Below are 55773 nucleotides of genomic sequence, written 5' to 3' on the forward strand. Positions count from 1 at the left end.
ACTCACCTCAATACCGGAACTCCGCTTCTGTTTGCCTGAGCGACACACCCCTCGACAGCCGCCACAACGCCTTAACCGAGCGACGTTGGGACTAGGCGGCCGCCAGGGCGATCTCGCGGGCGTACCGGATGGCCGCCGGCGTGTCCGGGAAGACCAGGCCCTCGCGGCGCAACTCCTCGGCCACCCCCAGCGCGGTGAGCACCTGGTCGTGGCCCGGGGTGACGCCGGAGAGCAGCACCGCGATGCCGCGTCCCCGCAGCCGCCGGATGGCGTCGCCGAGAACGTGCGCGCCGGTGGCGTCGATCGTGGACACCCGGGACATCCGCAGGATGACCACCCGCACGTCGGCGACCTCGGTGAGTTCGAGCAGAAAGTTGTGCGCGGCGGCGAAGAACAGCGGCCCGTCCAGCCGGTACGCGACGATGTGCTCGTCGAGCAGCGCCCGCTCCTGCGCGCTGTGGTCGCCCGCCTCGAGCGGCACCTGCTCCAGCTTGGCGCTGCGGGCCACCGCCCGCAGCGCGACGACGACCGCGACTGCGATGCCGACAGCCACGGCGGTGACCAGGTCCCAGATTACGGTCACGGCGAAGGTGAGAACGAGCACCAGTGCGTCGCCCCGGGTGGCCCGGGCCAGCGCCCACAGCGAGCCGGCCTCGACCATCCGTACCGTGGTGGCGAGCAGCACGCCGGCCAGCGCGGCGAGCGGGATGCGGCCGACCAGCGGCGCGGCGGCGAGCACGATCGCGGCGAGCGCCACGGCGTGGGTGAGAGCGGCCAGCTTGGACGACGCCCCGGCGCGTACGTTCACGGCGGTGCGGGCGATGGCGGCGGTGGCCGGGACACCGCCGAACAGCGGCGCGGCGAGGTTGGCCAGCCCCTGGCCGAACAACTCCCGGTCGGGGTCGTGCCGCTCGCCCACGGTCATGCCGTCGGCGACGGTGGCCGACAGCAGGCTCTCCAGCGCGGTGAGGGCGGCCACGGCGAGCGCGGAGGGCAGCAGCACCCCGATCGCGCCGGGGTCGAGGAACGCCAGCGACGGCGCGGGCAGTCCCTGCGGCAGGGCGCCGATGCGGACGAGGTCGACCGGGGCGGTCTCGGCCAGGACCGTCGCGGCGGCCACTCCGAGCAGGGAGAACGGCACGCCGGGCCGCCAGCGGGCGCCGAGCAGCATCAGCGCCGCGACCCCGATGGCCGTCGCGAGGGCCGCCGGCCGCGGGTGTACGACGAAACGGGCGACCGCGTCGCCAGCCACGGCCCACACCCGCTCGCCGTGCGCGTCGGTCACGCCGAGCGCGGCGGGCACCTGCTGCAGGGCGATGACCACGGCGATGCCGGCGGTGAAGCCCTCGACAACGGGGGTCGGCAGGTAGCGGACGTACCGGCCGAGGCGGGCGAGCGCCAGGGCGATCAGCAGCAGCCCGGCCATCGCGCCGACCATGAGCACGCCGGTCGGGCCGAACTGCTGCACCACCGGCACCAGCACCACCGTCATCGCGCCGGTCGGGCCGGACACCTGGAGGTTGGAGCCGCCGAAGACGGCCGCCACCGTGCCGGCGACCACGGCCGTGACCAGCCCGGCCTGGGCGCCCAGCCCCGAGGTGACGCCGAAGGCGAGGGCCAGCGGCAGGGCGACGACCGCGACGGTGAGCCCGGCGAGCAGGTCGCGGCGGGGCGAGCGGCGTACCGCAATCCAGTCGGCGCGGCCGGGCAGCAGGCGCAGGGCGCGGTCGCGCAGGACGGCGGCGGAGCTCACCTGCCCCGCCCGGCACGGTCGCGGTCACCCTCGGCGGGGGCGGGGGCCGGGGCGGTCGCGGCACCGGCGCGCAGCTCGTCGAGCAGGGCGTCGCGGTCGGTGAGTACCGCGCCGAGGATGCGCCGCCCGGCGGCGAGCAGGTCGGCCACGTCGGGGGTGCTCAGCGCGTACACAACCAGGGGACCGTCGCGGTGCGAGGTGACCATACCCGCACGGCGCAGCACGGCGAGCTGCTGCGACAGGTTGGACGCCTCGACCTCGATGACCGCGAGCAGGTCGCGGACGGGCTTCGGCCCGTCCTGGAGCAGCTCCAGCACCCGGATGCGCACCGGATGACCGAGGGTGCGGAACAGCTCCGCCTTGGCCTGGTACAGCGGCACGGACATGAGGGCTCCTCCCGAGGTCACCATTGAAGAGATTAGCAGTTGCGAAAATCTTCAAGTAGCGCGCCCGGCTGCGGTCACCGTGACGCGGACGGGAACTCCTCCAGGTACGCCTCGACCCGCTCGGCCGTCGCCGGCCGGGCCAGCGCGAACCCCTGGCCGTAGCGGCAGCCGGCCCGGGCGGCGGCGTCCGCCTGGGCCGCCGTCTCCAGCTCCTCGGCGACGATCTGCAGGCCGAGCCGGTCACCGAGGCCGACCACCACGTCGGTCAACGGCGGCTGCCCCGGGTCGTCCGCCGCCGCCCGCCGCGGGGCCAGTTTGAGCAGGTCGATCGGGAGCCGGCGCAGCCGGGCCAGGGAGGAGTGCGCGGCCTGGAAGTCGTCCAGCGCGGTCCGCACGCCGAGGGAGCGCAGCCCGGCGAGCCGGGCGACCACGGTGGACAGCTCCGCGTCGATGCGCGGCTCGGCCACCTCGACCACCAACCGGTCCGGCGGTACGCCGTGGGTGGCGAGCACCGCCGCCGCGCGCTGGAGGAAGTCCGGCGCGACCAGCTCCCGGGGCGTGACGTTGACCGCCATCCACAACTGCCGGCCGTCGGTCGACCAGTCGGCGAGCTGGCGGCACGCGCGGTCCAGCACCCAGCGGCCCACCTCGCCCATCAGGTCGAGATCCTCGGCGACCGGCAGCAGCTCCGCCGGGAGCACCGTGCCGAGCACCGGGCTGCGCCAGCGCAGCAACGCCTCGGCGCCCACCGGCAGCCGGTCGGCCAGCCCGAGCACCGGCTGGTAGACCAGGTCCAGCTCGCCCCGGGCCACCGCGCCGGGCAGCTCCCGCTCCAGGTCGAGCCGGCGGACCAACTGCTCCTCCAGGTACGCGTCGTACCAGTCGACCCGGTCCCCGCCGAGCTGGGCGGCCCGGCGGCGGGCGAGGTCGGCCTGGCGCAGCACGTCGTCCGGGCCCGCGCCGGTGAGCTCGGCGAGGCCGACGCTGACCCGCAGCCGCACCTCCTCGCCGGCCACCCGGTACGGCTCCCCGAGCGCGGCCACGAGCCGGGCGCCCAGGGCGTACGCCAGCACCGGGCCGGCGTCGGTGAGCACCCCGAACTCGTCCCCGACGAGCCGGGCCACCAGGTCGTCCGCGCCGGTCGCCAGGCGCAGCCGGTGCGCCACCTCGACCAGCACCGCGTCGCCGACGGCGCGCCCGCGCCCGTCGTTGACCGCGCCGAGGCCGTGCAGGTCGACCACCAGCAGCGCCCCCGGCCCGGCCCGCCGGGCGGCCAGCTCCCGCAGCAGCTCGCGCCGGTTGGCCAGCCCGGTGAGCTGGTCGGTCGCGGCGAGCCGGTGCACCACCCGCTCCAGCCGACGGCGCTCGCCGACGTCGCGGACGTGCAGCACCAGCGCGCCGACCTCGGGCACGCCGCGCTGGTCGCTGACCGTGGACTCGGTCTCCCGCCAGTCGCCGCGCCCGTCGCGCAGCCGGGCCGCCAGCAGCGTCGGCCGGGCCCCGCCGCGTACCCGGTCGAGCAGCAGCGCGGCGCGCGGGGCATCCTCGGGGTGCAGCAGGTCGACGAACGGACGGGCGAGCACGTCGGCGTCGGTGAGCCCGAACAGCCGGGTCGCGGCCGGGGACTGCCAGCGCACCCGCAGCGCGGCGTCCAGCAGCAGGATCAGGTCGTGCCCGCCGGAGACGAGCTGACGGAAGTGCGCCTCCTGGGCGGCGAGCCGGTCGGCGTACCGGCGGTTGTCCGCCGCGGACATCAACTCCCGCACCAGCAGCGGTGGGATCATCGCCAGCCCGAGCAGGAACGCGCCCGGCTCGAAGTCGCCGTGCGCGGCGAGGTGCCCGCCGGCGGCCAGGATCGCGATCCCCGCAGGCGCGCTGACCCCGGGCCAGACCGGCGGCGGCCCGCCGGGACGCGGCTCGTCGCCGCGGGCCACCCGGCGGACGGCGGCGGCGGTCAGCAGCGCCCCGGCCACCAGCGCCGGGACGGCGGTCAGGGCGGTCCAGCCCGGAGCCCGGTAGGCCAGCAGCACGATCAGCGCGAGCAGTCCGAACTGGGTGGACCCGGCGCCGAGGAGGCACAGGGCCACCCCCGGCCGGCGCCGCCAGTCGGCCACCGCCGCGACGCCGACCGTCGCCAGGCCGAACCCACCGGCCACCACCGCGAGCCGGGCGACGACCAGAGGCTGCCCCGGCGGCAGCAGCACCCAGGCGGCGAAGAGCAGGCTCAGTCCGAGGCTGACGACGTCCACGACCCGCCGGACCCGGGCCGGGAGGGACAGCCGGGACCGGCCGGGCAGCAGGAGCAGCCCGGCGGTGTGCAACAGGGCGGTCAACCCGAGGCCGGCCGCGCCGACGACGACCTGTTGCCCGGCGTCGGCCAGGGGCAACACTCCGACGGTCAGCCCGGCTGCGACGACCGCCGCGTCGAGCAGGCCGGCGGCCCGCCGACAGCGGCCGGCGCGCCGGCCGGCGCCGCGCGCGGGTTCGGGGATCCGGGGAACCATCGGCACGGCGGGACGATCCGGCGGGGCGGGTTCGGAGGGTCGTGGCACCGCCAGCGCGGTGGAATGATCCGACGACGCGGGTTCGGAGGGTCGTGGCACCGCCAGCGCGGCGGAATGATCCGACGACGCGGGTTCGGAGGGTCGTGGCACCGCCAGCGCGGCGGAATGATCCGACGACGCGGGTTCGGGAGGTCGTGGCACCGCCAGCGCGGCGGCGTGATCCGGCGGCGCGGGCGCGGGAGCGCCGGGTGCGGCCAGCCGGGAGAGCCGGACAGCGGCCAGGACGCTGCCGGCGGCGCCGGCGAGCGCCACCACGGCCAGCGGCAGGACGAGGCCGGCGAGCGCGGCGAGGACGAGCAGCGTCGCCGCCGCCAGCACCAGCAGGTCGGCGGGACGCAGGAGGCGGCGGAGGACGGCGGCGGGGTGAGCGACGGACACGGCGGTCGCCTTCGTGAGGGGGCACGGGCGGTTGCGGTACGGCGGTGCGGGTCGAGCCCACCGCCCCGGGTTGCGGGCCGGGGCTGCGCGGGCGTGGCGGGAGCCTTCCCGCCCAACATGGGCGAACGATTCACCGTGACGACGGATACGGCCCACGACCCGGAAATGTGCGTGATCCAGGTCACCATGGCGGCGGTCACCTCCGCCGCGGCCCGCCCCGGGCCCGGCGGGCCGGCAGTGGGATCATCGGGGAGTGAGTCGCGCCGAGACCGTCCGCTTCCGCCACAGCCAGGCGCTCCTGGTCGCGGCGGTGATCGCCTTCATCGGGGCGCTACCGCTGGCCACCGCCCGGTGGTACCTCCTGCCCGTGCTGCTCGTCCCGGTGGCGCTCGGCGTCTGGGCATGGCGTGCCGGCACGGACGCCGACGCCCGCGAGCTGCGCCTGCGGGCGCTGTTCGGGCAGCGCCGCGTCCCGTGGGCCCGGGTCGTCGAACTGGCCGCTGACAACCGGGGCCGCGCGGTCGCCCGGCTCGACGACGGCGAGCGGCTGGTCCTGCCCGGAGTGCGCGGCGTCGAGTTGCCCCGGCTCGTCGCGGTCACCGGCCAGGCCCCGTCCGAGCCGGCCGCCTGACCCGACCGACTCCCTCCGTCGACTCAATGTCGGCGACACGGGCGGGTCGAGGGCGACCCGATGCCGCCATGTCGGCGACATGGGCGGGTCGAGGGCGGGCCGATACCGCCATGTCGGCGACATGGGGGGCGACGATATGGGGGCCGCGCCCCTCAGTAGCCGCCCACGACCGTGTTGATCAGCGGCTCGCCGGCCGCGAACCGCCGGAGCTGCTCGCCCACCAGCCGGTACGCCCGGGGCAGCAGCCCGCGTACCGAGCCGGCCACGTGCGGGGTGAGCAGCACGTTGGGCAGCTCCCACAGCGGGTGGTCCGCGGGCAGCGGCTCGGGATCGGTCACGTCCAGCGCGGCCCGCAGCCGGCCGGTGGCCAGCTCCGCCACCAGGTCGTCCGTCCTGGCCACCGGGCCGCGCGCGGCGTTGACCAGCAACGCGCCGTCCGGCATCGCCGCGAGGAAGTCCTTGTCGACCAGTCCGCGGGTCGCCTCGGTCAGCGGCACCAGCAGCACCACGACGTCTGCCTCGGGCAGCAGCGCCGGCAGCTCGTCGACCCCGTGCACCCCCTCCGCGGGGCGGGCGGTCCGGGCGACCATCGTGAAGGTCACCTCGAACGGGGCCAGCCGGGCGCGCACCGCCGCGCCGATCGAGCCGGCGCCGACGATCAGCACCCGCTTGCCGGCGAGCTCGTCAGTCGGGCAGACCTGGTCGTACGCCCACTCGCGGCGGGACTGGGCGAGGGCGAAGACGGGGAAGCCGCGCAGAAAGGACAGGATCGCGGTCACCACCCACTCGGCGGTGCCTGAGTCGTGCACCCCGCGCGCGTCGCAGAGCGTCACGCCGTCCGGCATCCGGCCCACCCAGGCGTCCGCGCCAGCCGAGAGCAGCTGCACGACCCGCAGGTCGGGCAGCTCGGCCAGCAGGGCGGTGGCGTTTCCCGAGGAGAGGAACGGCGGCACCCAGAAGCGCACGTCGGCCACGTCGCAGGCGAGCCTGGACGGTGACTCGGCCACCTCGACGGTGACCCCCGCCGGCACCTCGCCGAGCAGGGCACGGCCGGCCTCGTGCGGGATCCATACCTTCACGCCCGCCGACGATAGCGGGCCGGACGTCGAGGTCGGTCCGCAGGTCGGCGGGGATCGACGGCGGGACGTGTCCGCGAGCGCACGGCCGCCGGGGCGCTTCCGGCTACTCTGGCCGGGTGAGCGCGCCTCCCCCGTACCCCCGGAACAGGCCGCCGCGCGCGGTCGTCGCGGCGTCGTGCGCCGCGCTGCTGCTGGCCGCCGGCGGCTGCACCTTCGGCGAGCCGGCGCCGGACCCGGCCGGCGAGCCGCCGAACCTGCCCACCCCGTCGGCGTCGGCCACCGACGGTGGCGCCGGCCAGCAGGTGGTGGCCACCGTGCTGGCGAAGGGCCTGCGGGTGCCGTGGGGGGTGGCGTTCCTGCCCGACGGCGGGGCGCTGGTCACCGAGCGGGACAGCGGCCGGATCCTCCAGGTCGGCCCCGAGTCCGGGCGGGACGGGCTGAACGTCACCGTGGTGCAGACCGTGCCGGGGGTGGCGGCCGACGGCGAGGGCGGCCTGATGGGCATCGCCGTCTCGCCCCGCTACGCCACCGACAAGACAGTCTTCGTCTACCACACGGCGGAGCGGGACAACCGCATCCTCCGGCTGCAACTGGGCGGCCAGCCCACCCCGATCCTGACCGGCATCCCCAAGGCCGGCATCCACGACGGCGGCGCGCTGGCCTTCGGCCCCGACGGCTTCCTGTACGCCAGCACTGGCGACGCCAGCAACCGGGACACCGCCCAGGACCCGAAGAACCTGGGCGGCAAGATCCTGCGGATCACCCCCGACGGCAAGCCGGTGCCGGGCAACCCGTACCCCGGCTCGCCCGTCTGGTCACTGGGGCACCGCAACGTCCAGGGCCTGGCGTGGGACGGGGCGAAGCGGATGTACGCCGTCGAGTTCGGCCAGAACGCCTGGGACGAGCTCAACCGGATCGCCAAGGGCGGCAACTACGGTTGGCCGCACGTCGAGGGGCGTGCCGGGGACAAGCGGTACCCCGACCCGATCGTCCAGTGGCGCACCTCGGACGCGTCCTGCTCGGGCCTGGCCGCCACGGACCGGCTGCTGGTCACCTCCTGCCTGCGCGGGCAGCGGCTCTGGCTGGTGGAGCTGACCGACACCGGGACCGTGCTCGGTCAGCCCCGGGAGCTGCTCAACCGCCGGTACGGCCGGCTGCGCGCCGCCGTCGCCGCCCCGGACGGTTCGATCTGGGTGACCACCTCCAACCACGACGGGCGGGGCGACCCGTCCCCCGAGGACGATCGGATCCTGCGGTTGGTCTTCAGCGACGGCGGCGCCGGGCGCAGCTAGGAATTGTCGGTTTGCCAAGATCCCACATTGGGCAGGTCAGAATCTCAGCATGGACGGGCAGGAGAACGAGCAGCCGATGAGCGGGGACGCGGACACCCCGGCGAGCGGTCGTGGCCGACGCTGGACACTCCGGTCCCGGCGGGACCGCCGGGGCGGCGATCCCGCACCGGCTCCGTGGGTCCGGGTGGCCCGCCGAGTCGGTGTGGCCGCGGCCGTCCTGGCGATCGCCCTGGCCGGGGTGGTGCTCGGCACCTTCGCCGGCGGTCGGATGCACACCGACATCGGCCCCTTCCGGGCCGAGCTGACCCTCGCGCCCGCGCTGCGGGGCGGCACCACGGTCGACATCCCGCCGCTCGGCGCGCTGCAGCTGCACAGCCACGACGGTCCGACCCACCTGACGGTCGCGCTGGGCGCGCTCGACCAGCGGCGCACCGAGGCGCTGATCGACGACCCGGCGAGCATCAGCCGGGCCAGCCAGTCCGCCGTCACCGACGTCCGCAACGGGGTCATGCGCCTCGGCCTGCGTACGGTCGGCATGACGCTGCTGGTCACCCTGCTGCTGGCGGCGCTGGTCTTCCGGGACACCCGACGTACGGCGTGGGCGGGCGGGCTGGCCCTGCTCGTCACGGTCGGCAGCCTCGGGGCGGCGGCGTCCACCCTCCGTCCGCAGGCGATCGAGGAGCCCCGGTACGAGGGCCTGCTCGTCAACGCCCCCGCGATCGTCGGCGACGCCCGGCGGATCGCCAACGACTACACCAAGTACGCCGAGCAGCTCCAGCGCCTCGTCGGCAACGTCAGCCAGCTCTACACCACGGTCTCCGCGCTGCCGGTGTACGAACCCGCGCCGGGCACCACCCGGGTGCTGCACGTCTCCGACATGCACCTGAACCCGACCGGCTGGCAGCTCATCCGCACCGTGGTGGAGCAGTTCGGCATCGACGTGGTGATCGACACCGGGGACATCACCGACTGGGGCAGCGAGCCGGAGGCCTCGTTCGTGGGCTCGATCGGCCTGCTCAAGAAGCCGTACGTCTACATCCGGGGCAACCACGACTCGGCCCGGACGGCGGCGGCGGTCGCCCGGCAGCCCAACGCGATCGTGCTGGACAACTCGACCACCACCGTCGCCGGCCTGACCATCGCCGGCATCGGCGATCCCCGGTTCACGCCGGACAAGAACACCTCGCCCGCCGGCAGCGGCCTGACCCCGCAGGTGGCCGATCAGGTGATCACCACCGGGACGAAGCTGGCCACGACGATCCGCGAGTCGCCGAAGCCGGTGAACATCGCGCTGGTGCACGACCCGGCGTCGGCCGGGCCGCTCTCCGGGGTCTGCCCGCTGGTCCTCGCCGGCCACACCCACGCCCGGCAGGTCTCCAAGCTGCCCGAGGTACCCGGCCAGCCGCCGACCCAGCTGATGGTGGAGGGCTCCACCGGCGGCGCGGGGCTGCGCGGCCTGGAGGGCGAGAAGCCCACCCCGCTGACGATGACGGTGCTCTACCTCGACCAGAACAAACTGCTCCAGGCGTACGACGACATCACCGTCGGCGGGACCGGCCAGGCGCAGGTCAACCTGGAGCGGCACATCGTGCAGGACCCGAAGGCGGGCGCCGAGGTGCCGGTCACCCCGACCCCGACGCGCTGACCGGCCCACGCCGCGTCCCGCGGCCCGCCGTGGCGACCGGCCCGTGCCCGCCCGCCGCGACACGCGGCCCGTCACTGATGGTGAGCGGACCGCTGGTGGCACGCCATCTTCGCCGGTACTTTGCTCTGCACCCACGGGCGCAACGATCACCAAGGGCTACCGCCTCTCGCCGCCGCGCCGGGCCGCGCATCCACGCCGCTCCTGGTCATGCGGGGTGTCGCATCCTTGGGTGCAGAGCAAAGGAGGCGAAAGACCGCCCCTCGACCAGCCGAGGGGTCACGTTGTGTCACATCTCCGTAGCGATTACGCACCGTGAAATTTTGCCGAGACCGCGCCGTCGACAGGTCACGGGTGGGCGGAACACGGCTCGGTCAGCGCAGCGACAGCGCCGCCAGAGCGGCGTTGACGATGCTGCCGGGCAGCAGGTCGTGCAGCTCGTACAGTTCCTGGACGCTGCCGGACTGGCCGAACTCGTCCACCCCCAGCGGCACCGCCGGCGCACCGAGGGCCGAGCCGAGCCAGGCCATCGCGTGCGACGCGGCGTCGTGCACCGTCACCACCGGCACCCGGTCGGCGAAGGCCGACCGCAGCGCCCCGGGGACGCTCGGCACGGTGGCCGTCCGCACGCCCTGGCGCAGGGTCCGCTGCCAGGCCCGGTAGAGCCGGTCCAGCGAGGTCACGTCGACGACGTGCGCCGCGATGCCCTCGTCGGCCAGTTCGGCCGCGGCGGCGAGCACCTCCGGCAGCACCGCGCCGGACGCGGCGAGCTGCACCACCGGGGCGTCGGCCAGCTGCGGGTACGCCTCGTGCGCGTCCACCAGCCGGTACGCCCCGGCGACCGCCTGCCGGCGCAGCACGGCGTCGCCGAGCCGGGCGCGGGCGGCCTCGAACGGCGCCTGGTCGATCGGCCGGGTGCTGAGGCGGAAGTAGTACGCCCCGTCCTCGGCCGGCGCGGCGGTCGTGTTCCGCGCGCCGCCGGCGGCGATCTGCCCGAGGGCGTCGCAGAGCAGCCAGTCCAGGGTGGCCGCGTACGCCGGCTCGACGAACGTCACGCCGGGCAGTTCCAGGCCGACCGAGGCGGTGATCGTCGACTGGTGGGCGCCGCCCTCGGGGGCGAGGGTCACGCCCGACGGGGTGCCGGCGACCACGAACCGGGAGCCCGAGTAGGTGCCGTACAGGAACGCGTCGAGCCCGCGCAGCACGAACGGGTCGTAGACGGTGCCGACCGGCAGCAGCGGCTGCCCCGACAGGTCCCAGGACAGGCCGAGCTGGCCGAGCAGCAGGAACAGGTTCATCTCCGAGATGCCCAGCTCGATGTGCTGGCCCCGCGGGCTCTCCGTCCAGCGCAGCATCCGGTCCTCGGTCCAGGAGCGCTGCTCGGTCGGGGCGAACACGCCGGTCTTGTTGATGAACCCGGCCAGGTTCGTGGAGGTGGCCACGTCCGGGGCGGTGGTGACCAGGTACGGCCCGACGTCGGGGTCACGGGCCAGGTCGACCAGCACCCGGCCGAAGACCTCCTGGGTGGAGACGGGCTTGTTGGCGCGTACCCGCGTGGTTTCCGGGACGGTGACCGACAGCGCCCGCCCGCGGGGCGCGCGGGACAGCGCCTCCCGACGCTCGCCGGCCCTGATGCCGGCCGGGGACGCGGGGTCGAGCCGGTCCCACTCGGTCTGCCGGGTGAGGCCGTGGGCGGCGCGCAGGGCGTCGACCTGCTCGGTGGTGAGCAGGGCGGAGTGGTTGCGCGGGTTGCCGGCGATCGGCAGCCCCCACCCCTTGACCGTGTACGCGAACACGACGCTGGGCCGGTCGGTGACCGCGTCGCACTGGGCGTACGCGTCGAGCATGGCCCCGAGGTCGTGCCCGCCCAGGTCGGTGACCAGCGGGCCCAGCTCGTCGTCTCCGATGTCGGCGATGAACTCGGCGATCCCGGCCGGCGCGCCGTCGAGGAACCGCTTGCGCAGGTCCGGGCCGGCCAGGCCGAACAGCGACTGGTACTGCTCATTGGGCATCCGGTCGATCCAGTCGCGCAGCGCCTCGCCGCCGGGGCGGGCGTACGCCTGCGCGAGCCGGCGGCCGTACTTGACCTCGACGACGTGCCAGCCGGCGGCCTCGAACTGCCCGCGCCACTGGTTGATGCGCACCCCGGGGACGACCCGGTCCAGCGACTGGCGGTTGAAGTCGACCAGCCACATCACGTTGCCCAGCCCGGTGGTGGCCGGGTCGGCGACCGCCTCCCAGATGTTGCCCTCGTCCAGCTCGGCGTCGCCGATCAGGGCGACGAACCGGGAGCGCGGGCGCTCGCCGAAGTGCGCGTCGACGTACCGGCGGGTGGCCGCGGCGAACAGCGGCGCGGCGGCGCCGAGGCCCACCGAGCCGGTGGAGAAGTCGACGCCGTCCGGGTCCTTGGTGCGCGACGGGTACGACTGGAGCCCGCCGCGGGCGCGCAGCCGGGGCAGGTACGACCGGTCCAGGTTGCCGAGCAGGTACTGGATGGCGTGGAACACCGGCGAGGCGTGCGGCTTGACGGCCACCCGGTCCTCGCCGTCGAGGTGGGCGAACCAGAGCGCGGTCATCGCGGTGACCAAGGAGGCGCTGGACGCCTGGTGGCCGCCGACCTTCACCCCGTCGCCGGTGTTCCGGTCGTGGTTGGCGGCGTCGACGATCCGGGTGGCGAGCCAGAGCACCCGCCGCTGGATCTCGTCGAGGACATCGAGGTCGGCGCGGGACAGCTCGCTCACGGTCGACTCCATCCGGGCGTCGCCATTGACGCCCACGAGGGGGTGGGGAGTTCGGTGATCATGGGGCTGACGGCAGTTCAGGGATCTGAAGCTGCCGCCAACCCCATGATCGACGCGGGTCCGGCCGGGGGCCGGGGGCGCGGGAGGGGTGGGGGTGGGGGGTGGGGTCAGGGCTGGGCGTTCAGGCGGGAGAGGATGAGCTCGCGGACGGTCTTGGCGTCGGCCTGGCCGCGGGTGGTCTTCATGACCGCGCCGACCAGCGCACCGGCCGCCGCGACCTTGCCGCTGCGGATCTTCTCGGCGATGTCCGGGTTGGCGGCGATCGCCTCGTCCACGGCGGCGGTGAGCGCCCCGGTGTCGGAGACGACCTCCAGACCCCGGTTGGTCATGATCTCGGTCGGCGAACCCTCGCCGGCCACCACGCCCTCCAGGACCGTACGGGCCAGCTTGTCGTTGAGCTTGCCGGCGTCGACCAGGCCCTGCAGCTCGGCGACCTGGGTCGGGGTGGCCCCGACGTCGGCCAGCTCCACGCCCGTCTCGTTGGCCCGGCGGGACAGCTCGCCCAGCCACCACTTGCGGGCGGCGGCCGGGGTGGCCCCGGCGGCCACGGTGGCCTCGATCAGCTCGACCGCGCCGGCGTTGAGCACCGACTGCATATCCTGGTCGGACAGGCCCCACTGCTCCTGGAGCCGGCGGCGGTGCACCCGGGGCAGCTCCGGCAGGGCGGCCTTCAGCTCGGCCACCCAGGCCGGGTCCGGCGCGAGCGGCACCAGGTCCGGCTCCGGGAAGTACCGGTAGTCGGTCGCGGTCTCCTTCGACCGGCCCGGGGTGGTGTCGCCGGTGTCCTCGTGGAAGTGCCGGGTCTCCTGGGTGATCTTCCCGCCCGCGTCGAGGACCGACGCCTGGCGCAGCATCTCCGAGCGGACGGCCCGCTCCACCGAGCGCAGCGAGTTCACGTTCTTGGTCTCGGTGCGGGTGCCCCACTCCTCGCCCGGCCGGTTGAGGGAGGTGTTCACGTCGCAGCGCAGCGAGCCCTCCTCCATCCGGACGTCGGAGACGCCCAGCGAGCGGATCACGTCGCGCAGCTCGGTGACGTACGCCCGGGCCACCTCGGGGGCCAGCGCGCCGGTGCCGGGCACCGGCTTCGTGACGATCTCCACCAGCGGGATGCCGGCCCGGTTGTAGTCCACCAGGGACTCCGTCGCGCCGTGGATCCGGCCGGTGGCGCCGCCGACGTGCAGCGTCTTGCCGGTGTCCTCCTCCAGGTGCACCCGCTCGATGCCGATGCGGACCAGCTCGCCGTTCACCTCGACGTCCAGGTACCCGTCGACGCAGAGCGGCTCGTCGTACTGGCTGATCTGGTAGTTCTTCGGCATGTCCGGGTAGAAGTAGTTCTTCCGGGCGAACCGGCACCACGTGGCGATCGAGCAGTTCAGCGCCAGGCCGATCCGGATCGTCGCCTCGATCGCCGCCTTGTTGGCGACCGGCAGCGAGCCGGGCAGGCCCAGGCAGACCGGGCAGACCCGGGTGTTCGGCTCGCCGCCGAAGTCCGTCGGGCAGCCGCAGAACATCTTGGTGTTCGTGCCCAGCTCGACGTGGGTCTCCAGGCCGATCACCGGTTCGTAGCGCGCGACGACGTCGTCGTACGCGGGCAAGGTCGTCGTCATCGGTGCTCCTGCCTCACAGTGCCGGTGGGGTGAACGTGCCGACCACGGACTCCAGCGCGGCGGCGACCCGGTACATCCGGTCGTCCGCCATCGTCGGGGCCATCACCTGCAGGCCGACCGGCAGGCCGTCGGAGAGCCCGCACGGCACCGAGATGCCGGGGCCGCCGTACAGGTTGGTCGGGATGGTGAACAGGTCGGCCAGGTACATCTGGTACGGGTCGGAGGTGCGCGCGCCGAGCGGGAACGCCACGAACGGCGTGGTCGGCGAGATCAGCGCGTCGACCCGCTCGAACGCGGCGGTGAAGTCCCGCGTGATCAGCGTCCGGACCTTCTGCGCCTGCCCGTAGTAGGCGTCGTAGTAGCCCGAGGAGAGGGCGTACGTGCCGATCATGATCCGCCGCTTGACCTCGGGGCCGAAGCCGGCGTCCCGGGTCAGCGACATGACCTCCTCCAGCGACCGGTTGCCGTCGTCGCCCGCGCGCAGCCCGAACCGGACCCCGTCGAACCGGGCCAGGTTGGACGAGCACTCGCTCGGCGCGATCAGGTAGTACGCCGGCAGGGCGTAGGTGAAGTGCGGGCAGGAGACCTCGACGATCTCCGCGCCGAGCTTGGCCAGCGCGTCGACCGACTCGCGGAACGCGGCCATCACGCCCGGCTCGGCGCCCTCGCCGGTGAACTCGGCGACCACGCCGAGCCGCACGCCGGTCAGGTCTCCGGTCGCGCCCAGCTTCGCGGCGGCGACCACGTCGGGCACCGGCGCCGGGATGGAGGTGGAGTCGCGCGGGTCGTGGCCGCCGATCACCGCGTGCAGCAGGGCCGCGTCCAGCACCGTACGCGCGCACGGGCCCGGAGTGTCCAGCGAGGAGGAGAACGCGACCAGGCCGTACCGGGAGGTGCCGCCGTACGTGGGCTTCGCGCCGACCGTGCCGGTGACCGCGCCGGGCTGGCGGATCGAGCCGCCGGTGTCCGAGCCGATCGCCAGCGGCGCCTCGTACGCGGCGAGCGCCGCGGAGCTGCCGCCGCCGGAGCCGCCCGGGATGCGGGTCAGGTCCCACGGGTTGCGGGTCGGCCCGTACGCCGAGTACTCCGTCGAGGAGCCCATGGCGAACTCATCCATGTTCGTCTTGCCGAGCATCACCGTGCCGGCCGCGCGCAGCCGCTGCACGATCGTCGAGTCGTACGGCGGACGCCAGCCCTCCAGGATCTTCGACCCGACGGTGGTCGGCACGCCCCTGGTGGTGAGCACGTCCTTCACCGCGACCGGCACGCCGGCCAGCGGGCCCAGCTCCTCACCGGCGGCCCGCCGCTCGTCGACGGCGCGGGCGGCGGCGAGCGCGCCCTCCGTGTCGACGTGCAGGAACGCGTGCACCCGGTCGTCGACGGCGGCGATCCGGTCCAGGTGGGCTCGGGTCACCTCGACGGCCGAGGTCTCCCCGCTGGCGACCAGCCCGGCGATCTCCGTCGCGGTCATCTTGATCAGGTCGGTCACGCCGCCGCCTCGCTTCGCTCGCCGGCGCCCTGAGCGCCGGACGCACCGTGCCCGATGATTCGCTCGCTGCGCTCGCTCATGACGCCACATCCTCGTCCAGGATCCGCGGGACGCGGAACCGCTGCTCCTCCGCGTCGGGCGCGCCCGACAGGGCCTCCTGCGGGGTCAGGCCCGGCACCACCACGTCCTCGCGCAGCACGTTCGTCAGCGGTACGGAGTGCGAGGTCGGCGGGATGTCCGCCGCGGCGACCTCGCCGACCTGGGCGACCGACTGGAGGATCACGTCGAGCTGGCCGGCGAAGACGTCCAACTCCTCCTCGGTGACGGCGAGCCGCGACAGTCGCGCCAGGTGCGCGACTTCCTCGCGGGAGATGGCGGCCATCAGTGCCCCCTTCGTGGCTGTCCTGCTTGGTCTGGCGGTGGGCCCGCCGCGCGCCCGGCCGGCGGTGCCGACGATGACGCGCGGTGACCGGAGCGAGTCTATTGTCCAGCACCCGCCCGGCGTCCCCGACTCCCCCTCCGTCACGGGGCGGCCCGCCGGGACGTGGTGTCGCTGGTGGGCGGCACGGTCCCGCCCGGGCCGCGCCGCCGGGCCACCGCGGGCATGCAGCCGGAGTACCGCGGGCGTGCAGCCGCGCTACCGCGGGCGTGCAGCCGAAGTACCGCGGGCATCCAGCCGCGCTACCGCGGGCGCACCGGCCGGTACCGGGACAGCCAGGTCTCCAGCTCCGCGGCCGGCATGGGCCGCGCGTAGAACCAGCCCTGCGCCAGGTCGCAGCCGGCGGCGTGCAGCAGCCGCCAGGTCCGCTCGTCCTCCACGCCCTCGGCGACGACCCGCAGCCCGAGCGCCCCGGCCAGCTCGATCACCGAGCGGACGATCGCCGCGTCGTCGGCGTCGTCGGCCATCCCGAGCACGAACGACCGGTCGACCTTCACCTCGGACAGCGGCAGCCGGCGCAGGTGCTGCATCGACGAGTACCCGGTGCCGAAGTCGTCCAGCGCGATGGCCACCCCGATGGAGTGCAGCCGGGAGATGGTGGCCAGCACCCGACGGGGGTCGGCCATCAGCGCGCCCTCGGTGATCTCCAGTTGCAGCCGGTCCGGCGGGACGCCGTACCGGGCGAGCCGGTCGGCGATCTGGTCGGCGATCTCGCCGGTGTGCAGGTCCCGGACGCTGACGTTGACCGCCGCCCGCAGACTGCTCCCGGCGGCGGACCACTTGGCCAACTGCTCCATCACGTCGTCAACCACCCGGCGGGTGAGCAGCCGCATCACGGCGCTCTGCTCGGCGACCCGGATCAACTCCTCGGGGTCGACCATGCCGCGGCGGGGGTGCCGCCACCGCAGCAGCGCCTCCACGCCGACCACCTCGCCCGTGGCGATGGCGACCTGCGGCTGGTAGTACATCGTGATCTCACCGGGGTCGCCCAGCTCGTCCGGCTGCCGGGCCGGCACCCCGCCGGTCGCCCTGCCGGGCACGGACCCCGCCGACCGTCCGCTCTCGCCGCCGACCGCCTGCGCGGTCCGGCCGCCCGACCCGGTCCCGGGCCGCCGCGCCGCCCCGCCGCCCGACCCTGCCCCGGCCCGGTCCGCCAGGCCGGCGCCGGCCGCCTGCCCCGCCCCGCCGCAGGACCTGCTGCCGGCACCCGCCCCCATGCCGGCGCCGGCCCCGGGGGCCGCGGCGCGACGGCGGATCGGGTCGGCGCCGGTGACGATGCGGTTGATCAACTCGTCCGGGTGGGCCGGCTCCGGCCGCCGGTGCCGGCGCGCCCGCCAGCGTCCCGGCGAGCCCGCCCCGGTCGCCGGGAGCAGGGCGGCGGGTCCGGCGGACAGCGCGGCCCCGTCCCCGGCGGGCAGGGCCGCAACGTCGTCCCCGGCGGGCAGGGCCGCGACGCCGTCCCCGGCGGGCATCGTCCCCCCGTCCCCCGGGAGGGCGACGCCGTCCCCGGCCCGCAGCGCGGCGCCGTCCCCGCCGCGCGCCCCGACCCGCTTCCGGCCGAGCCGGTCCGCCGCGCCCGCCGGTTCGGCCGGCCCGGATTCGAGTACGCGCCGCAGGTCGGCCAGCAGCCCGAGCCGCTCGGCGGAGTTGTGGTCGGACTCGGCGGCGTACACGGCCACGGTGTCGTTGCGGTGCTTGGCGTCGTACATCGCGACGTCGGCGTGACGCATCAGCGTGGCGAAGTCCTCCCCGTGGTCGGGGAAGATCGCGATGCCGATGGAGCCGCCGACGTCCAGCGGCAGCCCGTCCAGCGACACGGGCTCGGCCAGCGCGCGGGCCAGCCGCTCGGCGGTCTCCCGGGCGTCCTCCACCCCGGTCAGCCGGGCGCTGACGATGGCGAACTCGTCGCCGCCCAGCCGGGCCAGCAGGTCGCCCTCCCCCACCGCCCCGGCGAGCCGGGCGCTGACCTCGACGAGCAACCGGTCGCCCACGGCGTGGCCGAGCGCGTCGTTGACGTTCTTGAACCGGTCCAGGTCGATCAGCAGCAGCGCCAGATGGGCGTCGGAGGCGCCCTTGGCCGCTCGCTCGGCGTGCAGGTGGACCTGCTCGGCGACCTCGGCGAGCAGCGCCTTGCGGTTGGGCAGGCCGGTGAGCGGGTCGAGCGCGGCGAGCTGTTCCTGCTCGGCGGAGAGCCGGGTCATCCGGTACACCGCGAACAGCGGCACCAGCACCAGCGGGATCAGCGCGGCGCTGGCCCGGGCGGCCGCCACCAGCACCGGGGCCAGCAACAGCAGCGACCCGGTGGAGAGCAGCTCGTACCCCAGACCGAGGCGGAGGGTCGGCCACCAGCGGTCCCCGAACCGCAGCCGGATCGCGGTGTTGACCAGGCCGTAGTTGGCGACGAACCAGGCCGCCGTCGCCCCGATCACCGTCACCGCGTCGCTCGAGCTCAACGGCCCGCCCCGGAAGATGACGCCCGGGCCGAGCTCGGTGACCGCCGCCGCCGCGGCGAGGGCGCACGCGTACTGGGCGGCGTTGAAGCCGGTACGCCAGGCCGCGTACCCCATCCGCCACCCGGAGACCAGGACGGCCACCGCCTGCACGGCCACCGCCGGGCCCAGCCCCCAGCCCAGCAGGATGGCGAAGCTGAAACAGGTGGACGGGAAGACCGCCGAGGACTGCCGTCGACCCGGCGGCACGAACGGGCGCGCGTCGCACGCCACGGCGAGCGCCGCCATCGTCCAGAACGCCACCGGCAGCTCGGCGAGCTGATCGGGCAGGGCGGCCAGCGGCCCGGCCGACACCGCCAGGGCCAGCGCCGACACGGCGGCGACGAAGCCGAAGAAGGGCGTCACCCGCCCCGGCGGGACGGAGTTTCGCGGATCGGCGGCCTCCATCGCACCTCCCGGGACAGCGGCCACGGCGGGCCGTGCGCCCGACGTGCCCCCATGAAACGCCCTGCGGGACAGTATCCGGACGCGACAGCCACGGATCGGCCGTAGTCGTAATTAACTTGGTATACGCCGTCGGTGCACCGCCGTCACGCGGGGGTGGGCCCATTCGAGGCGCCGGCGCCCAGGGGAGGCGGGCTCTCCCGGGGCGCCGGCGCCTGCCCCGCGGCGTCAACCTTCGACGCGGGCCACCTCACGGGCCGCGTCCGGGCCCTGGTCGAGCAGCACCCCGAAGCCCTCCTCGTCCAGCACCGGCAGCTTGAGGCTGGCCGCCTTGTCGGCCTTGGAGCCGGGATTCTCGCCCACCACCACGAAGCTGGTCTTCTTGGACACCGAGCCGGTGACCTTGCCGCCCCGGGCCTGGATCGCCTCGGCCGCCTGGTCGCGGGAGAAGCCGGCAAGCGTGCCGGTCACCACGACGGTCACCCCCTCCAGCGGGCGCGGCCCCTCCTCGCCGGCCTCCTCGGTCATCCGAACGCCCGCCTCGGCCCACTTGCGGACCACCTCGTCGTGCCAGTCGACCGCGAACCACTCCTTGAGGCTGGCCGCGATCGTCGGGCCGACCCCGTCGACGGCCGACAGTTCCTCCTCGGTGGCGTTCCTGATCGCATCCATCGAGCGGAAGTGCCGGGCGAGGGCCTGGGCGGCGGTGGGGCCGACGTGCCGGATGGAGAGCCCGACGAGCACCCGCCACAGGTCCCGCTGCTTGGCCACCTTGAGGTTCTCGATCAGCTTGACCGCGTTGCTGCCGAGGCTGCCGTCCTTGTTCACGAAGAACGGCGACCGGGCGAGCTGCTCCTCGTCGAGCTGGAACAGGTCGCCCTCGTCGACGATGACCTCCGCCTCCAGCAGCGCCGCCGCGCCCTTGTAGCCGAGCACCTCGATGTCGAACGCGCCGCGGCCGGCCAGGTGGAAGACCCGCTCGCGCAGCTGGGCCGGGCAGCTGCGGCTGTTGGGGCAGCGGATGTCGACGTCGGCCTCCTTGGCGGGGGCCAGGGGGGTGCCGCAGGCCGGGCAGGAGGTCGGCATGACGAACGGCCGGGCGTCGACGGGCCGCAGGTCGACCACCGGGCCGAGCACCTCGGGGATCACGTCACCGGCCTTCCGGATCACCACCGTGTCGCCGATCAGCACGCCCTTGCGCTCCACCTCACGGGCGTTGTGCAGGGTGGCGAGGGCGACCGTGGAACCGGCCACCCGGACCGGTTCGAGCACGGCGAACGGGGTGACCCGGCCGGTCCGCCCGACGTTCACGTCGATGTCGAGCAGCTTGGTGTTGACCTCCTCCGGCGGATACTTGAAGGCGATCGCCCAGCGGGGAGCCCGGCTGGTCGAGCCGAGCCGCCCCTGGATGGGGACCGGGTCGACCTTGACCACCACGCCGTCGATCTCGTGCTCGACGTCGTGCCGGTGCTCGGCGTAGTGGGCGATGTACTCGGCGACGCCGGCCAGGTCCGGTACGACGCGCCAGCGGTCGCTGGTCGGCAGGCCCCACGCCCGCAGCGCCGCGTACGACTCGGACTGGGCCGTCGGGGTGAAGCCGCGCCGCGCGCCGATGCCGTGCACCACCAGGCGCAGCGGCCGGGACGCGGTGACCCGGGGATCCTTCTGCCGGAGGCTGCCGGCGGCGGCGTTGCGCGGGTTGGCGAACGGCGCCTTGCCCTGCTCGACCAGGCCGGCGTTGAGGTCGGCGAAGGCGGCGACCGGGAAGTAGACCTCGCCGCGCACCTCCAGCAGCTCCGGCATCTCCGGGAACTCGGTCGACGGGGTCAGCTCCGCCGGGACGTCCCGGATGCTGCGGACGTTGGCGGTGACGTCCTCGCCGGTGCGCCCGTCGCCCCGGGTCGCCGCGCGCACGAGCCGGCCCTTCTCGTACGTGAGGTTGATCGCCAGGCCGTCGACCTTGAGCTCGCACAGGTAGGGCACCGGGCCGCCCGCGTCGCGTTCCACCCGCTCGGCCCAGGCCGCCAACTCCTCGTCGGCGAAGGCGTTGTCGAGGGAGAGCATCCGCTCCGCGTGGGTGACGGGGGTGAAGTCCGTGGAGAACGTGCCGCCCACCCGCTGGGTCGGCGAGTCCGGGGTACGCAGGGCCGGATACTCGGCCTCCAGCGCCTCCAGCTCGCGCAGCCTCCGGTCGAACTCCGCGTCCGAGACCGTCGGCGCGTCCAGCACGTAGTAGCGGTACTGGTGTTCCGTCAGCTCCTGGCTGAGCGTCGCGTGCCGCTCCCGTACCTGCGCGGGCGGCTCGGCGCCGGCCGCCGCTTCCTGCGCCGGGGTCACCTGCTGCGGGACGGCGCCCTCGCCCACCCCGCCGGCCGGCGCCGGGTCACTTTCCACCGCGCCGCTCCTCGCCGCCTTGCCGCTCTCGGACACCTCGCCGCTCCCCGACACGCCACTCCCCGACACCTCGCCGCTGCCCGCCATGTGGTGCGACCTCCCGTGATCACGCTACTCCCGCACGGTATCCGCCGGGTGGGACAATCTCCCGCCCACCTGCCCACCCGCCCCGCGCCACCTCGCGCGCACCCCGCCCCACCCCACGCCGTCCCGCGCCGTCCCGCGCCGTCCCGCGCCCCGCCGAGTTGATCAAGAGCTTTGCGTCCGGTCTGCCGCGGCGGCTGACGCAAACCTCTTGATCGACCCGAGCATGGCCCGCCCCAGGCTCGTGCGGGTGGGTCAGTGGGCGGGCGGGAGGGCGAGGGTGGTGAGGGTGGTCAGGTCCGCGGCGTACTCGATGCGGGTGGACCAGTCGTCGGGCCAGGCGGACATCCCGTGGGCGGCACCGACGAACGCGCCGGCCAGGGCGGCGATGGAGTCGGAGTCGCCGGCCGTCGTGGCGCCCCGGGCCAGCGCGCCGACCGGGTCGTCGGCGTGCCGCAGCGCGCAGAGCAGCGCGGTCGCCAGGGCCTCCTCGGCGACCCAGCCCTCGCCGGTGTGCCGGCACGGGTCTGCGCCGTCGTCCGGCCGGCCCAGAGCGGTGGACAGCCGGCCCAGGGCGCGCAGGCACTCGTCCCAGCCGCGGGCGATGAAGTCCTCCGGCGAGTCGACGCCCGGCCGCTGCCAGAGGTCGCCGAGCCAGTCCGCCCGGTAGACCCGGCGCTGCTCCCGGGCCCGCGCCGTCAGCAGCGCCGGCAACTCGTCCAGGGCCGCGCCGTCGAGCAGCACCCGGACCGCGTACGCGGTCAGCTCGCTGGCGGCCAGCCCGGTCGGATGGCCGTGGGTCAGGCCCGCCTGGAGCTGGGCGAGCCCGGCCAGGGTGTCCGCGTCGACGGGGAGCAGCCCGACCGGGGTGACCCGCATGTTGGCCCCGCAGCCCTTCGAGCCGGCCACCGTCGCATCCTGCCAGCGCACCCCCCTGGCCAGCTCGGCGCAAGCGCGCAGGCAGGTCATCCCGGGGGCGCGGTTGTTGTCCGGGCTGACCGCCCAGGCCAGGAACCGCTCGCGCAGCAGCGGCTCGACCGCCTCCGGGGTGAACGCCGGCGCGTCGCGCAGCGCCCAGCCCACCGCGAGCGCCATCTGGGTGTCGTCCGTGACCAGCGCCGGGTCGCCCTCCAGCTGGCGGGGGCCGCCCGGGCCGTACCGGCGGTGGATCTCGGCGACGGTCAGGAACTCGGTCGGCTTGCCCAACGCGTCACCGTAGGCGAGGCCGAACAGCGAGCCGGAGGCCCGCTGGAGCGAGGAGTCGATCACATCCGCGATCATGCCGGGCGACGGCAACCACCGCCACGCGGCGTGATCGCGCCGGGCGGGGACCCCCCGAGGCCGCCGCGACGCGGCCACGGTCGCGCCGGGCGGGGAGCCGTCAGTCCCAGCAGAGGCAGAACGGGTGACCGGCCGGGTCGGCGTACACCCGGAAGCCCTCCCCCTCGCCCGGCAGCCGCCGCGCGCCGAGGGCCAGCGCCGCCTTCTCGGCGGCCTCGATGTCGTCCACGGTGACGTCGAGGTGGAGCTGCTGCGGCCGCTCCGGGTCGGGCCACGTCGGCGGACGCAGGTCGGGCGCCTTCTGGAAGGCGAGCCGCGGCTGGTGCCCCGGCGGGCCGCCGAGCACCACCCAGTCGTCGCCGTCGGAGTCACCCTCGATCAGCGGCAGGCCCAGCAGCCCGCCGTAGAACGCCGCGAGGGCTCTCGGATCGGGGCAGTCGATGACCGTCGAGCGAAGCTGTCCAATCATGCCCGTCATCCTGCCCGCCCGGTCCGACAGGAAACCTCACGCGCCGAGGAGGGCGCCTTCTCGACGCGGCGAAGCGCCGCACGTCGACGAGGGGCCCTCCTCGCGCCTCAGTCCTCGGCGAGTCGCCGCCCGGCGTCCCGGCACGCGGCGAGCACCGCCCGGACGTACTGCGGGGTGGCTCCGGCCAGGCCGCAGGCGGGAGTGACGACGACCTGCTCGGCGAGGCGGGCCCGGGGGAAGCCGAGGCGGTCCCAGAGCTGACGTACCCGGTCTGCGACCTGGGCCGACGTCGGCGCGCGACCGGCCGGCGGCGTCGCCGGCGCGGCGCCGGACACCGCGCGACCGCCCGGCGGCAGCGGCGCCGGCGCGGCGCCAGCCACCGCGCGACCGCCCGGCGGCAGCGTCACCGGCGCGGCGCCAGCCACCGCGCGACCGCCCGGCGGCAGCGTCGCCGGCGCGGCGCCAGCCACCGCGCGACCGCCCGACGGCAGCGTCACCGGCGCGGCGCCGGCCAGCAACCCGAGGCCGGCGTCGATGGCCTCGCCCAGCGGATCCAGGTCCCTGACCAGCCCCAGGTCCAGCGCCACCCCGACCGCGCCGGCCGAGCGGACCACGTCCAGCGGCACGTCGGGCGCGCAGCAGTGGATCACGGTCGGCACCCCGACCGCCTCGACCACCGTGCGCAGCGCCGCCGCCGCGTCGGGCCGCTCCACCGCCCGGTACGTGCCGAAGCCGCTCTCGGTCGGCACCCGGCCGGCGAGCACCGCCGGCAGGGACGGCTCGTCGAGCTGGAGCAGCACCGAGGCGCGGGGCACCCGACGGCTGACCGCGGCGACGTACGCGCGCAGTCCCTCGGCGAGGGAGGCGGTGAGGTCCCGGACGGCGCCCGGGTCGCGCAGCATCCGGCCGCCGATGGGCCGGTCGACCGCGGCGGCCAGGGTGAACGGGCCGCCGGCCTGCACCTTGAGTGTCCCGGCGTACTCCTCGGCCTGTTCGGCGAGCTGGTCGAGGTCGCGTTCCATCAGGTCCCGCGCCCGGCGCAGGTCGCGCCCCGGGCGCGGGGCGACCCGCCAGCGGGCCGCGTACAGCTCCACGGGCAGCTCGACCAGCAGGCCGGCGGTGCGCCCGACGAGGTCGGCGCCGGGGCCGCGCGCCGGCAGTTCGGGCAGGTGGGGCAGCGCGGGCAGTTCCCCGAGGACCATCCGCAGCGCCTCGGCGACGTCGGTGCCGGGCAGGGAGCCGATGCCTGTCGCCGCGCCGGCGGGCCAGGGCCAGGGCTGATCAGTCACGGCCGAAGGGTATCCAACGCCCGGGCCGGGAGGGCGTCAGGCGGCGATGGTGGCGGAGCCGAGGACCACGTCGCCGGCCGGGTCCGGCCGGTACGCGACGATCGCCTGGCCGGCGGCGACGCCGCGGACGGGGCGGCGCAGCTCGGCGTGCAGCCCGTCGCCGTCCAGCGACACCGTGGCCGGCACCACGTCGCCGTGCGCGCGCAGCTGCACCTCGCACTCGACCGGCCCGGCCGGCGGCTCGCACCCGGTCCACACCGGACGCTCGGCGCGTACCGTGCGGACCTCCAGCGCCTCCGCGGGGCCCACCGTCACGGTGTTGGTCTTCGGGGTGATCGAGAGCACGTAGCGCGGGCGGCCGTCGGGGGCGGGGCGGTCCAGGTGCAGGCCGCGCCGCTGCCCCACCGTGTACGCGTACGCGCCGGTGTGGCTGCCCACCACCGCGCCGGTCAGCGCGTCGACGACGTCGCCCGGCGCCTCGCCCAGCCGCTGGGCGAGGAAGCCGCGGGTGTCGCCGTCGGCGATGAAGCAGATGTCGTGCGAGTCGGGCTTGTCGGCCACCGCGAGCCCGCGCCGGGCCGCCTCCTCGCGGACCTGGGCCTTCGTCGAGTCGCCGAGCGGGAAGATCGACCGGTCGAGCTGCGCTCGGGTCAGCACCGCCAGCACGTACGACTGGTCCTTGGCCAGGTCGACGCTGCGGCGCAGCAGGCCGTCCGGGCCGAGCCGGGCGTGGTGGCCGGTGACCACGGCGTCGAAGCCGAGGGCCACGGCCCGGTCCAGCACCGCCGCGAACTTGATCTTCTCGTTGCAGCGCAGGCAGGGGTTCGGGGTACGCCCCGCGGCGTACTCGGCGACGAAGTCGTCGACGACGTCGGCGTGGAACCGGTCGGCCATGTCCCAGACGTAGAAGGGGATGCCGATGACGTCGGCCGCCCGCCGGGCGTCCCTGGAGTCCTCCAGGGTGCAGCATCCGCGCGCTCCCGTGCGGTACGTCTGCGGGTTGCGGGCCAGCGCCAGGTGCACCCCGGTCACGTCGTGCCCGGCCTCCACCGCCCGCGCCGCCGCCACGGCGGAGTCCACCCCGCCCGACATCGCCGCCAACACCCTCACCGCGCCACGCTCCCTTCCCCTCGGAAGCCTATCGCCCGCCCCCAGGGTCACCGCGATCTTGCAATTGTGGCCCCGGCGAAGTGGACAAAAGCCGCGAACGAGGGGCCAGGAGTGCAAGATCGCGGGGAACGGGCTGGTGAGCGGGGGGTCAGCGGGGGGTACGGAAGGCGGCGGCGCGGCGGGCCCGGTCCACCGCCGCCGGGAGGGCGGCGATCAGGGCGTCCACGTCCTCCTGCGTGCTGGTGTGACCGAGGGTGAAGCGCAGCGAGGAGCGGGCCCGGTCGTCGTCGGCGCCCATCGCGATCAGCACGTGCGACGGTTGGGCCACCCCGGCCGAGCAGGCCGATCCGGTCGAGCAGGCGATCCCCTGGGCGTCCAGCAGGAGCAGCAGGGCGTCCCCCTCGCAGCCGGGGAACGAGAAGTGCGCGTTGCCGGGCAGCCGGTCGGCCGGGTCGCCGTTGAAGACCACCTCGGGTACGGCGTGCCGCACCCGCTCCACCAGGTCGTCGCGGAGGGCGGCCACCCGCGCCGCGTACTCCTGCTGGCCCTTCACGGCGGTCTCCACGGCGACGGCGAAGGCGACGATGCCGGCGGTGTCCGGCGTGCCGGAGCGGACGTCGCGCTCCTGGCCGCCGCCGTGCAGCAGCGGGGTGGCCACGACGTCCCGGGCGAGCAGCAGGGCGCCGACGCCGGTCGGGCCGCCCAGCTTGTGCCCGGTGACGGTGAGCGCGGCGACGCCGCTGGCGGCGAAGTCGACCGGCACCTGACCGACCGCCTGGATCGCGTCGGTGTGGAACGGCACCCCGTGCTCGGCGGCGACGGCGGCCAGCGCGGCGACCGGCTGGAGGGTGCCCACCTCGTTGTTGGCCCACATCGCGGTGACCACGGCGACCCGCTCGCCGTGCTCGGCCAGCTCGGCGCGCAGCGCGTCCGGGTCGAGCCGGCCGGTGTGGTCCACCGGCAGCCAGCCCACCTCGGCCCCCTCGTGGTCGGCCAGCCAGTCCACCGCGTCGAGGACGGCGTGGTGCTCCACCGCGCTGGAGACCACCCGGCGCCGGTCGGCGGACCCCGCCCGGCGGGCCCAGAAGATGCCCTTCACCGCCAGGTTGTCGCTCTCCGTACCGCCGCCGGTGAAGATCACCTCGGACGGGCGGGCGCCCAGCGCGGCCGCGATCCGCTCGCGGGACTCCTCCACCCGGCGGCGGGCGCGCCGGCCGGCCGCGTGCAGTGACGACGCGTTGCCGACCTCGCGGGCGGTGGCCACGTACGCCTCGAGTGCCTCGTCCAGCATCGGGGTCGTCGCGGCGTGATCCAGGTATGCCATCACCGCCCAGCGTACTGACCTGGGTTCCGCGAGCCGGACGCCGGAGGGTGCCAACAAGGGCCGCTGCTCCACCGGAGCGGCTGTCGACAAGGGGCCCCTCCCTACCGGGCCCCGGGGTAGTACCGTGCGAAGAGCTGATCGGCGGGCCGGCTCAGCTCCCCGGCCCGCCGATCAGTCCCGCTCGGCGCCGATCATTCCGCTCGGCGCCGATCAGTCCCGCTCGGCGCGGACCAGCCCCACTCAACCCGGAGCAGCCCCGCGGCGCGGACCAGTCCCGCTCAACGCGGAGGCCGCCGTCCGTGGAGCGGGCGGCGGCCCCCGGTGGACCGGGCGTGGGGTCAGCGGCGCTTGCGGATCTCCTCGGCGGCCTGGGGGACGACCTTGAACAGGTCGCCGACGACGCCGAAGTCGGCGAGTTCGAAGATCGGCGCTTCGGCGTCCTTGTTCACCGCGACGATGGTCTTCGAGGTCTGCATGCCGGCCCGGTGCTGGATCGCGCCGGAGATGCCCAACGCGACGTACAGCTGCGGGGAGACCGTCTTGCCGGTCTGGCCCACCTGGAACTGGTGCGGGTAGAACCCGGAGTCCACGGCCGCGCGGGACGCGCCGACGGCGCCGCCGAGCAGGTCGGCCAGCTCCTCGACCAGCTTGAAGTTGTCGGCGTTGCCCACCCCGCGGCCGCCGGAGACGACCACGGACGCCTCGGTCAGCTCCGGACGGGAGCCCTTCTGCTCGGCGACCCGGTCGACGACCCGGGCCAGCTTGTCGCCCTCGGCCACCGACACGGTCAACTGCTCGACGGTCGGGGTGGCCGCGGCCGGGACCGGGGTCACCGAGTTCGGCCGGACCGTGACCAGCGGCAGGCCCCTGGTCACCTTCGACTTCACGATGGTCGAGCCGGCGAACGCCACCTGGGTCGCGGTGCCGTCCGCGTCGAGGGCGACCACGTCGGTCAGGATGCCGTTGTCCAGCTTGACGGCCAGCCGGGCGGCGATCTCCTTGCCCTCCTGGGCGGAGGCGAGCAGCACCGCGGCCGGCTGCACCCGCCGCACCAGGTCGGCGAGCACGGTGGCCTTCGGGGCCACCAGGTAGCCGTCGATGTCGGCGCTCTCGGCGGCGTAGACCTTCTCCGCGCCGTACTCGCCCAGCCTGCCGGTCAGCGCGTCGGCGGCGCCGGGACCGCCGAGCACCACCGCCGCGGGCGTGCCCAGCTCGCGGGCGAGGGTGAGCATCTCCAGGGTGACCTTCTTGACGCCGAACTCCCGGGTGGCGTCGACGACGACGAGAACCTCAGCCATGTCCAGACCCCTCACACGAACTTCTCGGTGGCGAGGAACTCGACCAGCTGCACGCCGCCGGAGCCCTCATCGGTGACCTTCGCCCCGCCGGAGCGCGGCGGCCGCTTGCTGTGCTCCAGCACCGCGCTGGTCGCGCCGTCGAAGCCGACCTCCGTCGGGGCGATGCCCAGATCGGCCAGCGACAGCGTCTGGACCGGCTTCTTCTTCGCGGCCATGATGCCCTTGAACGACGGGTACCGCGGCTCGTTGATGGTGTCCCACACCGAGACCACCGCCGGGGTCGAGGCAGTGACGACCTCATACCCCTCTTCCGTCTGCCGCTCCACCGTCAACGTCGCCCCGTCCACGGTCAGCTTCCGCGCCCCGGTCAACGCCGCGACGCCGAGCCGCTCGGCGAGCATGTGCGGCATCACCTGCACCCGACCGTCGGTGGACTCCGCCCCGCAGATCACCAGGTCCGCGCCCAGTTGACCGAGGGCGGCGGCGAGCACCTTCGAGGTGGCCACCGCGCAGGAGCCGTGCAGGGCGTCGTCCACCACGTGCACGGCCTTGTCCGGCCCCATCGACAGCGCCTTACGGATCGACTCGGACGCCTTGTCCGGACCCATGGTCAGGACGGTGACCTCACCCCCGTGCGCCTCCTTGATCTTCAACGCCTCCTCGATGGCGTACTCGTCCATCTCGTTGATCACGTTGTTCGCCGAACCGCGGTCGACGGTGTTGTCGTCAGCACGCAGGTTGCGGTCCGCGCCCGAATCAGGCACCTGCTTGACGAGTACGACGATGTTCATCGCGCTTCGACGACCCTCCTGGTTGGTGGTGCGATTTCTCGCCCGGTCACGGCCGCAGCCTCCCGCGCGACTTAACGATCGGTCAACCGCGGGCTGTGTGCGGTTGCCCACGCGCGCAATGTTACCCGCAAGTAGCTTTCGGCTCCCGGGACCTCAGAGTGACACAGCTCACCACCAGCCGGCGGCCCGGGGCGCTCAGGCCGGCTCGGCCAGCGCGCCCCTGATCCGGTCGATCATCTCCGCCTCCGCCGACGCCACGCCCCGGTCCGCGCGGGCCACCTGCTCGGCGGCGGCGAGCACCAGCGACCGGTAGCCCGCCACGTCCCCCGGCGCCTTCTCCCGCAGGATCTCCACCGCCCGGCGCAGCGCCGGCAGCACCACCGCCTCGATCTCCGGCACCGAGTCCCGCGGCAGCTTCGGCAGCGGACCGACGGTGAGGGCCTCCCGCACCGGGCCGCTCGCCTCCGACATCACCCCGGACGCCGCGAAGCTCTCCCGGATCAGGGCGAACACGCCGGGATCGGCGTTCGAGACCAGGAAGACCGCGCCGAACGCGCCCGTCTTCAGGGTGAGCCGCTCCTCGTCCGTCAGCCACTGCTCCATGGTCACGGAGTGTAGATGTAGGGCGTGGTCGTGGTGACCGCTACGAGCCCGAGCCGCTCCAGGATCGGCCGGCTGTCGGGCGAGCAGTCCACCTGCAACAACGTCTTCCCGCGCTGCCGCGCCAGCCGCGCCCGGTACGCCACCAGCGCCCGGTAGATGCCCCGGCCCCGCCACTGGAGCAGCGTCGAGCCGCCCCAGAGGGTGGCGAAGCCGGTGCCCGTGACGTACCGCACCCAGCCGGCGCTGACCACCGTGTCCCCCGCCTCGGCCACCACGACGGTGATGGACTGCGGGTCGGCCTCGATCTCCTTCGCCAGCCCCGTCACCAGGTGGCTGCGGTCGGCCTGCCAGACCGCCTCCTCCATCGCGGCGATCCGTTCGAGGTCCGCGCGGGCGGCGACCTCGCGCAGGCGTACCCCGTCGGGCAGGACCGGGACGGCGGCGGCCAGCGCCGCGACCGGGCCGACCAACACTGCCTCCAGGTCCTCGGGCACGAACCCCGCCGCGCGCAGCCGGTCGCCCAGGTCGGCCGGCTCGTCGTGGCCGTTGAGCTTCCACTCCACCGCCTCGCCCCGCGCGCGGAAGAACTCCACCTGCCGGGCGATCAGCTCGTCCAGCTCCGCCCCGGCCAGCCCGCCCAGGTCCCGGTACGTGAGGAAGCCCCGGTGGTCGAGGCCGAGGACGCGGGCCAGCGGGCCGTCCCGTTCGACGGTCACCCCGGCCGGCAGCGGGTCGGGGATCTCCGGGCGGATCTGGGCGTCGTACGCGTCCCGCAGCGTGCGGGCGTCAAGATCGGTCATCCCCCCAGACTAGGCATCGGGCAAAGCGGATAATCGGCGGCGTGTGGGAGGCGATCAGGCGGTGGTTCGACCCGCGGGAGCTGCGGTCGGTGGGCAGCCGGCCCGACTACCGGTTCTCCCTGGCCAACGAGCGCACCTTTCTGGCCTGGCTGCGTACCGGGCTGGCGCTGGTCGGCGGCGGGCTGGCCGCCGCCCAGTTCCTGCCCCCGCTGCCGCTGGCGCACCTGCGCGAGGTGATCGCCGTCGCGCTGCTGCTGCTCGGGGCCGCGGTCGCGGTGCGGGCGGTCGACCACTGGGCCCGGACCGAGCGGGCCATCCGGCTCGGCGAGGAGCTGCCGGCGTCCCGCTTCCCGGCCGTGCTCGCCCTCGCCGTCGGGCTGGGCGCGCTGCTGCTGGTGGTCGCGGTGCTCGCCGGGACGGTCGGCCGCCGGTGACCGCCGACCCCGGACTGCAACCGGAGCGGACCCGGCTGGCCTGGCGGCGTACGCTGCTCGCGCTCACCGCGGTCACCGTGCTGGCCGTCCGGCAGGCGCTGGCCGGGGACCTGGCCGGGGCGCTGCTGGCCGGCGCGGCGCTGCTCGGCTGGGCAGCCACGCTGGCGCTGTGCTGGCGGCGGGCCACCGGCTCGGGCCCCGTCCGCACCGCCTCGCGGGCCATGCCGGTGGTCGCCCTGGCCGCGGTCGGCAACGCGGTGCTGGGCGTGCTGCTGGCGTTGCGCGGGGTGTGGTGACCGGCGCCGGTGCGCCATGATGGGCGCATGGCCCGGCTGTACGTCCTGCTGTTCCTCGTCCAGATCGTCCTCGCCGTCAGCGCCCTGATCAGCTGCCTGTCGGCGGAGGAGGATCGGATCCGGGCGCTGCCCCGGATCGTCTGGGTGCTGGTCATCCTGCTGTTCCCGCTGCTCGGCTCGATCGCGTGGTTCCTGGCCGGCCGGGAGCCCGACCCGGCGCGGGCCCGCCCGGCCCGGCCGGCCGACGGCGCCCCGCCCGGGCGCGACCGGCGCCGGCCCGTCGCCCCGGACGACGACCCGGAGTTCCTCGAGTCCCTCGCCGAGCGCTCCCGGCAGCAGGACCAGGAGCTGTTCCGCCGCTGGGAGGAGGACCTGCGCCGGCGCGAGGACGACCTGCGCCGCCGGGAGGGCGACCCGCCCCGCGAGGAGGACCGCCCCGAGGTGTGAGCCGGGCGGCGGCGCACACCCCGGGGTCGCCGCGCCACGGGCGCCGCGTCAGGCCAGGTTGGACGAGCGCGGGTACGCGTCGGCCGGGTCGGTCAGCACGTTGACCAGGTACGGCACGCCGGAGGCGAACGCCCGTTCCAGGGCGGGTGCGAGATCCGCGGCCTTCTCGACCGTCTCGCCCGCACCGCCGAGCGCCTCGACGACCTTGTCGTAGCGCAGCCCGGGCTGGAGGTCGGCCGCGACGTCGTAGCCGTACATGGCCCGCATCGGGTGCTTCTCCAGGCCCCAGATGCCGTTGTTGCCGACCACGATCACCACCGGCAGTTCCTGCCGGACGAGGGACTCGACGTCCATCAGCGAGAACCCGGCCGCGCCGTCGCCCATCAGCACGCAGATCTGCCGGTCCGGGTGGCTGACCCGGGCCCCCATGGCGTAGCCCATGCCGGTGCCGAGGCAGCCGTACGGGCCGGGGTCGAGCCAGGTGCCCGGCTGCGCCGGCTCCAGGTACTTCCCCGCGTACGAGACGAAGTCGCCGCCGTCGCCGATGGTGATGGCGTCCGGGGCGAGCACGCGGCGCAGCTCGCCGTACACCCGGGCCGGGCGGATCGGGTCGGTCTCGGCGGCCATCTCCTCGGCGTCGCGCGCCTTCGCGCCGTCCTCGGCGGTACGCAGCCGCGCGACCCAGTCGGCGTGGTCGGCCCGGTCGCCGCGGTGGTCGGCGAACGCGGTGAGGATCAGCCGCAGGTCGCCGGCCGGGGCGGCGGCCGGCTGGACGTGGGTGGCACGCTGGCTGGGCGCGTCCACGACGTGCACCACCTGCGCGTCGCCGAAGTCGCCGAACGAGAGCCGGAAGTCCAGCGGGGTGCCGACCACCACGACCACGTCCGCGTTCCGCAGGGCGACCCGACGGGCCTTGGCGAACGCCAGCGGGTGCTCCGGGGGCAGCGCCCCGCGGCCCATCCCGTTGGTGAACACCGGCACCTGCAGCGCCTCGGCCGCGGCCCGCAGGGCGTCGACGGCGTCCCCGGCGTACACGTCGGAGCCGGCGACGATCACCGGGCGGGCCGCGCCGGCGACGAGGCCGGCGGCCCTGGCCACCTCGTCCGGGTCGGCCTCGACCGGGGCGACCGGGGTCACCGCCGGCAGCTCGGCGTCGCCGACAGAGAACACCGCCTCCAGCGGGAGGTCGAGGAAGACCGGGCCGCGGTGCGGGGCGAGCGCGGTGGTGAGCGCGGCGCTGACCGCGCGGGGGATGTCGTCGGCGCTGAACACCGTCTCGGCGTGTTTGGTGACCGGAGCCACCAGCGGCAGGTGGTCCATCTCCTGGAGGCTGCCGGAGCCCCAGCGGAACTGCGGCGCCCTGCCCCCGAGCACCAGCACCGGCGAGGCGTTGAAGAACGCGCTGGTCAGCCCGGAGACGCCGTTGGTGACGCCGGGGCCGGCGGTGAGCACGGCGAGGCCGGGGCGGCGCTGGAGCTTGGCGACCGCCTCGGCCGCGAAGACCGCGGACTGCTCGTGCCGGACGTCGTACAGCGGGAAGCCCGCGGAGTGCGCGGCGTCGTAGAGCGGGAAGACGTGCCCGCCGGAGAGGGTGAACATCTCCCGTACGCCGTGCGCGCGCAGCGCCGCGAGCGCCAGCTCCCCGCCGTGGCCCTCGACCCGTTCCGTCATCGCCGCTCCCCTCGTCGGTTGCCGGGCCCCGACGTTACCGGCCGGTCAGGAACACGTGAACAGCCTTCGATCGGCCGGCTCAGCGGCCGGTGAAGCCCGGCTTGCGCTTCGCCACGAACGCGGCCATGCCCTCGCGCCGGTCGTCGGTGGCGAACAGCGCCGCGAAGAGCTGGCTCTCCCAGGCCAGGCCCGAGTTCAGGTCCATGTCCAGGCCGCCGTCGACCGCGAGCTTCGCCGCGCGCAGCGCCTGCACCGGGCCGGTCAGGTACGGCGTCACCAGCTCGACGGCCGCCGAGTACACCTCGGCGGCCGGCGCGACCCGGTCGGCCAGGCCGATCCGCAGCGCCTCCTGGGCGTCCACCATCCGGCCCGACATGATCAGGTCCTTCGCGCGCGCGGGCCCGACGAGGCGGGCGAGCCGCTGGGTGCCGCCCGCGCCCGGGATGATGCCCAGCTTGATCTCCGGCTGGCCGAGCTTGGCGTCCTCGGCCACCACCCGCCAGTCGCAGGCCAGGGCCAGCTCGCAGCCGCCACCGAGGGCGTACCCGGTGATCGCGGCGACCACCGGCTTGGGGATCCGGGCGAACGCGCCGAGCGCGCTGGACAGGTCGGCGGCCCGTTCGGCCATGTCCACGTAGGACATGTCGGCCATCTCCTTGATGTCCGCGCCGGCGGCGAAGACCTTCTCCCCGCCGTACACGATCACGGCGCGGACCTCGGGGTCGGCGGCGGCCTCGGTCGCGGCGGCGCGCAACTCCTCCTGCACCTGCTTGTTCAGCGCGTTCATCGGCGGCCGCTCCAGCCGGATGGTGCCGATGCCGTCCTTGGTCTCCAGCCGCACGAACTCGCTCACGCCGCCCTCATTTCCTCGTCGAAATCGCGTGCCAACCATACGGCCCGGATCGTTGGGGAAAGTAGTCTGGTGTTCGCCCCGTCACCGGGAGTCCAGCATGGTCACGTACTACGACGACAGGTCGGTGCAGGTCACCTCAGCCGCGCTGCGGGCGGACGGCCGGACGTACCCGCTGGCCGAGATCGGCGCGGTCTGGCACCACCGGGGCAGCCGCTCCTGGCGGGTGCTCGCCGGCCGGGGCGCGATCGGCGCCGCGCTGGCCGGCCCGCTCGTCGCGGCCGGGCTCGGGGTGACGCTGGCGCTGTGGCTGCACCGCTCGCTGACCGTGACGGTCGCCATCGTCGGGGCGTCGGTGCTGGTCGGGCTCGCCGTCGGGCCGGTGGCCGACTTCCTCTTCGAGCACCTGGACCGCTCGTACGCCCGGGGCAGCCGGCAACTGGAGCTGTGGGTCCGCTGGCGCGGCCGGCCGGTACGGCTGCTGCGCACGGGCGACGCGCTGCGCTTCGGCCAGATCTACCGGGCCGTGCAGCGGGCGGTGGAGGCGGACTCGCCGCCGACCCGCCGGCCGCAGCACGCGATCGGCTCGTCGGGCACCATCACCAGGCCCCGCAGCAGGCCGTAGCGGTCCTGCTCGCGGGCGGTCCTGCTCGCGGGCGGTCCTGCTCGCGGGCGGTCCTGCTCGTCGGGGAGCCGGGCGACCCGGCCGGGCGGCCGTCGCAGCCGGACGGGCTGGACCATACCGCGCGCCTCACTGTGGAGCTGCCCGCACAGACGGGGCGCGGCCCAGACTGCTGGTCGCGTACCACTGGAATCCACCGCCGGCATCGGCAGCCGCCCGCCGGTGCGCCGGGCGAAAGCCGGATCAGGCTTCAGCGCTGGGCATCTGGGCGCACAGACGGGGCAGCTCCACAGCGCCCCGCTGCGACTACCTGGGGCCGGGCGGTCGGCGAGCGCGCAACGGGGGCGCGGCCGGTTAGGCTTAGTGATGGCCCTCTATTACCGGGACGACGCGGTGCAGGTGACCTCCGAGTCGATCCAGGCGGGCGGCCATGCCGTCCGGATCGCGGACGTCACGTACGTCTGGCACGCGCGCGGCCGCACCACCCTGGCCGTACGGGGCCGGGTGCTGGGCCGGGGCGTGCTGGTGCTGCTGCTGTCGCTGCCCCCGCTGGTGGCCCTGGTCTGCGTGGTGTCGCTCGCCTGGTCGGCGCAGGACCGGGGCAACTGGGCCCTGGCCCTGCTCGTGCTGGCCGCGTGCGCCGTCGGCGCGCTGGCCCTGGTCCCGTTCCTGGAGGTGCCGCTGGGCTGGCTCGACCGGTCGTACGAGCGGGGCAGCCGGGTGCACGAGCTGTGGGTGCAGCACCACGGCCGGGAGGAGATGCTGCTGCGCACCCCGGACGCCCTGCGGTTCGGGCAGATCTACCGGGCGGTGCAGCGCGCGGTGGAGCAGCACGGCGAGTACCGGTGATCCCGGCGCCCCTCCCCGCCCTCCTCAGGCGGCGCGGGCGGTCCAGCGGTCGCCGGAACGCTCGACGGTCAGCGGCAGGCCGAAGGTCTTGGAGAGGTTGTCGGCGGTGAGGGTGTCGCCGAGCAGCCCCTGGGCCACCACTCCGCCCTCGCGCAGCAGCAGCGCGTGGGTGAAGCCCGGCGGGATCTCCTCGACGTGGTGGGTGACCAGGACCAGGGCGGGCGCGTCCGGGTCGTATGCCAGCTCGGCCAGCCGGGCCACCAGGTCCTCCCGCCCGCCCAGGTCGAGCCCGGCCGCCGGCTCGTCCAGCAGCAGCAGCTCGGGGTCGGTCATCAGCGCCCGGGCGATCTGGACGCGCTTGCGCTCCCCCTCGGAGAGCGTGCCGTACGCCCGGTCGGCGAGGTGGCCGATGCCGAGCTGGCCGAGCAGGGCGCGGGCGCGGGCCTCGTCGGTGCGGTCGTAGCTCTCCCGCCAACGCCCGACGACCGACCAGGCGGCCGTGACGACGACGTCGCTGACCCGCTCCTCGGCGGGCAGGCGCTCGGCGAGCGTGGCGGTGGACAGGCCGATGCGCGTGCGCAGCTCGTTGACGTCGGTACGGCCGATCCGCTCGCCGAGCACGTGCGCGACACCGGTGGTCGGGTGCAGCCGGCCGGAGGCCAGGTTGAGCAGGGTGGTCTTGCCGGCGCCGTTCGGACCCAGCACGACCCAGCGCTCGTCCAGCTCGACCCGCCAGTCCACGTCGTGCAGCAGCGCGGTGCCGGACCGGCGTACGCCGACGCCGTCCAGGCTGACCACCAGATCGTCACCAATCACCTGCCCATCCAACCACGCACCGCTGCGCCGTCCCCCATGGGCGGTGTCCAGCCCATAGGGTGGAGCGCCGTGTCGTTGGTCACCGTACGGGGGAGGACACATGCCGCACCGCAACCGGGGGCGTCTCGGGTGAGCGCGGTCATCGAGATCGAGGGGCTGCGCAAGACGTTCCACGGCCCGTACCGGAGCTACCACGTCGCCGTCGACGGCTTCGACCTGCTGGTCGGGCGGGGTGAGATCCACGGTTTCCTCGGCCCGAACGGTTCGGGCAAGACCACCACGCTGCGTGCGCTGCTCGGGCTGGTCCGCGCGGACGGCGGCCGGATGCGGCTGTTCGGGGAGGACGTTCCCCGGCACCAGGCGCGGGTGGCGGGCCGGGTCGGCGCGATCGTGGAGACCCCGCAGTTCTTCGGCAACTTCAGCGGGCACCGGACACTGCGGCTGCTCGCCCTGGCCGGCGGGGTGCCGACGCGCCGGGTGGACGAGGTGCTGGAGCAGGTGGGGCTGCGCGGCCGGGGCCAGGACCAGGTCAAGGGCTACTCGCTCGGCATGCGGCAGCGGCTGGCGGTGGCCTCGGCCCTGCTCAAGGAGCCCGAGCTGCTGATCCTCGACGAGCCGGCCAACGGGCTCGACCCGGCCGGCATCCGGGAGATGCGGGACCTGATGCGGGACCTGGCCGCCGCCGGGATCACGGTGCTGCTCTCCAGCCACATCCTCGGCGAGATCCAGTTGATCTGCGACCACGTCACGATCATCTCCGCGGGCCGGCGCGTGGCGGCGGGCCCGGTGGAGCAGGTGCTGGCCGGCCACGACCAGCACGAGTGGCGGGTCGGGGTGCCGGAGCCGGACCGGGCGGCGGCCCTGCTGCGCCAGGCCGGGCTGGCCGTCGACGAGCGCGCCGGGCACCTGGTCGTCGGCGGCGAGCCGGACGGCGGTGAGATCAGCCGCCTGCTCGGCGAGCAGGGCCTGTGGGTCCGTGAGCTGGTCCCGCTGCGCCCCGACCTGGAGAGCGTGTTCCTGGAGCTGACCGGCGACGCCGACCGCCCGGGGCTGCCCCGGCAGGCGGGCGACGCGGGCCTGCCCGGCCCCGACGGGGGCCGGATCGTCGACCTCGACGTGACCGTCGACGCGAACCGGGAGGCGGGGGCGTGAAGCTGGTACGTGCCGAGCTGGAGCGCCTGGGCGCGCGCCGCTTCGTCCAGCTCATGCTGGTGCTGCTGGTGCTGGCGTCCGCCGTGACCGCGATGACGACGCTGGTCAGCTCGCACCAGCCGGCGCCGGACGAGGTGGTCGCCGCCGAGCGGGCGGCGGCCGAGCAGCGGCAGGCCCTGGAGGACGAGTACCGCAGGTGCGTGGCCGCCGTCCAGGGCAGCCTGCCGCCCGAGGAGGCCGAGTCCTACCCGGACGACTGCTCGGCGTTCGACCCGGCCCGCCGGGATCGGCTGCCGGTGGCCACGGACCACCTCGCGGGGGTGTTCACCTTCGCCAACGAGGCCCGGCCGCTGCTGTACTTCCTGGTCGCGTTCCTGGTGCTCTTCGGCTTCCTGGTCGGCGCGTCGTACATCGGGGCGGACATCGCCAGCGGCGGGGTGGTCAGCCTGCTGATCTGGCGGCCCCGGCGGCTCGCCGTGCTCGGCGCGAAGCTGGGCACGCTGCTCGGCGCCCTGGCGCTGCTGACCGTGCTGGCGACGGCCGCGTACCTGGGGGCGTTCTGGCTGATCGGGCAGCTCGCCGGCCTGCCCGGGGCGACGGGCGGGGACTTCTGGCCGTCGCTGGGGCTGATCTGGCTCCGCGGGCTGGTGCTGGTCCTGCTGGCGGCGGCGGTCGGCTTCGCCATCGCCACGCTGGGCCGCCGCACGGCGGCGGCGCTGGGCGCGGTGACCGCGTACGCGGTGGTGTGGGAGCTGGGCCTGCGGGTGGTGATGGAGGTGATCAACGCGCCCCGCTCGGCGAACTGGATGCTCTCCACCTACCTGGACGCCTGGCTGACCGGGGAGGTCCAGATCATCGAGGCCAGCACCTGCCAGGACAGCGCCGGCTTCTGCGGCAGCAGCTACCAGCTCGGCTGGGGCCACGGCCTGGCCGTACTGCTGGCGCTGGCCGGCACGTTGACGCTGGCCGCGTTCGCCGCGTTCCGCCGCCGCGACCTGATCTGAACCGCCGCGCCCGGGATGCGGCAACTCCTTGCAGCATCCCGGGCACTGGTGAAGAATTCCTTCACATGGCGGAGGGAAGCGGATCGGGTGGGCCGTCAGCCCACGGTGCTGCCGAACACCTCGTCCCGCACCGCGTCGAGGGCGGTGCGCAGCGCGCCGCGCAGGATCGGCTCCTCGGTGAGCCCGGTCGGCACCACCCGCGGGCGGACCAGCGTGATCGCGGCCACCTCGTGCTGCACCCGCTCGGCCAGCGCCGCGCCGCCGGCCTGCCCCACCTCGCCGGCCAGCACCACCAGCGGCGGGTCGAGCACCACGCACGTGCTCGCCACGCCGAGGGCCAGCCGGCGGGCCAACTCGTCGAGCATCGGGCCGCCCGCGGTGCCGGCGGCGATCGCGTCGCGTACCGCGTCGGCGGCCGTGGCGGCGGCGAAGCCGTGCTCCCGGGCCACGGCGAGCACCGCCTGCCCGCCGACCAACTGCTGGAAGGCCGGCTTGGCGCGGCGCGAGACGTCCCGGGGGATCGGCACGCCGGGCACCGGGAGGTACCCGATCTCGCCCGCCGCGCCGCTGCTGCCGTGGTGCAGCCGGCCACCCAGCACGATCGCCAGGCCGACGCCCGCGCCCACCCAGACCAGCACGAAGTCGCTCATCTCCCGGGCCGCGCCGGACTGCGCCTCGGCGACGGCGGCCAGGTTCACGTCGTTGGCGAAGACCACCGGGGTGTCCAGGTCCTCGCGCAGCGCGGCGAGCAGGCCCCGGTGCCAGCGCGGCAGGTTGAACGCGAAGGTGATGTCCCCGGTGCCCGGATCCACCAGGCCGGGCGTGCCCAGCACCACCCGGCGCACGCCGGACAGCTCCACGCCCGCGCTGCTCGCGGCCTGGACCACGGCGTTGTGCACGACGCCGACGGGGTCGTCGGTGTCCCGGGTGGACTGCTCGACCCGGCCGACCATCTCGCCCGTGATGTCGGCGCAGGCCGCCACCACCCGCTCCGCGTCCACGTCGACCCCGACCACGTACGCGCTGCTTGGCCGGACGGCGTAGAGCTGGGCGTTCGGGCCCCGCCCGCCGGCCTGCTCGCCGACCCGGGCGACCAGGCCGCGCTCCTCCAGCCGCTCCACCAGCTGGGAGGCGGTGACCTTGGACAGCCCGGTCAGCTCGCCGAGCCGGGCCCGGGTGAGCGGCCCCTGCTCCAGCAGCAGCTCCAGCGCCGCGCGGTCGTTGAGCGCCCGCAACAGGCGGGGGGTGCCGGGCAGCCGGGTCGCACTCATGCCAGGTCCTCTGTCTTCCGAAAGCTTTCCTGACCCACACCGACCTGCGGACGGGTGCCCGCAAGCGTAACGGCAGCCCGGAAGCGGGGTGGTCGGACGACCGGGCACGGACCGGCGTCCCACCGGTACGACGTTCGTGCCCCGCGGGGCACGAGGATGGGAGATCTCGTGGCGCTCGATCCAGGCCTGCGCCGGCTCGCGCTGGGCACCCTGCTGGCCGCGTACCCGGGGCCGGTCCCGCCCGACTGGGCCGTCGACCTGGTGGGCGAGGGCCTGGCCGGGCACACCCTGTTCGGCACGAACGTGCACGACCCGGCCCAGGTGGCGGCGAGCACCGCCGCGCTGCGCGCGGCCCGGGCCGACGTGCTGATCGCGATCGACGAGGAGGGCGGCGACGTCACCCGGCTCGCCCACGCCGCCGGCAGCCCGTACCCGGGCAACGCGGCGCTCGGCGCGGTCGACGACCTGGCCCTGACCGAGCGGGTCTACACGGCGATCGGGGCCGAGCTGGCCGTCCTGGGGATCACCGTCGACCTCGCGCCGACCGCCGACGTGAACACCGCCGACGAGAACCCGGTGATCGGCACCCGCTCGTTCGGCGCCGACCCGGAGCGGGTGGCCGCCCACTCCGCCGCCGCCGTCGCGGGCCTCCAGTCGGTCGGGGTGGCCGCCTGCGCCAAGCACTTCCCGGGCCACGGCGCGACGGTCGCCGACTCCCACTACGGGCTGCCCACCGTCGACGTGCCGCCCACGGTGCTGCGCGAGCGCGACCTGCCCCCGTTCGCCGCCGTGATCGCCGCCGGGGTGCGCTCGATCATGACGGCGCACATCCGGGTGCCGGCGCTGACCGGCGACGGTCCGGCCACCTTCAGCCGCGCGGTCCTGGTCGACCTGCTGCGCCGCGAGTACGGCTTCACGGGCACGATCATCACCGACGCGCTGGAGATGAAGGGCGCGGCGCTGGCCGCCGGCGGCGTCGGCCCGGCCGCGGTCCGTGCGCTGGCCGCCGGCGCGGACCTGCTCTGCATCGGCGCGCAGGTCGACGCCGAACTGGTCGAGCGGGTCGCCGCCGAGATCGTCGGCGCGCTCGGCGACGGCCGACTGGACCGGGCCCGGGTGGAGGAGGCCGCCGGCCGGGCCGCGGCGCTCGCCGCCTGGACCCGGGCCACCGGCACGCCGCCCCCCGCCACCACCGACCTCGGGTACGCGGCCGCCCGCCGCGCCGTACGCGTCGAGGGCGACGTCGCCGGGCTGGACCGGCCGCTCGTGGTGCAGTTGCACGCCACGTCCACGATCGCCGAGGGCCGCGTGCCGTGGGGCCTCGGCCCGCACCTGGCCGGGCTGGAGGAGATCCGGGTGGTGGCCGCCGAGACCGACCCGGCGGCCCTGCGCCGGCTCGCCGGGTCCCGGCCGATCGTGCTGGTCGGCCGGCACCTGCACCGGCTGCCCGGCGGCGCCGAGCTGATCGAGGCGCTGGCCGCCGCGCACCCGGTGACGGTGGTCGAGATGGGGTGGCCGGGTGCGTGGCGGCCCACCCGCGCCCGGGCCTTCGTCACCACGTACGGGGCCAGCCACGCCAACGGGCGGGCCGCCGCGGAGGCGCTCGGGCTCGCCGGCTGACCCCCCGGTGTGCGCTCGGGTTCGGGGACGAGCGCACGCCGGGTCACCGCCCCGCCGGACCGCCCGGTCCCGCTCCGCCGCAGGTCAAGTCCACTTTTCGACACCGCCGGCCGGCCGTCCACGTCTTGCCCGCCCCACCATGAATACGTAGCGTCATGGGCGGGAACGGCGACCGACGTGAGCGGCCGGCCGCCGCACGGCGGGCCTGGGGAAGGCTGCGGACCGTGGATCCGGCCCGGGGTCCACGGTTCGCGCTCCGCCGCCGTCCGCCCCGCTCACGCCGGGTAGACCAGGTACGACCGCCAGCCCCGGTCGGGGAAGCCGGCCGCCTCCGCGACCCGCGCCGACGCCACGTTGGCCGGGTCGTGCCGGTACGTCGGCACGGCGCCCTCGTCCAGCACCCGCCGGGCGGCCCGGGCGACCAGCGCCCGCACCGAAGACCATCACCGATGGCTGCCGGTCCGTCGTCCGGCTGCCGGCGGCGGGAACCTGACGCATCGACGCTGCGTCATATCTATTTCCATACATGTACAACTTCTTTTGGGACGGTAGGGTCATGCCGAATCTGCCCGACGACCGGCACCAGCAGGAGGCCCAGCGATGGCGGGCCGTCCCGCGCTTCCCCGCGCAGCCGCCGTACCGGGAGGCCCGCGCCGCGCGGGCGACGGAGCCGGCGCTGTCCTGGGCGGAGCTGGACCGGCAGCCGGCCGGCGCCTCCATCCAGCCCGGTCTCAACGCCCGCTGACCCGGCGGGTCGACCACCACCGGCCTCCCCGGCGGGGCCGGGGTCAGAGCTGGGCGGCGATCGCCTTGGCGGCGTCGATGTCCGGGCCGGGCAGCGGGACGAAGATCGCCCGCCGGTAGTACTCCAACTCCCGGATGCTCTCCCGGATGTCGGCCAGCGCCCGGTGGGCCAGCCCCTTCTGCGGCTGTCCGAAGTACACCCGGGGGTACCAGCGGCGGCAGAGCTCCTTGATCGAGGAGACGTCGATCATCCGGTAGTGCAGGTGCCCGTCGAGGCGCGGCATGTCCCGGGTGATGAAGCCCCGGTCGGTGGCGATCGAGTTGCCGCACAGGGGCGCGGTCCGCGGGTCCCTGACGTACGTGGTGACGTAGTCCAGCACCATGTCCTCGGCCTCGGCCAGGGTGACCGTCGAGCGCCGGACCTCCTCGGTCAGCCCGGACTTGGCGTGCATGGTGCGGACGATCTCCGGCATCCCTTCCAGCGCCGCCTCGTCGGCGCGGATCACCACGTCCACTCCGTCGCCGAGCACGTTGAGGTCGGGGTCGGTGACGAGCGCGGCGACCTCGATCAGGGCGTCCCTGCGGAGGTCCAACCCGGTCATCTCACAGTCGATCCAGACGAGAAGGTCAGCCACCGCCACAGACTACGCGCAGCCCACGCCACGTGCCTCGGCGCCGTCGGCGGGGCGGACCGTTAGGGTTTCTCCCGTGCCAGCTGAACCGATCGCGCCACCTTCCGTCGCCGCCGACGAGGCGGGCGGCCGGAGGCTCCGCCGGCTGGTCACGGTGCTGGCGCTGGCGGCCGTGCTGCCCGCGCTCTACCTGCCGGGGCTGGTGCACGACTTCTTCGACCTGAAGATCTACATGCGGGCGATGGACTGGTGGGCAGCCGGTCACCCGCTCTACGACTACGTGCAGCCGGACCGCGTGCAGGGAGAGCTCTACTTCACGTACCCCCCGTTGAGCGCCCTGCTGCTCGCCCCGTTCGCGCTGCTGCCGCTGGGCGTCACGATCGCCGTCTTCACCGTACTGACCGTGGTGGGGCTGGTGGCGACCACCCGGTGGCTGGTCGAGCCGGTCGTCGCCCGGCACCGCCTGCCCCGGCTGTTCACCCTCACCGTCGCGGTGCTGCTGGTCCTCGCCGTGGAGAGCACCCGGGAGACGATCACCTTCGGCCAGATCAACATGCTGCTGGTCGTGCTGATCCTGGCCGACCTGCTCTTCGCCGTACCCCGGGGGCGACGCTGGGCCGGGGTGGGGGTCGGGCTGGCCACCGCGCTGAAGCTCTACCCCGGCATCTTCGTCGTCTACCTGTTGGCGACCCGGCGGTGGCGGGAGGCGGGGGTGGCCTCGGCGACCGCCGCCGCGGCGACCCTGCTCGCCGCGGCCGTGGCGCCCGCCGACTCGTGGCGGTTCTGGACCCACGAGCTGTGGGCCACCGACCGGGTGGGACGCACCGACTACACCGGTAACCAGTCCCTGTTCGGGCTGCTGAGCCGGTTCACCGCGCCCGCCGAGCCGGACCGGGCGCTCTGGCTCGCGCTGGTCGCCGTGGTGGCGGGGTACGGGCTGTGGCGGGCCGCCCGCGCCGCCCGCTCCGGTGACGCGCTCACCGGCCTGACCCTGACCGGGCTGGTCGGCGGGTTGGTCAGCCCGATCACCTGGACCCACCACATCTACTGGTTCGTCCCGGCGGTGGTGGCGCTCGCCGACGCGGCGCTCGACGCGGACCCGACCGCTTCGGGCGGGGGCCGGCGCCGCCGGCTGACCGGGCTCGCCGTCCTCACCAGCGCGCTGATCATCTACGGGGTCGTGTCGTTCCAGGACTGGGGCGTGGCCCCGGTGCACACCGACTCGCCCGGGGAGTTCCTGGTCCGCAACACCTACGTGCTGCTGAGCCTGGTGCTCCTGGTGGCCCTGCCGGTCGCCCCGCCGCGCCGCCGCTCTCCCCGGCGCTCCCCGCACCCCGTCCGAGCGGCGCAAAAATCGCACCAACTGGACAGACCTGTCGAGTAGCACCGTTTCCGGCTAATCTGTCCCGTATATCGGGCATCTCCCGTGGCACCGATCCCCCGGTGAGGCGGCCCTCCGCGTCGGCAGCGCGGAGGGCCGCTCGCCGTCTCGGGGCACCCTCACCCGCCTCGGGGCGCCCGCCCGTCCTCGGGGCGCCCTCACCCGGTCGGGTCAGGAGCGCTGGCGGGCGCGGACGCCGGGCGCGGCCGGGCGGATGCGCCGGGTCTCGATGCGCACCGGCGGGGCGGTCCGCTCCGGCGCCAGCGGCGGCCAGGCCGGCGGGGTCCGCGCGGGGGCGGCGGCCAGGTCGGCGAGGGTGGCCGGGCGGCGCGACGGCGCCGACCCGAGGGCCGGCCGGGGCCGGGCCGCCGGGGCGCCCACCGCCGCGAGCTGCCGTTCGGGGGCGGGCGCCGACGCGGGCTCCACCCCGGCACCGAGCCCGCTGAGCGAGACCACCCCGAGCCGGCCGGCGAGCACCGGCACCTGGTCGGGCTCGACCACGAAGACCACCTCACGGGGACGCACCGGACGCAGCAGGAGCAGCACGGCGGCGACCACCAGCAGCACGCCCAGGCCGGCCAGGGCCCAGGCGGCCACCGGCAGCCAGTCGGCGTCCGGACGTACCCGCAGGTCCAGGGCGCCGAGCCGGGCGGTGACGCCGCTACCACCGTGGCCGGCGGCGACTCCGAGCGCGCCACCGGCCAGCGACGCCGGGATACCGATGGTCAACAGGAGCATGCCGGCGAGCGCGCGAGCGAACCGCATCCGTGTCGTTCCCTTCCGTGGCCGGGTACCCGGCCGACCTTACCGGCGCAAAACCAGCAATCGTCCGATAACACCAGCAACGGACTATATCGGTCCCCGGAAACGGATCGGCCCGCCGGCGATGCCGGCGGGCCGATCCGGACGCGGGTCAGGACGCCGGGGTCGGGGTGCGGCGGGTGCGGGCGAACGCGAGGCCGCCGAGGACCAGGCCGGCCAGGCCGGCGACCAGGCCCGCCACGCCCAGCGGCGCGCCCGCGCCACCGTCCGAGTCGGCACCGTCGTCATCGGACGTGGCGGCGACCGGCGCGGCGGCCGGCGCGGACGCCCCCGCCGACGGCGCGGCCGCGGTCAGCGTGAGCACCGGGGCGGGCTTCTCCGGCTCCTCCGCGCCCGGCGTCGGCTCCTCGATCCAGCGCACCACCGTGCCGTCGGAGTACGTCTGGAGCGCCTTGAACACCATCGTGTCGACCTGCGGCAGCGGCCCCATCGAGACCGGGAACTCCTGGAACTGGCCCGGCCTGATCGCCGCATCCCCGGTCGCCGTCCAGGTGAGCTTCGACACAGCCTCTGCGACCTGGCTGCCGTGCACCTCCACCGGCGGGTCCACCTTGCGCCGCTCCACCGTCACCGTCCAGCCGGGCACCGGCATCGTGGACACCGAGCCCACCGGCGCGTTCTCCGGCAGCACCACCTCCACCTTCGTCGTGGACGCGGAGTCGCTCTCGTTCGGCACCCGGAACGCCAACCGGGCGTAGCCGCCCTGGGTCGCCTCCTTCGGATTCACCGATACGTGCGCCGACGCGGGCGCGGCGATGCCGAGCACCACGGCGGCGACGGCCCCCAGGGCGAGCGCGGCGGCGGCGGGACGACGGGAACGGAGCATGTGCGACTGCCTCTCTAACGGATGGGCACGGTGGCGCTCACCGTGGCCTGGTCGATGTCCGAGGTCCGGACCGTGAAGCGGAGCTGCCAGTCCCCCGCGGCGGGCAGGTTGACGTCCCCGTACGCGTGGTTGTCGGTCAGCGGCAGCAGCGGGATCTCGATCGGCTCGATCCCGGCCGACGGCAGCGCGGCGGTGGCCTTCCACTCCACCACCGGCTGCGGCCGGTTGTCCTTGGTGTACGCGTACAGGTGCAGCGAGTTGTTGCCCCGCTGGGCCGGGTCCAGCTCCACCTGCAGGGAGTACAGCGGGCTGGACAGGGTGGCCGTGAAGTACCCGGCGGCCGGGCCGGCCACGTCGGAGGCGGCGGTGCGCGCCGGGGTGGTCTGCACCAGGGTCGCCGTGACGCCGAGCACCACGGCGGTGATCGCCACCTCCACCCACACCGCCCGGCGCACGGCCCGGGGCCGCCGCGCCGTGTCCGCCCGCCGCGTCAGCGCCCGGGAGTACGCCGCGACCGCCATCACCAGCACGAACAGCCCGATCTTGGCGAGCACCAGCCGGCCGTACGTGGTGTCGACCAGCGCGGCCGGGGTGGCCACCTCGATCAGCGCCTGCACCGTGCCGGCCAGCAGCAGCGCCGCCACGGCCAGGGCCGCCCACCGGGACCAGACCGGCAGGATCGCCGTCAGCTCCCGCTCGTCGGCGCGGCGCAGCAGGAAACCCCCGAGCATCACCAGGCCGCCCAGCCAGACCGCCATGGCGCCCAGGTGCACCGCGTCGGCCACCACCGACACCGCCGGGGCGGGCGATGCGGCCGGGTGCCCGGCCAGCGGCCAGGTGAACAGCGCCGCGCCGCCGAGGATCGCCAGGATCACCGCGTCGGTACGGCCCACCGGGCCGGCGAACAGCGGCCGCAGCAGGAACGCCGCCGCCGCCAGCAGGCCCAGCCGGACCAGGTGCGCCGTCCCGTACGTGCTGCCCAGCACCGTTCCCAGGCCCGTCCCGTCGACGTCGAGGAGCCCGCCCCCGGCCGTGTACGGCACCTGCAGCCACAGCTCGGCGACCGTGGCGAACGCCAGCAGGCCCAGCCCCGCCCACGCCAGCCGGGCCGGGCCCCGCCGGGACAGCCGGCGCGGCCAGAGCGCGCCGAGCACCAGCGCCGGGCCGACGAGCAGCGGCAGGCCCGCGTACCCGAGGTACTTGGCGACCTTGACGCCGTTCGCCACCACCGGGTCGGCCCGGTTGTCGGTGCCCGTGTCCGTCGGCGGCGTCGACGGCGCGCCCACCGAGTACGTGAACGCGCCCGAGACCGGGTGGCTGTCGGCCGAGATCACCCGGTAGCTGATCAGGTACGTCCCGCGCCCCGCGGACGGGTCCACCGGCACGGTCACCACCGTCCCCGAGAAGGACGGCTCCCCCCGGTCGGCCCGGGCGCCGTCCGGTGCGATCACCCGGATCTTCCCGGGCACCTTCCGCACCGGCTCGCTGAACGTCAGCACCACCTCGCCGGGCGCGCTCGGCACCACGGCCGAGGCGGCCGGGCTGCTGCTCACCAGCACCGCGTGCGCGCTCGCCGGGGTGGCCGGACCGAGCAGCAGGCCGAGGAGGGTGACCAGCAGGCCGGCGAGCACGCCGGCCCGGGCGAGCCGGCGGCGGAGGGGCCGGAGATCGGCAACAGTCATGCCGGCCATGCTCGCCCACGAGCCGGCCGATCGGCGAGCCCCGCTCACCCGCGTCCCGCCGCCACCACCGTCGCCGGGCGCCGATCCGGCGCGCCGTCGACCCGCCCGAGCGCCCACAGCAGCCCGGCCTGGACCACGGCCGCCAGGTGCCCGACCTCGTGCACCAGGGCGGTGGTCGAGTTCACGATGTCCAGCGCGCTGGTCGCGGCCAGGCAGACCGCCAGCACCAGGGCCACCGGCAGGAACGCCCGGGCCCGCTCGGGCCGCCACGCGGCCAGCGCGAAGCCGACCGCCAGCGCCACGTCGAACGAGGCCATCTCCCGGCTGGTGTGCGGGTCCACGCCCACCCCGAGCCCGGCGAGCAGGACCGGCAGCGCGACGGCGAGCTGGGCGACCGCCGCCACCGCCACCGCCACCCGCAGCACCTGCCGCCGGGCTCGGGCCGCCGCCGCGGCGGCGGCCCGCGCCGAGGACCGGTCGGCGGCCACCGCCGCCAGCACGGCGGCGGTCAGGTCCGGCACCTGGACCGCCCGCAGCCGGGTGAGCCGCGTCACCTGCTCCGCGCGGGCCAGCCAGGACCGGCACCCCGGGCAGCCCTCGGTGTGCGCGTCCAGCGCCGCCGACGGCGCCCCCGGATCCTCGCCGTCCAGCCGCGCCGACAGCGCCGCGCGTACGTCGTCGCATGACATGAGCGGGTAGTCGGCCGGGACGACGGGAAAGTTCCCGCCAGTGGGCCACGCCATGGAAGAGCCGAAGGGCCCTTCCCGGCCCCGGCCGGCCGCGTAGCCTGGACTGTCGTGATTCCTGTCCCGCGCGACCGTCCCGTCGTCGGCCCCGCCGACCGCGGGACCGACGCTGGGCGGGAGGCGACCACCGATGCCCGGGAGGCGGCCACGACGTGGGCGCTGGCCGCCCGCGCCGGCGACCCCGTCGCCCAGGCCGCCTTCGTCCGGGCCACCCAGGCCGAGGTCTGGCGGTTCGCCGCCGCGCTGGTCGACCCGGACAGCGCGGACGACCTCACCCAGGAGACGTACCTGCGGGCGTTCCGGGCGCTGCCGGCGTTCGAGGGACGCTCCAGCGCCCGCACCTGGCTGCTCGGCATCGCCCGCCGGGCCTGCGCCGACCACCTGCGCACCGTGGTCCGCCGCCGCCGGCTCGCCGAGCGGCTGGCCGCCGACGCGCACACCGGCCGCCCGTATCCCGACCCCGCCGGGCAGCTCGGCGCCGCCGACCTGGTGCGCCGGCTCCCCGCCGAGCGGCGCGGGGCGTTCGTGCTCACCCAACTGCTCGGCCTGTCGTACGCCGAGGCCGCCGCCGTGGAGGGGGTGCCGGTCGGCACCATCCGCTCCCGGGTCGCCCGGGCCCGCGACGACCTGGTCGAGGCCCTCGGCGACGCCCTGACCGGATGAGCGGGAACTTCCGCCGGAGGCAGGGCGACCAATGACCGTGACCGCATCCCGCATCCGGGCCACCCGGTGGCCCGCCGTCCGGCCCTGGGTCGGCGTCGCCACCCGGCTCGGGCTGGCCGCCGTGTGGCTGCTCGCCGGCGCCAGCAAGGTCGAGGACCTGGCGGCGTCCGGCCGCGCCGTCAACGCGTACCGGCTCCTGCCGTACGACGTCGCGACGGTGGTCGGCGCGGCGCTGCCCTTCGTCGAACTGGCCCTCGGGGTGCTCCTGCTGCTCGGGCTCGCCACCCGGCTGGCCGCCGCGGTCTCGGCGGCGCTGCTGGTGGTCTTCGTCGCCGGCATCGCCTCGGCCTGGGCGCGCGGCCTGGCCATCGACTGCGGCTGCTTCGGCAGCGGCGGGCAGCTCGCCGCCGGGCAGGCCCCGAGCTACCTCCCGGAGATCCTCCGGGACGTCGCCTTCCTGGCGCTGGCCGGCTTCCTGCTGATCTGGCCCCGCACCCCCGTCTCGGTCGACGGCTGGCTCGCGGGCCCACCCGTGGAGGACGAGGATGAGTAGTCGCAAGGGGCAGCGGGACGCCGCCCGGGTGGTCCGGCAGCAGATCGCCCGCGAACGCCGGCGCAGGCGCACGATCTGGGCCTCCGTGGCCGCGGTCGCTGTGCTGGTGATCGCCGGCCTGATCGGCTGGGGCGTCTGGTCCGGCCAGCGCGGCGGCGGCTACACCGCCCCGCCCGGCGCCACCGTGGCCGGCACCGGCATCGCCCACGGCTCCGGCCCCGTCGTCATCGACCTGTACGAGGACTTCCTCTGCCCGATCTGCAAGGAGTTCCAGCAGACCAGCGGCCCGACCGTGGAGCAGCTCGTCGCCGAGGGCAAGGCGACCGTGGTGTTCCACCCCGTCGCCTTCCTCAACCGGTACTCCACCACCCAGTACTCCACCCGCTCCTCGGCCGCCTCCGGCTGCGCCGCCAACGGCGGGAAGTTCCGCGAGTACGCGGGCGCGCTGTTCGACCGGCAGCCGCCGGAGGGCAGCGCCGGGCTGAGCGACGCCGAGCTGGCCGACATCGCGGCCGGCGTCGGGCTGAACCGGGACACCTTCGCCTCCTGCCTGTCCGACGGCACGTACACGTCGTGGACGAAGCACGTCACCGAGGACGCGAGCAAGGCCGGCGTCACCGGCACCCCGACCGTGCGGGTCAACGGCAAGGAGGTCGCCGACCGCAGCCCCGAGGGGATCCGGGCAGCCGTGGCGGCGGCCGGCAAGTGATCCGCGCGCCCCTGCGCCGCGCCGCGCTCGCCGCCGCCGCGCTCACCGCCGTCCTCGCCCCCGCCACGCCGGCCGCCGCGCACGGGGCGGACGCCCCGAACGGCGCCGACTACCGGGCGCAGGTCACCGCCGTCGCCCCGGCCCGTCCCGGGCTGACCGTCCGGGTGGTGGAGGCGGGGGCGCGGCTGGAGCTGGTCAACCGCACCGGCCGGCCCGTCGAGGTGATGGGCTACTCCGGCGAGCCGTACCTGCGGATCGGCCCCGGCGGGGTGTACGAGAACACCCGCTCCCCGGCGACGTACCTGAACCGGACCCTCGCCGGGGACGCCACCCTGCCCGACCGGGCCGACCCGGCCGCCACCCCGGACTGGCGGCGGATCGACGACGGCCCCGCCGCCCGCTGGCACGACCGGCGCAGCCTCTGGCGGGAGGCGAACCCGCCGCTGTCGGTACGCGCCGACCCGACCCGGGAACAGCGGGTCCGGGACTGGGTCGTCCCGCTGCGCGACGGCGCCGAGCCGGTGGAGATCCGCGGCACGCTCGACTGGGTGCCGCCGCCGGACGCGTACCCCTGGTCCGTGGCCGCCACCCTGGGCTTCCTGGCGGTGGCCGCCGCCGGGCTGCTGGCCGCCGGCACCACCGCCGGGGCGCGGGCCCTGGCCGCGGTCGGCGGCCTGCTGGCGGCCGGCGGGGTCGCCGCGCTCGCGCTCACCGTCGGCCGGGAACTGGACGCCGGCGCGGCCGGCCCCGGCGGGGTGCTGGCCGGCCTGCTCACCGGGGGCGTCTGGGCGCTGCTCACCGGCCTCGGCGCCGTCGCCGCGGGCGCGTACGCGCTGGCCCGCCGCCCCGCCGCCGACTTCGCCCTCGCGCTGGCCGGGGCCTGCCTGGCACTCGTCGTCGGCGTCACCAACGCCGCCGCCCTCGCCCGCTCGGTGCCCCCGGCCCCCTGGCCCGGCGAGGTGGCCCGCCTGCTGGTCACCCTGGTCCTCGCCACGGGCGCGGGCGCCACCGCCGCCGGTCTCCTGCGCCTGCGGTCCACCGCCCGGGCCGCCCGCCCGGCCGCCCCGGTCCCGGCGCCGCCCGCGGCCGTCGGCGGGGCGGGCTGACGCCCCTGGTCAGGGCTGCGGACCGGTCAGGGATGCGGACCGGTCAGGGATGCGGACCGGTCAGCGCTGCGGCGCGAAGCCGTACGGCAGCTCCAGGCGGTGGCGGGCCAGCAGCTCGGAGTCCGCGAGCAGGTCCCGGGTCGGGGCGTCGGCGACGATCCGCCCGCCGTCGAGGATGACCGAACGCTCGCACAGCTCCAGCGCGTACGGCAGATCGTGGGTGACCATCAGCAGGGTCACCGGCAGGGCGCGCAGGATCTCGGCCAGCTCCCGGCGGGCCGCCGGGTCGAGGTTCGACGAGGGCTCGTCGAGCACCAGGATCTCCGGGTGCATCGCCAGCACGGTGGCCACGGCCACCCGGCGGCGCTGCCCGAACGACAGGTGGTGCGGGGCGCGGTCCCGGTGCTCGCTCATCCCCACCGCCGCCAGGGCCTCGTCCACCCGCGCCGCCAGCTCCGCGCCGCGCAGCCCCAGGTTCGCCGGGCCGAACGCCACGTCCTCGGCGACCGTGGGCAGGAAGAGCTGGTCGTCCGGGTCCTGGAAGACGATGCCGACCCGGCGGCGGACCTCCGCGAGGGTGTCCCGGTCCCGGCTGACCGTCAGCCCGCCGACGCTCACCGAGCCCTCGGTCGCCGTGAGGATGCCGTTGAGGTGCAGCACCAGGGTGGTCTTGCCGGCGCCGTTCGGGCCGAGCAGCGCCACCCGCTCGCCGCGCGGCACCGTCAGGTCCACCCCGTGCAGGGCGACGTGCCCGTCCGGGTACGCGTACCGGACGCCGCGCACGTCGAGGGAGACAGCCGTGGTCTGCACGTACCCGATCATGTCAGGACCACGGCGGCCGCGGCGATGCCGGCCGCGACCAGCGGCACGCTCGCCCCGGCCAGCCACTGCCCGGCGGTGGCCGCCCCCGCGCCCTGCCAGACCGCCGGCATCCGGCCCGAGTAGCCGCGCGACACCATCGCCAGGTACACCCGCTCGCCGCGCTCGAACGCGCGCAGGAACAGCGCCCCGATCCCGGCGGCGAAGCCGCGCAGCTGCCACAGGAAGCGCGGGTCGTCGCCCCGGGAGATCCGGGCCACCCGCATCCGGCGGGCCTCGCCGACCAGCACGTCCAGGTAGCGGAGCATGAACGTGGCGATCTGGGTGAGCACCTGCGGGCAGCGCAGCCGGTCCAGCCCGAGGATCAGGTCCCGGGTCGTCGTGGTCGCCGCCAGCAGCAGCGACGCCAGTACGCCCAGCGTGCCCTTGGCGAGGATGTTCCACCCGCCGAACAGCCCGTCGACCGACAGCGCGACGCCCGCCACCTCGACCCGCTCCCCCGCCCCGAGGAAGGGCAGCGCGAACGCGAACAGCACGAACGGCAGCTCGATCGCGGCCCGGCGCAGCAGCCAGCCCGGCCCCACCCGGGCCAGCGCCGCCACGGCCGCGACCAGCAGGGCGTACCCGCCGAAGGCCCAGAACGCCGTCCGTGGGGTGGCCACCACCGCCAGGGTGAACAGCACCATCGCGGCGATCTTCACCTCCGGCGGCAGGCGGTGCACCGGCGAGGCGGCCTCCCGGTAGAGCACGTGGGCGTTCCCGGCTCCCATCGGCGTACCCGCCCCTACCGGGCCGACGCGGCGCGCTCGGTGCCGGCCCGGTCGCCGGTCTCCCAGCCAGGGCCGCTCGGGTCGGCAGGGCCGCTCGGGTCGGCAGGGCCGCTCGGGTCGGCAGGGCCGCTCGGGTCGGCGGCGCCGCGCCGGCGCAGCAGCCAGAACGCGCCGCCGCCGACGGCGAAGGTCAGCAGCACGCCGAGCACGCCCGACAGGCCGGTGGAGAGGAAGTCGTTGTCCAGGCCGCGCACGCCGTAGTCGGCCAGTGGGCTGTCGCCCAGCTCGTGGTCCCGCTCCCGCTGCGCCGGGCAACTGCCGCCGGTGATCTCCCCCTCGGCGTCCACCGTGCAGCCCCTGAGCAGCGACGAGTCCAGCCCGTCCGGGTGCGCGGAGGCGTAGCTGCTGACCACGCCGGCCAGCAGCAGGGCGACCAGCAGGCCGCCGACGACGAATCCCCAGGGACGCTTGCTCATCGGGCACCTCCGGCCACCGGAACGACGGGAGCCGGCGCAGCCGGCTTCAGGGCGCGCAGCGCGTACACGAGGTCGGGGCGCACCTTCGCGACGGTGACCACGGTGGTCGCGGTGATCAGCCCCTCGCCGACGCCGATCAGCAGGTGGACGCCGGCCATGGTGCCGGCGAGCCCGGCCAGGTTGCCGCCCAGGTCGGTGGTGCCGCCCAGCCAGTACTGCAGCACGAAGCCCATGGCCGCGACCACGACGCTGACCAGCGCGGAGACGAAGGCGGTCACGCCGAGGCCGGCCGGGGTACGCGGCAGCACCCGCAGCAGCAGGGCGATCAGCAGGTACGCCGCCGCGGTGCCGAGCACGGCCATGTTGGTGATGTTCAGTCCGAGCATCGCCACCCCGCCGTCGCCGAAGACCAGCGCCTGGACGACCAGCACCACCGCCACGCAGAGCGCGCCGACCCACGGGCCGACCAGCAGCGCGGCGAGCGCGCCGCCGAGCAGGTGGCCGCTCACCCCGGCGGTGAAGATCGGGAAGTTGAGCATCTGGACGGCGAAGATGAACGCGGCGACCAGGCCGGCCATCGGGGCCAGCCGGTCGTCCAGGTCCCGCCGCCCGCGCAGCACGCACAGGGTCAGCACGGCCAGGGCGAAGGCGGCGAAGACGGCGGCGACGGGACCGTCGATGATCCCGTTCGAGATGTGCATCGCCAGGGTTTCCACTCGACCTCCCGAGGCGCGCGGCGGGACGGTCCACGCCGACGGGGTCAGCCTATTGGCGTCGGGTTGCTGTTGCCAATAGCTTGCAACAAGCCGAGGTGTTGATCACCAATCGAGCGGCCCGGGCGGGGCGGGCGGGGCGGTGACGCGCCGCGGTGACGCGGATGGCCTCGGCGCGTCCTCCCCCGCCGGGGCGCCGGGGCCGGCGGTAGGGTCCCAACCATGACCGCGCCTGCCCGCCTCAGCCCCGGCGACCCCGCCCCCGAGTTCACCCTGCCCACCGACACGGGCGGGACCCTTTCCCTGGCCGACCTGCGCGGCCGCCGGGTGATCCTGTACGCCTACCCCGCCGCCATGACCCCCGGCTGCACCAAGCAGGCGTGCGACTTCCGCGACTCGCTCGCCTCGCTCCAGACCGCCGGCTACGAGGTCGTCGGCATCTCGCCGGACAAGCCGGAGAAGCTGGCGAAGTTCCGCGAGCGCGACGCCATCACGTTCCCCCTGGTCGCCGACGTCGACAAGGCCGTGCTCACCGCGTACGGCGCGTACGGCGAGAAGCAGTCGTACGGCCGGACGGTGACCGGGGTGATCCGGTCCACCTTCGTCATCGACCCCGACGGGAAGATCGAACGGGCGCTCTACAACGTCAAGGCCACCGGGCACGTGGCCAAGCTCCGGCGCGACCTGGGCCTGGACTGATCCTGTCGTACCGGGCCACTACCGTGCGCGCGTGGCCCGGTACCGCTACCCACCCGAGGCGCTGGCCCGCGCCGCCGCGCAGGCCCGCAGCGTCGCCGACGTGCTGCGGCTGCTCGGCGTCCGGCCGAACGGCGGCTCGCACGCGCACATCAGCCGGCAGCTCAAGCGCTTCGGCATCGACACCTCGCACTTCACCGGACGCGCGCATTCACGAGGGCGTCCGGGCCGACGCATCCCGGCCAACCACGTGCTGGTCACGCTGCCCGAGGGCTCGCGGCGCACCCCCGGGGCGCGCCTACGGTGGGCGCTGGGGACGATCGGCGTTCCCGACGAATGTGAGGGCTGTGGGATCGGGCCGGTCTGGCGCGGCCGCCCGCTGATCCTGCGTGACGCCCCGACTCCACCCGCATGGCGGGAGGACGCGGAGCCGGCCGCCGGCACGCCGACGTCTCCGCTGACCCGCGAGGAGTTGGCGGATGTCCTCGGGCAGGTGGCCGACGGGCGGCTGACGGTGACGGCGGCCGCGCGGCTGATCGGCTGCCACCGCAATCACGTCTACCGCCTGCGCCGGCGCTGGGAAGCCGGGAGCCTCGGCCCACCACCGGGCCGCCCGCAGGACTCTCGACACCGGGATGTGGTGATCCGGTACGCCCTGGCCAATCCCGACCTCGGGCCCCGGAAGCTGGCCGCCCTCATCGGAGAGGCGGAAGGGGGCGGCAGCAGCGTGAGCCACGGAACGGTGTCCAACATTCTGCGGCGGGCCGGGCTCAACACTGTGGTCGCCCGACGCTCTAGACTTTGCGGGTCGGCGGGAGTGGCGGAATCGGCAGACGCGCAGGGTTTAGGTTCCTGTGTCCGTGAGGACGTGGGGGTTCAAGTCCCCTCTCCCGCACCAGTGGAATGACCGACGACGTCGTCGTCGGTCGGAGCAGCGGGTCGGGCGGCTGTCGCGCGCGTCACGATCACGGGTCGGCGGGCCGCGTCTGAGCCAGGATGGCCGCG

50 protein-coding genes, 1 tRNA gene and 4 pseudogenes (1 of these 55 only partly in view) are annotated in these 55773 nt (G+C 75.3%); 21 read left to right on the forward strand and 34 right to left on the reverse strand.

Features of this window, described 5'->3' with window-relative positions; all coding sequences use genetic code 11:
* Positions 1-91: 91 nt before the first annotated feature.
* The 3 genes from ACGFIZ_RS18185 to ACGFIZ_RS18195 form a co-directional block, all read right to left on the reverse strand.
* On the reverse strand, positions 92-1753 hold the full coding sequence (locus tag ACGFIZ_RS18185; protein WP_393420606.1) for a SulP family inorganic anion transporter: 1662 nt from the start codon (positions 1751-1753) through the stop codon (positions 92-94).
* Positions 1750-2139, reverse strand: a complete 390-nt coding sequence (locus ACGFIZ_RS18190; protein ID WP_393420608.1) for an ArsR/SmtB family transcription factor — start codon at positions 2137-2139, stop codon at positions 1750-1752. The genes ACGFIZ_RS18185 and ACGFIZ_RS18190 overlap by 4 nt, the downstream gene beginning before the upstream one ends.
* Positions 2140-2213: 74 nt before the next feature.
* Complete coding sequence (locus tag ACGFIZ_RS18195) at positions 2214-5081, reverse strand: EAL domain-containing protein (RefSeq protein WP_393420610.1); 2868 nt, start codon at positions 5079-5081, stop codon at positions 2214-2216.
* 253 nt (positions 5082-5334) lie between these two features.
* On the opposite strand from ACGFIZ_RS18195, the gene ACGFIZ_RS18200 reads away from it, so the two are divergent.
* Positions 5335-5712: a PH domain-containing protein gene (locus ACGFIZ_RS18200; RefSeq protein WP_393420612.1), complete on the forward strand. Its 378-nt coding sequence runs from the start codon at positions 5335-5337 to the stop codon at positions 5710-5712.
* Positions 5713-5864: 152 nt separating this feature from the next.
* Here ACGFIZ_RS18200 and ACGFIZ_RS18205 read toward each other — a convergent pair whose 3' ends face one another.
* Complete coding sequence (locus ACGFIZ_RS18205) at positions 5865-6791, reverse strand: 2-hydroxyacid dehydrogenase (protein WP_393420614.1); 927 nt, start codon at positions 6789-6791, stop codon at positions 5865-5867.
* A gap of 116 nt (positions 6792-6907) precedes the next feature.
* Between ACGFIZ_RS18205 and ACGFIZ_RS18210 the strand changes: the two genes are divergently transcribed.
* Positions 6908-8083: a PQQ-dependent sugar dehydrogenase gene (locus ACGFIZ_RS18210; RefSeq protein ID WP_393420616.1), complete on the forward strand. Its 1176-nt coding sequence runs from the start codon at positions 6908-6910 to the stop codon at positions 8081-8083.
* 49 nt (positions 8084-8132) lie between these two features.
* Positions 8133-9728, forward strand: a complete 1596-nt coding sequence (locus ACGFIZ_RS18215) for a metallophosphoesterase (protein ID WP_393420618.1) — start codon at positions 8133-8135, stop codon at positions 9726-9728.
* A gap of 371 nt (positions 9729-10099) precedes the next feature.
* On the opposite strand, the gene ACGFIZ_RS18220 is transcribed toward ACGFIZ_RS18215, so the two are convergent.
* The 16 genes and pseudogenes from ACGFIZ_RS18220 to ACGFIZ_RS18295 all read right to left on the reverse strand — a co-directional run bounded on the left by ACGFIZ_RS18220 (position 10100) and on the right by ACGFIZ_RS18295 (position 30398).
* Positions 10100-12457, reverse strand: coding sequence for a pyruvate dehydrogenase (locus ACGFIZ_RS18220; protein ID WP_393420823.1), 2358 nt, complete (start codon positions 12455-12457; stop codon positions 10100-10102).
* Positions 12458-12633: 176 nt separating this feature from the next.
* Positions 12634-14133, reverse strand: a complete 1500-nt coding sequence (gene gatB, locus ACGFIZ_RS18225; protein WP_393420620.1) for an Asp-tRNA(Asn)/Glu-tRNA(Gln) amidotransferase subunit GatB — start codon at positions 14131-14133, stop codon at positions 12634-12636.
* 13 nt (positions 14134-14146) lie between these two features.
* Positions 14147-15604 carry an Asp-tRNA(Asn)/Glu-tRNA(Gln) amidotransferase subunit GatA gene (gatA, locus tag ACGFIZ_RS18230; RefSeq protein WP_393420824.1) on the reverse strand — a complete coding sequence of 486 codons (1458 nt, stop codon included), beginning with the start codon at positions 15602-15604 and terminating at the stop codon, positions 14147-14149.
* Positions 15605-15698: 94 nt separating this feature from the next.
* A complete protein-coding gene (gatC, locus tag ACGFIZ_RS18235; RefSeq protein WP_393420622.1) occupies positions 15699-16004 on the reverse strand; it encodes an Asp-tRNA(Asn)/Glu-tRNA(Gln) amidotransferase subunit GatC in 306 nt (101 codons plus the stop codon).
* Between the two features lie 299 nt (positions 16005-16303).
* Positions 16304-18958, reverse strand: coding sequence for an EAL domain-containing protein (locus tag ACGFIZ_RS18240; RefSeq protein WP_393420624.1), 2655 nt, complete (start codon positions 18956-18958; stop codon positions 16304-16306).
* Positions 18959-19183: 225 nt separating this feature from the next.
* On the reverse strand, positions 19184-21319 hold the full coding sequence (gene ligA, locus ACGFIZ_RS18245) for an NAD-dependent DNA ligase LigA (RefSeq protein WP_393420826.1): 2136 nt from the start codon (positions 21317-21319) through the stop codon (positions 19184-19186).
* 369 nt (positions 21320-21688) lie between these two features.
* A complete protein-coding gene (locus tag ACGFIZ_RS18250; protein ID WP_393420626.1) occupies positions 21689-22714 on the reverse strand; it encodes an ADP-ribosylglycohydrolase family protein in 1026 nt (341 codons plus the stop codon).
* Positions 22715-22814: 100 nt separating this feature from the next.
* On the reverse strand, positions 22815-23183 hold the full coding sequence (locus ACGFIZ_RS18255) for a VOC family protein (RefSeq protein ID WP_393420628.1): 369 nt from the start codon (positions 23181-23183) through the stop codon (positions 22815-22817).
* Positions 23184-23290: 107 nt separating this feature from the next.
* Positions 23291-23488 (reverse strand): annotated as a pseudogene (locus tag ACGFIZ_RS18260) (methionine synthase); the annotation flags it as partial.
* 174 nt (positions 23489-23662) lie between these two features.
* A pseudogene (locus tag ACGFIZ_RS18265) lies at positions 23663-24472 on the reverse strand (methionine synthase); the annotation flags it as partial.
* Between the two features lie 36 nt (positions 24473-24508).
* Positions 24509-25582 carry a tRNA 2-thiouridine(34) synthase MnmA gene (gene mnmA / locus ACGFIZ_RS18270; protein ID WP_393420630.1) on the reverse strand — a complete coding sequence of 358 codons (1074 nt, stop codon included), beginning with the start codon at positions 25580-25582 and terminating at the stop codon, positions 24509-24511.
* A 148-nt stretch (positions 25583-25730) separates the two neighbouring features.
* Positions 25731-26906, reverse strand: a complete 1176-nt coding sequence (locus ACGFIZ_RS18275) for a cysteine desulfurase family protein (protein ID WP_393420632.1) — start codon at positions 26904-26906, stop codon at positions 25731-25733.
* A gap of 338 nt (positions 26907-27244) precedes the next feature.
* Positions 27245-28204, reverse strand: a complete 960-nt coding sequence (locus ACGFIZ_RS18280) for an electron transfer flavoprotein subunit alpha/FixB family protein (RefSeq protein ID WP_393420634.1) — start codon at positions 28202-28204, stop codon at positions 27245-27247.
* An 11-nt stretch (positions 28205-28215) separates the two neighbouring features.
* A complete protein-coding gene (locus tag ACGFIZ_RS18285; RefSeq protein WP_393420636.1) occupies positions 28216-28995 on the reverse strand; it encodes an electron transfer flavoprotein subunit beta/FixA family protein in 780 nt (259 codons plus the stop codon).
* 195 nt (positions 28996-29190) lie between these two features.
* A complete protein-coding gene (locus ACGFIZ_RS18290) occupies positions 29191-29604 on the reverse strand; it encodes a hypothetical protein (protein ID WP_393420638.1) in 414 nt (137 codons plus the stop codon).
* Positions 29601-30398 (reverse strand): GNAT family N-acetyltransferase, encoded by a 798-nt coding sequence (locus ACGFIZ_RS18295; protein WP_393420640.1) that lies wholly within the window; start codon positions 30396-30398, stop codon positions 29601-29603. The genes ACGFIZ_RS18290 and ACGFIZ_RS18295 overlap by 4 nt, the downstream gene beginning before the upstream one ends.
* Positions 30399-30439: 41 nt before the next feature.
* On the opposite strand from ACGFIZ_RS18295, the gene ACGFIZ_RS18300 reads away from it, so the two are divergent.
* Genes ACGFIZ_RS18300 through ACGFIZ_RS18310 form a run of 3 tightly spaced genes read left to right on the forward strand, consistent with a single transcriptional unit; the run spans position 30440 to position 31575 of the window.
* Positions 30440-30832, forward strand: coding sequence for a YidH family protein (locus ACGFIZ_RS18300; RefSeq protein ID WP_393420642.1), 393 nt, complete (start codon positions 30440-30442; stop codon positions 30830-30832).
* A complete protein-coding gene (locus tag ACGFIZ_RS18305) occupies positions 30829-31128 on the forward strand; it encodes a DUF202 domain-containing protein (RefSeq protein ID WP_393420644.1) in 300 nt (99 codons plus the stop codon). Before ACGFIZ_RS18300 ends, ACGFIZ_RS18305 begins: the two co-directional genes overlap by 4 nt.
* Before the next feature lie 27 nt (positions 31129-31155).
* Complete coding sequence (locus tag ACGFIZ_RS18310) at positions 31156-31575, forward strand: PLD nuclease N-terminal domain-containing protein (RefSeq protein WP_393420646.1); 420 nt, start codon at positions 31156-31158, stop codon at positions 31573-31575.
* 48 nt (positions 31576-31623) lie between these two features.
* On the opposite strand, the gene ACGFIZ_RS18315 is transcribed toward ACGFIZ_RS18310, so the two are convergent.
* On the reverse strand, positions 31624-33246 hold the full coding sequence (locus ACGFIZ_RS18315) for an acetolactate synthase (RefSeq protein ID WP_393420648.1): 1623 nt from the start codon (positions 33244-33246) through the stop codon (positions 31624-31626).
* Positions 33247-33325: 79 nt separating this feature from the next.
* On the reverse strand, positions 33326-34099 hold the full coding sequence (locus ACGFIZ_RS18320; protein WP_393420650.1) for an enoyl-CoA hydratase/isomerase family protein: 774 nt from the start codon (positions 34097-34099) through the stop codon (positions 33326-33328).
* Positions 34100-34196: 97 nt separating this feature from the next.
* On the opposite strand from ACGFIZ_RS18320, the gene ACGFIZ_RS18325 reads away from it, so the two are divergent.
* Both ACGFIZ_RS18325 and ACGFIZ_RS18330 read left to right on the forward strand, forming a co-directional pair.
* On the forward strand, positions 34197-34721 hold the full coding sequence (locus ACGFIZ_RS18325; RefSeq protein WP_393420652.1) for a DUF6232 family protein: 525 nt from the start codon (positions 34197-34199) through the stop codon (positions 34719-34721).
* Between the two features lie 363 nt (positions 34722-35084).
* Positions 35085-35567, forward strand: a complete 483-nt coding sequence (locus ACGFIZ_RS18330; protein ID WP_393420654.1) for a DUF6232 family protein — start codon at positions 35085-35087, stop codon at positions 35565-35567.
* A gap of 24 nt (positions 35568-35591) precedes the next feature.
* On the opposite strand, the gene ACGFIZ_RS18335 is transcribed toward ACGFIZ_RS18330, so the two are convergent.
* Complete coding sequence (locus ACGFIZ_RS18335) at positions 35592-36395, reverse strand: ABC transporter ATP-binding protein (protein WP_393420656.1); 804 nt, start codon at positions 36393-36395, stop codon at positions 35592-35594.
* A gap of 117 nt (positions 36396-36512) precedes the next feature.
* Here ACGFIZ_RS18335 and ACGFIZ_RS18340 point away from each other — a divergent pair, with 117 nt between their 5' ends.
* Together ACGFIZ_RS18340 and ACGFIZ_RS18345 are read left to right on the forward strand one after the other, a co-directional pair.
* Positions 36513-37535 (forward strand): ABC transporter ATP-binding protein, encoded by a 1023-nt coding sequence (locus ACGFIZ_RS18340; protein ID WP_393420658.1) that lies wholly within the window; start codon positions 36513-36515, stop codon positions 37533-37535.
* Positions 37532-38539: an ABC transporter permease gene (locus tag ACGFIZ_RS18345; protein ID WP_393420660.1), complete on the forward strand. Its 1008-nt coding sequence runs from the start codon at positions 37532-37534 to the stop codon at positions 38537-38539. Before ACGFIZ_RS18340 ends, ACGFIZ_RS18345 begins: the two co-directional genes overlap by 4 nt.
* A 95-nt stretch (positions 38540-38634) precedes the next feature.
* On the opposite strand, the gene ACGFIZ_RS18350 is transcribed toward ACGFIZ_RS18345, so the two are convergent.
* Positions 38635-39810 (reverse strand): ROK family protein, encoded by a 1176-nt coding sequence (locus ACGFIZ_RS18350; protein ID WP_393420662.1) that lies wholly within the window; start codon positions 39808-39810, stop codon positions 38635-38637.
* Between the two features lie 168 nt (positions 39811-39978).
* Between ACGFIZ_RS18350 and ACGFIZ_RS18355 the strand changes: the two genes are divergently transcribed.
* Positions 39979-41430, forward strand: a complete 1452-nt coding sequence (locus ACGFIZ_RS18355) for a glycoside hydrolase family 3 N-terminal domain-containing protein (RefSeq protein WP_393420664.1) — start codon at positions 39979-39981, stop codon at positions 41428-41430.
* 275 nt (positions 41431-41705) lie between these two features.
* Here the strand turns inward: ACGFIZ_RS18355 and ACGFIZ_RS18360 are convergent.
* Positions 41706-41890 (reverse strand): annotated as a pseudogene (locus tag ACGFIZ_RS18360) (GNAT family N-acetyltransferase); the annotation flags it as partial.
* Positions 41891-41986: 96 nt separating this feature from the next.
* Here ACGFIZ_RS18360 and ACGFIZ_RS18365 point away from each other — a divergent pair.
* A complete protein-coding gene (locus tag ACGFIZ_RS18365; RefSeq protein ID WP_393420666.1) occupies positions 41987-42175 on the forward strand; it encodes a DNA repair protein in 189 nt (62 codons plus the stop codon).
* Positions 42176-42218: 43 nt separating this feature from the next.
* On the opposite strand, the gene orn is transcribed toward ACGFIZ_RS18365, so the two are convergent.
* Entirely contained in the window at positions 42219-42815 is a 597-nt protein-coding gene (orn, locus tag ACGFIZ_RS18370; RefSeq protein WP_393420668.1) for an oligoribonuclease, read from the reverse strand.
* Between the two features lie 67 nt (positions 42816-42882).
* On the opposite strand from orn, the gene ACGFIZ_RS18375 reads away from it, so the two are divergent.
* Positions 42883-44190 carry a glycosyltransferase family 87 protein gene (locus ACGFIZ_RS18375; RefSeq protein WP_393420670.1) on the forward strand — a complete coding sequence of 436 codons (1308 nt, stop codon included), beginning with the start codon at positions 42883-42885 and terminating at the stop codon, positions 44188-44190.
* Between the two features lie 168 nt (positions 44191-44358).
* On the opposite strand, the gene ACGFIZ_RS18380 is transcribed toward ACGFIZ_RS18375, so the two are convergent.
* The 4 genes from ACGFIZ_RS18380 to ACGFIZ_RS18395 form a co-directional block, all read right to left on the reverse strand.
* Positions 44359-44952, reverse strand: a complete 594-nt coding sequence (locus ACGFIZ_RS18380) for a hypothetical protein (protein WP_393420672.1) — start codon at positions 44950-44952, stop codon at positions 44359-44361.
* Positions 44953-45100: 148 nt separating this feature from the next.
* On the reverse strand, positions 45101-45835 hold the full coding sequence (locus ACGFIZ_RS18385; RefSeq protein WP_393420674.1) for a YcnI family protein: 735 nt from the start codon (positions 45833-45835) through the stop codon (positions 45101-45103).
* Between the two features lie 14 nt (positions 45836-45849).
* On the reverse strand, positions 45850-47526 hold the full coding sequence (locus ACGFIZ_RS18390; protein WP_393420676.1) for a copper resistance CopC/CopD family protein: 1677 nt from the start codon (positions 47524-47526) through the stop codon (positions 45850-45852).
* A 35-nt stretch (positions 47527-47561) separates the two neighbouring features.
* Entirely contained in the window at positions 47562-48260 is a 699-nt protein-coding gene (locus tag ACGFIZ_RS18395) for a zf-HC2 domain-containing protein (protein WP_393420678.1), read from the reverse strand.
* 54 nt (positions 48261-48314) lie between these two features.
* On the opposite strand from ACGFIZ_RS18395, the gene ACGFIZ_RS18400 reads away from it, so the two are divergent.
* Genes ACGFIZ_RS18400 through ACGFIZ_RS18415 form a run of 4 tightly spaced genes read left to right on the forward strand, consistent with a single transcriptional unit; the run spans position 48315 to position 51294 of the window.
* The gene (locus ACGFIZ_RS18400; RefSeq protein ID WP_393420680.1) at positions 48315-48926 is read left to right on the forward strand and encodes a sigma-70 family RNA polymerase sigma factor; all 612 of its coding nucleotides are present in this window, start codon (positions 48315-48317) and stop codon (positions 48924-48926) included.
* A gap of 31 nt (positions 48927-48957) precedes the next feature.
* On the forward strand, positions 48958-49479 hold the full coding sequence (locus tag ACGFIZ_RS18405; protein ID WP_393420682.1) for a MauE/DoxX family redox-associated membrane protein: 522 nt from the start codon (positions 48958-48960) through the stop codon (positions 49477-49479).
* Positions 49472-50188, forward strand: a complete 717-nt coding sequence (locus ACGFIZ_RS18410) for a DsbA family protein (protein ID WP_393420684.1) — start codon at positions 49472-49474, stop codon at positions 50186-50188. Before ACGFIZ_RS18405 ends, ACGFIZ_RS18410 begins: the two co-directional genes overlap by 8 nt.
* Entirely contained in the window at positions 50185-51294 is a 1110-nt protein-coding gene (locus tag ACGFIZ_RS18415; RefSeq protein ID WP_393420686.1) for a hypothetical protein, read from the forward strand. Before ACGFIZ_RS18410 ends, ACGFIZ_RS18415 begins: the two co-directional genes overlap by 4 nt.
* A gap of 60 nt (positions 51295-51354) precedes the next feature.
* Here ACGFIZ_RS18415 and ACGFIZ_RS18420 read toward each other — a convergent pair whose 3' ends face one another.
* From ACGFIZ_RS18420 to ACGFIZ_RS18435, 4 genes are read right to left on the reverse strand one after another with little or no spacing between them, the layout of a single operon-like run.
* Entirely contained in the window at positions 51355-52116 is a 762-nt protein-coding gene (locus ACGFIZ_RS18420; protein ID WP_393420688.1) for an energy-coupling factor ABC transporter ATP-binding protein, read from the reverse strand.
* On the reverse strand, positions 52113-52883 hold the full coding sequence (gene cbiQ, locus ACGFIZ_RS18425; RefSeq protein ID WP_393420690.1) for a cobalt ECF transporter T component CbiQ: 771 nt from the start codon (positions 52881-52883) through the stop codon (positions 52113-52115). The genes ACGFIZ_RS18420 and cbiQ overlap by 4 nt, the downstream gene beginning before the upstream one ends.
* Before the next feature lie 14 nt (positions 52884-52897).
* A complete protein-coding gene (locus tag ACGFIZ_RS18430; RefSeq protein ID WP_393420692.1) occupies positions 52898-53359 on the reverse strand; it encodes a PDGLE domain-containing protein in 462 nt (153 codons plus the stop codon).
* Positions 53356-54075, reverse strand: coding sequence for an energy-coupling factor ABC transporter permease (locus ACGFIZ_RS18435; RefSeq protein WP_393420694.1), 720 nt, complete (start codon positions 54073-54075; stop codon positions 53356-53358). The genes ACGFIZ_RS18430 and ACGFIZ_RS18435 overlap by 4 nt, the downstream gene beginning before the upstream one ends.
* Before the next feature lie 219 nt (positions 54076-54294).
* On the opposite strand from ACGFIZ_RS18435, the gene bcp reads away from it, so the two are divergent.
* From bcp to ACGFIZ_RS18455, 4 genes and pseudogenes are all read left to right on the forward strand, one after another.
* Entirely contained in the window at positions 54295-54771 is a 477-nt protein-coding gene (gene bcp / locus ACGFIZ_RS18440) for a thioredoxin-dependent thiol peroxidase (protein ID WP_393420696.1), read from the forward strand.
* A 247-nt stretch (positions 54772-55018) separates the two neighbouring features.
* Positions 55019-55372 (forward strand): annotated as a pseudogene (locus ACGFIZ_RS18445) (helix-turn-helix domain-containing protein); the annotation flags it as partial.
* A gap of 207 nt (positions 55373-55579) precedes the next feature.
* Positions 55580-55666, forward strand: a tRNA-Leu gene (locus ACGFIZ_RS18450).
* Between the two features lie 106 nt (positions 55667-55772).
* On the forward strand, position 55773 holds a 1-nt sliver of the coding sequence (locus ACGFIZ_RS18455; protein WP_393420698.1) for a GNAT family N-acetyltransferase. It continues 530 nt past the right edge of the window; a 1-nt sliver of its 531-nt coding sequence is all that appears in the window; only part of the start codon is in view: it crosses the right edge, with 1 base visible at position 55773; the stop codon falls past the right edge of the window.

Origin of the sequence: Micromonospora sp. NPDC048830 (assembly GCF_043198215.1) — a bacterium.
Taxonomy (GTDB): Bacteria; Actinomycetota; Actinomycetes; order Mycobacteriales; family Micromonosporaceae; genus Micromonospora.

Bases quoted from the DNA above. Each gene is read 5' to 3' on its own strand.
- gatC (WP_393420622.1), bottom strand. From the start codon at position 16,004: ATGGCCGCCATCTCCCGCGAGGAAGTCGCGCACCTGGCGCGACTGTCG.
- ACGFIZ_RS18325 (WP_393420652.1), top strand. From the start codon at position 34,197: ATGGTCACGTACTACGACGACAGGTCGGTGCAGGTCACCTCAGCCGCG.
- ACGFIZ_RS18405 (WP_393420682.1), top strand. From the start codon at position 48,958: ATGACCGTGACCGCATCCCGCATCCGGGCCACCCGGTGGCCCGCCGTC.
- ACGFIZ_RS18190 (WP_393420608.1), bottom strand. From the start codon at position 2,139: ATGTCCGTGCCGCTGTACCAGGCCAAGGCGGAGCTGTTCCGCACCCTC.
- ACGFIZ_RS18275 (WP_393420632.1), bottom strand. From the start codon at position 26,906: ATGGCATACCTGGATCACGCCGCGACGACCCCGATGCTGGACGAGGCA.
- gatA (WP_393420824.1), bottom strand. From the start codon at position 15,604: ATGACCGCGACGGAGATCGCCGGGCTGGTCGCCAGCGGGGAGACCTCG.
- ACGFIZ_RS18350 (WP_393420662.1), bottom strand. From the start codon at position 39,810: ATGAGTGCGACCCGGCTGCCCGGCACCCCCCGCCTGTTGCGGGCGCTC.
- ACGFIZ_RS18410 (WP_393420684.1), top strand. From the start codon at position 49,472: ATGAGTAGTCGCAAGGGGCAGCGGGACGCCGCCCGGGTGGTCCGGCAG.
- ACGFIZ_RS18395 (WP_393420678.1), bottom strand. From the start codon at position 48,260: ATGGCGTGGCCCACTGGCGGGAACTTTCCCGTCGTCCCGGCCGACTAC.
- cbiQ (WP_393420690.1), bottom strand. From the start codon at position 52,883: ATGGGAGCCGGGAACGCCCACGTGCTCTACCGGGAGGCCGCCTCGCCG.
- ACGFIZ_RS18310 (WP_393420646.1), top strand. From the start codon at position 31,156: ATGGCCCGGCTGTACGTCCTGCTGTTCCTCGTCCAGATCGTCCTCGCC.
- ACGFIZ_RS18420 (WP_393420688.1), bottom strand. From the start codon at position 52,116: ATGATCGGGTACGTGCAGACCACGGCTGTCTCCCTCGACGTGCGCGGC.
- bcp (WP_393420696.1), top strand. From the start codon at position 54,295: ATGACCGCGCCTGCCCGCCTCAGCCCCGGCGACCCCGCCCCCGAGTTC.
- ACGFIZ_RS18365 (WP_393420666.1), top strand. From the start codon at position 41,987: ATGCCGAATCTGCCCGACGACCGGCACCAGCAGGAGGCCCAGCGATGG.
- ACGFIZ_RS18380 (WP_393420672.1), bottom strand. From the start codon at position 44,952: ATGCGGTTCGCTCGCGCGCTCGCCGGCATGCTCCTGTTGACCATCGGT.
- ACGFIZ_RS18285 (WP_393420636.1), bottom strand. From the start codon at position 28,995: ATGAACATCGTCGTACTCGTCAAGCAGGTGCCTGATTCGGGCGCGGAC.
- ACGFIZ_RS18280 (WP_393420634.1), bottom strand. From the start codon at position 28,204: ATGGCTGAGGTTCTCGTCGTCGTCGACGCCACCCGGGAGTTCGGCGTC.
- ACGFIZ_RS18330 (WP_393420654.1), top strand. From the start codon at position 35,085: ATGGCCCTCTATTACCGGGACGACGCGGTGCAGGTGACCTCCGAGTCG.
- ACGFIZ_RS18430 (WP_393420692.1), bottom strand. From the start codon at position 53,359: ATGAGCAAGCGTCCCTGGGGATTCGTCGTCGGCGGCCTGCTGGTCGCC.
- ACGFIZ_RS18215 (WP_393420618.1), top strand. From the start codon at position 8,133: ATGGACGGGCAGGAGAACGAGCAGCCGATGAGCGGGGACGCGGACACC.
- ACGFIZ_RS18390 (WP_393420676.1), bottom strand. From the start codon at position 47,526: ATGGCCGGCATGACTGTTGCCGATCTCCGGCCCCTCCGCCGCCGGCTC.
- ACGFIZ_RS18250 (WP_393420626.1), bottom strand. From the start codon at position 22,714: ATGATCGCGGATGTGATCGACTCCTCGCTCCAGCGGGCCTCCGGCTCG.
- gatB (WP_393420620.1), bottom strand. From the start codon at position 14,133: ATGACGACGACCTTGCCCGCGTACGACGACGTCGTCGCGCGCTACGAA.
- ACGFIZ_RS18315 (WP_393420648.1), bottom strand. From the start codon at position 33,246: ATGACGGAACGGGTCGAGGGCCACGGCGGGGAGCTGGCGCTCGCGGCG.
- ACGFIZ_RS18255 (WP_393420628.1), bottom strand. From the start codon at position 23,183: ATGATTGGACAGCTTCGCTCGACGGTCATCGACTGCCCCGATCCGAGA.
- ACGFIZ_RS18385 (WP_393420674.1), bottom strand. From the start codon at position 45,835: ATGCTCCGTTCCCGTCGTCCCGCCGCCGCCGCGCTCGCCCTGGGGGCC.
- ACGFIZ_RS18240 (WP_393420624.1), bottom strand. From the start codon at position 18,958: ATGGAGGCCGCCGATCCGCGAAACTCCGTCCCGCCGGGGCGGGTGACG.
- ACGFIZ_RS18295 (WP_393420640.1), bottom strand. From the start codon at position 30,398: ATGACCGATCTTGACGCCCGCACGCTGCGGGACGCGTACGACGCCCAG.